This is a genomic window from Micromonospora sp. NPDC006766, assembly GCF_040636055.1.
Classification (GTDB): domain Bacteria; phylum Actinomycetota; class Actinomycetes; order Mycobacteriales; family Micromonosporaceae; genus Micromonospora.
Window position 1 is genome coordinate 1 of sequence record NZ_JBEYIX010000049.1, and the last position, 44018, is coordinate 44018.

The window sequence follows — 44018 nt, forward strand, 5'->3', positions numbered from 1 at the left end:
CCTTCTTCTACTTGTTTTTTCACTCCATTAAATCTAACACCTTCTTCTTGCTTATCCCCCCGCGGGGGGGGGGGGGGGGGGGCCGCGCCCGACCGCGACCTGGCCGAGGCGTGGCAGCTGGCGGCGGAGTTGACCGCGCGGGCACACGACGCCCGGCGCCGGCGGCGAGACTGACCCGCGGTCAGCGCTCGGCCGGCACCGCGTCGGTCGGGGCCGGAACGGTCTCCTGCGGGCTCGGCCCGGCCTGCGCGGGAACGAGCGGCTGTCGCTTCCCGGTGGCCACCGCCGGCGCGCGCCCGGCCCGCCAGGCCGCCCACCCGCGCTCGGCCAGGTTGACGGCCAGGAAGGTCAGCCCGACGTACACCCAGCCGACCAGCACGTCGATCACATAGTGCTCGCCGCTGTAGACCAGGGTGAAGGTCATCGCCAGCGGGTACGCCAGCAGCAGCGGCCACCAGCGCTTCCGGACCGAAGGCAGGAAGAAGAGCACCACGAAGAGGGCCCACGCGGTGTGCAGCGAGGGCATCGCGGCCACCGGATTGGAGGCGATCTGCCCGGCGTTGAGCACGTTGCCCGCGCCGTGCATGCCCATTTCCTTCCAACCCCGCGTGGAGATCCGGGCAACCTCGGTGAGCAGGCCGTTCTGCCCGGCCCACCACGGCGGCGCGGCCGGATAGGCGAAGTAGGTGGCCAGCCCGGCCGCGCAGAGGAAGCCCCAGCGCCGCATGTACGCCGCCCAACGGGAGCGGTTACGCATCCAGAGCACCGCCGCGGCGGCGAACGTCGCCACGAAATGCGAGAAGTAGACCCAGCTCACCAGCACGTCCCACCAGTGCACCTCGGGCCGGTAGAGGTGCTGCTGCAGCCAGACCGTGGGCACCTCGCCGCCGGTGGCCCAGCCGAGCAGGAACCGGTCGACGACGATCATCTCCATGGCGTGCGGCGTCGCGCCCCTGGCGGCGAACCCCCGGGAGATGGTGTAGACGGCCAGCAGCACCACCACCGGGGCCCAGTCCCGGGCGAACCGCAGGTGGCTGCGCCACGGCCGGGCGGAGTGCCAGGCGATGGTGGCCGCCCAGATCCAGACGAAGGCGTACACCGGGTCGGTCGGCAGGCCGATGACGAGCCAGGCGGCCACGAAGGCGACCCCCCAGATCGTCATCGCCACCACCCGACGGCGTCCGCCGTCGGGTGAGGAAGGGGCACCGGTCCGGGCGGGGGGCTTGGGGTCAATCTCGACGGCCATCGGGTCAAGGTTAACGGCGGGCGAAGCGGCCTTCGCCAGTGGCCACCGCCCCCGGGACGCATCGATTGACGCCGACCACCCGCCGGGGTGCCCGCGGGCCGCCAGACCGGGCGGTCCGGGCCCGGCTCGTCTAGGCTCGTGACATGCAGGAGCAGCCGGAACCGCCCTTCGCGGCGGGCCTGACCGCCCGGGTCGAGCTGACCGTCACCGACGCCGACACCGCGCAGGCGGTGGGCTCCGGTGACGTGCCGGTGCTCGGCACGCCCCGGGTGCTCGCCCTGGCCGAGGCGGCGACCGTGGCGGCCACCGCGATCCGGATGCCAACCGGGTCGACGACCGTCGGCGTCCGGGTCGAGTTGGAGCATCGGGCCGCCACGCCGATCGGGCGGACGGTCGTCGCCGCGGCCCGGCTCGCCAAGGTCGACGGCCGACGGCTGCTGTTCGAGGTGACCGTCACCGACGGCGACGAGATCGTCGCCGAAGGGCGGGTCGAGCGCGTGCTGGTCGAGCGGCAGCGCTTCGTCGAGCGGGCGTCACGGGTCCCATGAGCGCCCGGTTCGTCGAGATCGCCGACCGCGTCCACGTGCTGCGCGAGCCGCTGCTTCACGTCAACGTAACCCTGGTGGTGGGCGACGGCGCCGCCCTGTTGGTGGACACTCTCTCCACCGCCGGGCAGGCCCGGGAGCTGGCCGAGGCCGCCCGGACGGTCACCCCGCACCCGTGGACCATCGTCAACACCCACCACCACTTCGACCACTGCTTCGGCAATGCCACCCTGGCCGCCGACCCGCCCCGGCCGGTATACGCCCACCAGCTGGCCGCCGCCGCGCTCCGCGACCGCCCCGACGAGCTGCGCCGGGCGGCGTACGAGGAGATGCGCGACGAGCAGCCGGCGCTGGCCGCCGAGCTGGCCGGGACGGAGTTGCTGGCCCCGACCCACCCGGTACGCGCCGAGGCCGTCCTCGACATCGGCGGCCGGCGGGTGGTGCTGCGCCATCCCGGGCACGGGCACACCGACGCCGACCTCGTGGTGCACGTGCCGGACGCGGACGTGCTGGTCGCCGGTGACCTGGTGGAGCAGAGCGGGCCGCCGGCGTTCGAGGAGTCGTACCCGATCCAGTGGCCGGACGCGGTGGCCGAGCTGCTGCGCCTCGTCACGCCCGCGACGGTGGTGGTGCCGGGACACGGCACACCCGTCGACGCGGAGTTCGTCCGGGCGCAGCACGCCCAACTGGCCCAGCAGGCCTGGCTGATCCGGGCCGGCCACACCGGCAGCGCACCCCCGGAGCGAGTAGCCGCCGAGTCCCCCTTCGGCGCCCGCCCCGGCCTAACCGCCGCCCGCCGCGGCTACGCCGAACTGAACGGCCCCCCCTAACTCGGAAGTAGACCTACTTCCTCCCGATTAGGGCCGCTTCGCGTAGCGGGGTGGCCAGGACCCCCCCGATCCCCCCCGATCCCCCCAAGCCCCCGAGCGCCCGTCGATCATGGACTTGTGGTTCCCAGCTTGTCCGGAATCACCTCGTTCGCGCACCACCACAACTCCATGATCGGCGGAGGGGTGGGGTGGGGGTGGGGGTGGGGGTCAGGTGGGGAAGCGGGCGGTTACGGCGGGGCGGGTGGGCATTGAGGTGGCGCCGCCGGGAGACTCGCAGACCAGGGCGGCGACGCGCAGGGCGAAGGCGACCCGGTCCTGCCAGCCGACCGGATCCACCGGCTCGCCGGCGGCGAGCAGCTCGGCGATGAGCGCGCCCATCACCGAGTCCCCGGCACCGGTGGCGTCCACCGCGCCGACCTTCGGGGCGGGCACGCGTACCACGTCGTCGGCGGCGGCGACCAGGGCGCCGTCCGCGCCGAGGGTGACCACCACGGTCCCGGCACCCAACTCCCGCAGGTACGCGGCGACCCCCTCCACCGGCTCGCGGGGATAGAGCACGGCCGCGTCGGCGGCGCTCAGCTTCACCAGGTGAGCACTCGCGGCGAACTCCGCGACCACCTCGCGCAGCGCGGCCAGCGCGCCGGATCCGTCCAACAGCCGGGTACGGACGTTCGGGTCGAACACTCGCAGCGCCCCGGCGATCGACCAGGCCCGCCGGGCAGCGGCCAGCACCGGCGGGTGCAGCAGCACGATCGAGCCGCAGTAGAGCACCTGCGCGCCCTCGATCAGGGGCACGCTCAGGTCGTCGACGGTGAGCAGGGCGTACGACCGGGGCTCGCCGTAGAAGCGGAAATCCGGTTCGGGGCCGGTGAAGGTGGCCACCGCCAACGCGGTCGGGGCCGGCACGGTGACCGTCCCGGCCAGCCCGACGCCCGCCTCCGCCAGGAAGGCCCGGATCCGCTCCGCGAGCGCGTCGTCGCCGAGCGACCCGACGAACTCGACATCGCCGCCGAGCCGGGCCACCGCCACGGCCACGTTGAGCGGCCCCCCGCCGATCGCCTGCCGGTAGACGAGTTGCCCGTCGCACTCAGCGTCGAGCAGGTCGACCAGCGCCTCGCCGAGCACCACCGCGTACCCCATCCTGATTCCTTCCGTCCGTGTACCTCCGATCCTGACGCATCGCGACGGCTCGGCGTGCGGGGACGGCGCCGGCACCATGCCACGAGGCCAATGTCATCGACGGGCAGCTATTGCGTGCGCTCGGCGCGACGTGATGGGATGGTGGTTGCCGAAAGTGGCGCGGGGGCTGCCGCGCCACCGGCTGCCGGGTCGAGCCGACGCGAGGGCACACCGGTCCGTGGGCACGGACCGCCGATGGTGCGCGCCCAGCCGGCCCCGGCCGCACTCCGACCGCCGGGCGTGGCACCGCGATCGTCGCAACCGCTCGTCGCAGCGGGGCAGGGCCGATGCGGTCGCGCCCCGCGAGTCAGGAGAACCTCGTGCACCGATCCCGCATGGCCGCGCTACTCACCGCGGTCGCCACTCTGACCCTCACCGGGGCCTTCGCCCTGGCCACCACCTCCGGCCCGGCCGCCGCGCATGGCGCGGCGATGACGCCGGGCGCCCGGACCTACCTGTGCTGGAAGGACGGTCTCACCCAGACCGGTGAGATCAAGCCCAACAATCCCGCCTGCGCGGCGGCGGTCGCGCAGAGCGGAGCGAACTCGCTCTACAACTGGTTCAGCGTGCTGCGCTCCGACGCCAACGGCCGGACCGCCGGCTTCATCCCCGACGGCCAGCTGTGCAGCGGCGGCAACACGAGCTTCAGCGGGTACAACCTGGCCCGCAACGACTGGCCGGTCACCCACCTGACCGCCGGGCGCACGATGCAGTTCAACTACAGCAACTGGGCCCACCACCCGGGCACGTTCTACTTCTACGTCACCAAGAACACCTGGAGCCCGACCCGGGCGCTGGCCTGGAGCGACCTGGAGGACCAGCCGTTCCTGACCGTGACCAACCCGCCGTCGATCGGTGGGCCGGGCACCAACGACGGTCACTACTACTTCAACGGCACCCTGCCGGCGAACAAGAGCGGCCGGCACATCATCTACTCCCGCTGGGTCCGCTCGGACAGCCAGGAGAACTTCTTCGGCTGCTCGGACGTGACCTTCGACGGCGGCAACGGCGAGGTGACCGGGATCGGTTCGGGCGGCACCACGCCCCCAACCACCACGCCCCCGACCACCCCGCCCACCACGCCCCCGATCTCGCCGTCCAGCACGCCCACGACCAAGCCGCCGACGACGCCCCCGAGCAGCGGCGACTGCATGGCGGTCCTGTCGGTGACCGGCGCCTGGCAGGGTGGTTTCCAGGGCGAGGTGCTGATCATGAACCACAGTTCCCGGACGTGGGGCAGTTGGACGGCGAAGTGGACCTGGCCCAGTGGTCAGACGCTCACCCAGGTGTGGAACGGCAAGGCGACCACGAGCGGGTCGTCGGTGACCGTCACCAACGAGTCCTACAACGGCACCATCGCGCCGAACGGCACCACCACGTTCGGCTTCCTGGCCAACGTCCCCGGCACCAACAACCTGCCGACGGTCACCTGCACCGGCCAGTGATCCACGACAGGTGTTAAAAGGGGGCCCCCTGTACAACGCCAGGCGTTAACAGGGGGCCCCTCCTTCACCGCTCAGCGGACCATGCTGCCGACCACCGGCTTGGTGAGCAGGGCGGACTGGTTGCGCTGGATGCCCGGGTCGAGAGTCTTCGCCACGAAGATGGCGTGCCAGATGCAGAAGATCAGCACGGTCCACACCTTGCGGGAGTGGTCCGCCTCCTCCCGCTTGTGCTCGTCCAGCAGCCGCATCGCGTACGAGAGGTCGATCAGGTCACCGGCGCCGGAGGTGGCCAGCACGTGCCGGGCCCACTCGTACATCTCGCCGCGAAGCCAGACCCGGGTCGGGGTGGGGAAGCCGAGCTTCTTGCGGTTGACGATGGCCGGTGGCACGACGCCCTGCAGCGCCTGGCGCATGGCGTACTTGGTGGCCTCGGAACGGGGCGGCAGCTTCAGGTCGACCGGGATCCCGGCCGCCACGTTGAAGACCTCGCGGTCCAGGAACGGCACCCGCACCTCCAGCGAGTGCGCCATCGAGATCCGGTCGGCCTTGACCAGGATGTCGCCACGCAGCCAGGTGTACAGGTCGACGTACTGCATCTTGGTGACGTCGTCCAACTCGGTGCACTCGGCGTAGATCGGCGCGGTGACGTCGGTGTAGCGGACCGAGGGGTCGTAGCGGCGCAGCAGGTGCTGCTTCTCCTCCTCGGTGAACATCCGCGCGTTGCCGTAGTAGCGCTCCTCGATCGGGGTGGTGCCGCGCTCCAGGAAGCTCTTGCCCTTGACACCCTGCGGGATGGCCTTGGAGACCGCCCGCAGGCCCTTCTGCACCCCGCCCGGCAGGCCGTTGACCGTGCTGAGCGACAGCGGCTCACGGTAGATCGTGTAGCCGCCGAAGAACTCGTCCGCGCCCTCGCCGGAGAGCACCACGGTGACGTGCTCGGCGGCCTTCTTCGCGACGAAGTAGAGCGGCACGAGAGCCGGGTCGGCGACCGGGTCGTCGAGGTGCCAGACGATTCTGGGCAGCGCCTCCATCATGTCCTGCGGCCCGATCTTGGTCGGGATGGTGGTCACGTCGAGGTGCCGGGCGGAGTCCTGGGCGACGTCGATCTCGGAGTAGCCGGGCACGTCGTAGCCGACGGTGAAGGTGAGGATGTTCGGGTTGAACTCCCGGGCCAGGGCGACCACCGCAGTGGAGTCGATGCCGCTGGACAGGAAAGAGCCGACCGGCACGTCCGAGCGCATGTGCATCCGGACGCTCTCGCGCAGCGTCTCGCGGATCTCGTGGTAGAGCCTCTGCTCGTCGGTCACCGGTGCCGGCCGGAACACCGGCCGGTACCACCGGCGCACCTCGATCCGGCCGTCCGGGGTCCAGGTCAGGTATTCCCCCGACCCGATCCGGCTGATCCCCTTGTGCAGGGTGCCCGGCTCCGGAACGTACTGCAGGGTCAGGTAGTGGCTCAGGTTGGCGGTGTCGATGCCGGCGTCGCCCTGGTAGGCCGACTGCGCGAACGGCAGCAACGCCTTCTTCTCTGAGGCGAGGTAGAGGCCGTCGTGCGTCTGGAGGTAGTGCAGGGGCTTGATGCCGAAGTAGTCCCGGGCGCCGAAGGCCCGCCGCTCCTGCCGGTCCCAGATCACGAAGGCGAACATGCCCCGCAGCTTGGTGAGCACCTGCTCACCCCAGTAGTGATATCCGGCGACAATCACCTCGCCGTCGCCGTTCGTGGCGAACTGGGCGCCGAAGTCCCGGATCAGCTCGTCCCGCAGCTCGATGTAGTTGTAGATCTCGCCGTTGAAGGTGAGCAGGTAGCGGCCGTTCGCGTAGGGCAGCGGCTCGTGGCTGAGCGCCACGTCGATGATCGCCAGCCGCTTGTGGGCGAACACCCCGTCCGCGTACTGCCCGGTGGCGTCGCCGACCACCTCGACCCCGGTCTCGTCCGGGCCTCGGTGGTGCAGGCACTCCAGTGCGTTGGCGATGTGGTCGCGGTGGGCGGCGGCGTCACCGCGCGCGCTGAAAAAGGCCAGGAGTCCGCACATGGTCGTCATCTTTCCACGCGGTCGGAGCGGCCGTCGCGGCACCGCAGGCTCTCTCTGCTGACGTGAACGCGATACCGTCTGGACCAGCGACGAGGCTCAGGGAGGGCGGATCATGGCCGAGGAGCGGACCCAGCAGGGCGTGCCGGCGGACGGCACCGAATCGCACGACCCGGACTTTCCGGAGGCGTTCCTGACGTTCATGCGGCAGGGCTGGCGGGACACCGAACTGCCGGTCGGCCCCCGCCCCGAGGTGCCCAACCACGCCAAGCGGCGGGCCGCGCTCACCGCCGCGTTCCCCGGGGAGACGCTGGTCATCCCGACCGGCAACGAGAAGGTACGCGCCAACGACACCGATCACCCGTTCCGGGCCGGCAGCGACTTCGCGTACCTGACCGGCGACCTCGAGCCGGACAGCGTGCTGGTGCTGCGCCCGAACGGCGACGCCACGCTGTACATGCGGCCCCGGTCGTCTCGGGAGACCGACGACTTCTTCCGCAGCCGCAACGGCGAGCTGTGGGTGGGCCGGCGGCCGACCCTGCGCGAGAGGTCGGTCGAGCTGGGTCTGCCCACCGCCGACCTGACCGAGCTGGACGCGGCCCTGGCCGACCTGGCGCCGGGGCGTACCCGCGTGCTGCGCGGCTTCGACGCCGGGGTGGACGCGGCGGTGCGGCCGTACGACGGCGCCCGGGTCGACGGGCAGCCGGGCCGGGACCGAGAGCTGGCGATCGCCATCTCGGAGCTGAAGCTGGTCAAGGACGAGTGGGAGATCGCGCAGCTGCGGGAGGCGTGCGACGCCACCGTCCGGGGCTTCGAGGACGTGGCCCGGGCGCTCCCAGCCGACCGGGGCGTCTCGGAGCGCCTGCTGGAGGGGATCTTCGCACTGCGCGCCCGGCACGACGGCAACGACGTCGGGTACGGCTCGATCGTCGGCGCCGGCGAGCACGCCACGATCCTGCACTGGGTGCACAACCACGGCGCCACCCGCCCGGGCGAGCTGCTGCTGATGGACATGGGCGTGGAGAACCGCAACCTCTACACCGCGGACGTCACCCGGGTGCTGCCGGTCAACGGCCGGTTCACCTCCCTGCAGCGGCAGGTATACGACGCCGTCTACGCCGCCCAGCAGGCCGGCATCGACGTGATCAAGCCGGGGGTGGCGTTCCGGGACGTGCATCTGGCCGCCATGCGGGTCCTCGCCGAGGCGCTCAAGGACCTCGGCCTGTTGCCGGTCAGCGTGGACGAGGCCATGGATCCCTCCTCGACCATCTACCGTCGCTGGACGCTGCACGGTACCAGCCACATGCTCGGCATCGACGTACACGACTGCGCCAACGCTCGCAAGGAGACGTACCGGGACGGTCCGCTCGGCGAGGGCTACGTGCTCACCGTCGAGCCGGGGCTGTACTTCCAGCCGGAGGACGAGCTGGTTCCGGAGGAGCTGCGCGGCGTCGGCGTCCGGATCGAGGATGACATCCTGGTCACCGCCGACGGGCCGGTGAACCTCTCGGCCGGGCTGCCGCGCCGCTCGGACGAGGTGGAGACCTGGCTGGCCGAGCAGCGCGAGGCCGGTCCGCGGCTGCCGGGCTGATCCCGGCCGGACAACCCCGAGGGCGGGCCCCACCGCCGGCTTCCGCGACGTTTCCGTCGTTGTGACGCCGGTGGTGGGGCCCGCCGCTGTTTGCGCTGCTCGGCGCCCGTCGTCACCGGCACGGGGCAAAGGTCGCCCACCGCCTGACCTGAGGCAAATGTGGGGTTTTCTCGGATACGTCCGCCTCGTGAGGATCCTTCTCATACGGTGTTGTTCAGAGGCTACAACCGGTTTGTAGCTGGTCGCCCCGCCTGGGGCGGTGCGACCCCTCTGGGTAAACCGAAAGGGCGGAAGGCTCTGATGTCCAACGACGTAACGACTTCCGACGGCGGGGCCCCGATGACCCCGCCGACGAACAGGCGGCGGGCGCTCTGGGTCGCCACCGGCGTGGCCGGTCTGACCGGCGTCGTCGGTCTGGCGGCGCTGGGTGGCCTCGCCGCTCGACACGACAAGTCCGACGACGCACAGCGCGTCGCGGAGAATCACGCGGCCGCGCCGCAGAATGCGAGCGACGCGCGCAAGGACGGCGACCACGGTGAGCGGAATCGGGCGGATGAGCGTGGCCGGGATGGCAAGGAACGGGAGGAGCGCGGCCGTAAGGAAGGCCGTAAGGAAGAGCGGGACGAGTTCGGTCGGGTGCGGGAGGTGCCGTGTAAGAACGAGAAGCTGGTCGAGGCCATCGACCTGGCCAACCGGGACCGCGGCGGCACGTTGAAGCTGGCTCCGCACTGCACCTACGAGCTGGCCTTCGCCGACCGGAAGAACGGCACGGCCCTGCCGACAATCCGGCAGGAAATCGTGATCAAGGGCAACGACGCCACGATCAAGCGGCGCTCCGAGGCCGACTTCCGGCTGTTCCGGGTCGCCGACGGCGGGGACCTGATCCTGAAGGACCTCACCATCAAGGACGGCAACGCCGCCGAGTTCAAGTACGGCGAGGCACCGAAGCCGCCGATGCTCGGCGCGCCGGACGGCCTCGGCGGCTCAGACGGCCTCGGCGCGCCGGACGGCCAGGTCCCCTCGTTCCCACAGCAGAACAAGACCGAAGGCGACGCCGACGGCGGCGCCCTGCTGGTCGAGCGCGGCGGCAGCGCCCACCTGGACAAGGTGAACCTGCTCGGCAACAACGCCGAGGGCAACGGCGGCGCCATCGCCAACTTCGGCCGCGTCGAACTGGAAAACAGCACGGTCGAGAACAACCACGCCCGACGCAACGGCGGCGGCATCTTCAACGTCGGCATCCTCACCGTCAAGGACTCCTGCATCACCAACAACACCGCCGGCGAGAACGGCGGCGGCATCGCCAACGGCGAAGGCAAGGAAGTCAAGGAACACAAGGACGGCAAGGACGGCAAGGACGGCTCGACCACCTGGCTGGAAGGCCGCGACAGGGCCGGCAGCGTGGAGATCTTCAAGACCTCCATCGAGAACAACCGGGCCGGCGACAACGGCGGCGGCGTGTTCAGCTCCGGCGGATTCGTCAAGATCGTCCTGTCCACCATCAAGCAGAACACCGCCTGCAAGAACGGCGGCGGCATCTACGCCCGCAACACCAACCTCGACCTCGACAAGGTCACCGTCGAGAAGAACCACGCCGACCGCGACGGCGGCGGCATCTACAACACCGGCGGCGAAAAGAAGAAGGAAGGCCCCATGTCCATGCCCGGCAAGGACCGGGACAACGAGCCACGGGCCACCGCCACCATCAACGAAAGCTCCATCCTCGACAACAGCGCCGGACGCTTCGGCGGCGGCATCTTCAACGGCGAACCCAACGCCTACATCACCGAAGGCTTCCTCGAAGACTTCGAAGGCAAGGACGGCCGGGACGACAACGCCACCCTCACCATCCGCTGCACCGACATCAAGGGCAACACCGCCCTCAACGGCGGCGGCATCTTCAACAACGAAGGCCGAGTCGACCTGACCAACACCCGCATCAGCAAGAACACCGCCACCGACGCCACCAAGACCCGCCGCGTCGCCGGCGGCATCCTCAACAACCACGGCACAGTCCGCTTCGACGAAACCACCACCATCAGCGACAACGACCCCACCAACTGCGCCGGCACCGTCAAGCAGTGCTTCAACTGAACCACCACATAACCGTGGGAGTCCCTTTCCGCCACACGTCGGCGGAAAGGGACTCCCCACAACTCACGTCGCCGCCCGTTCGTCGCGGTCGTCCCGGGTGCGCGCCACCGGAACGGTCGCCCCGCTTTCCGCCCTGCACGGCACTCTTCACCCTCGTGGCACCGCTCATGCATCGCGGCCCGCCGTGCCGCCGACCGCACCACCCGCCCCCAATGCGGGGATTTTTCGCATAAGGCCGCCAAGCGAAGAAGATTCTCATACGGTGGTCTTCAGCAGCTACAACCGATTTGTAGCGAAGGCCGCCTCGCCGTGGCGAAGCGACCTTGTCGGGTACAAGGAGAGGGCAGAGAGCTCCGATGTCCAACTACCTTCGCAATAACGATGACGCCCGCCGTGAGACGACCTCCCCGATCCGGCGTCGCCGGGTGTGGCTCGCCACCGGCGTCGTGGGCCTGACGGGAGCGGTCAGCCTCGCGGGTGTGGCCTACGCGACCACCGGGGCCATCGGCCCCCACCGGCTCGCCGACGTGAAGTGGTCGACCGCGCAACAGCTCACCAAGGACGGCGACCACGGTGAGCGGAATCGGGCGGATGAGCGTGGCCGGGATGGCAAGGAACGGGAGGAGCGCGGCCGTAAGGAAGGCCGTAAGGAAGAGCGGGACGAGTTCGGTCGGGTGCGGGAGGTGCCGTGTAAGAACGAGAAGCTGGTCGAGGCCATCGACCTGGCCAACCGGGACCGCGGCGGCACGTTGAAGCTGGCTCCGCACTGCACCTACGAGCTGGCCTTCGCCGACCGGAAGAACGGCACGGCCCTGCCGACAATCCGGCAGGAAATCGTGATCAAGCGCAACGACGCCACGATCAAGCGGCGCTCCGAGGCCGACTTCCGGCTGTTCCGGGTCGCCGACGGCGGGGACCTGATCCTGAAGGACCTCACCATCAAGGACGGCAACGCCGCCGAGTTCAAGTACGGCGAGGCACCGAAGCCGCCGATGCTCGGCGCGCCGGACGGCCTCGGCGGCTCAGACGGCCTCGGCGCGCCGGACGGCCAGGTCCCCTCGTTCCCACAGCAGAACAAGACCGAAGGCGACGCCGACGGCGGCGCCCTGCTGGTCGAGCGCGGCGGCAGCGCCCACCTGGACAAGGTGAACCTGCTCGGCAACAACGCCGAGGGCAACGGCGGCGCCATCGCCAACTTCGGCCGCGTCGAACTGGAAAACAGCACGGTCGAGAACAACCACGCCCGACGCAACGGCGGCGGCATCTTCAACGTCGGCATCCTCACCGTCAAGGACTCCTGCATCACCAACAACACCGCCGGCGAGAACGGCGGCGGCATCGCCAACGGCGAAGGCAAGGAAGTCAAGGAACACAAGGACGGCAAGGACGGCAAGGACGGCTCGACCACCTGGCTGGAAGGCCGCGACAGGGCCGGCAGCGTGGAGATCTTCAAGACCTCCATCGAGAACAACCGGGCCGGCGACAACGGCGGCGGCGTGTTCAGCTCCGGCGGATTCGTCAAGATCGTCCTGTCCACCATCAAGCAGAACACCGCCTGCAAGAACGGCGGCGGCATCTACGCCCGCAACACCAACCTCGACCTCGACAAGGTCACCGTCGAGAAGAACCACGCCGACCGCGACGGCGGCGGCATCTACAACACCGGCGGCGAAAAGAAGAAGGAAGGCCCCATGTCCATGCCCGGCAAGGACCGGGACAACGAGCCACGGGCCACCGCCACCATCAACGAAAGCTCCATCCTCGACAACAGCGCCGGACGCTTCGGCGGCGGCATCTTCAACGGCGAACCCAACGCCTACATCACCGAAGGCTTCCTCGAAGACTTCGAAGGCAAGGACGGCCGGGACGACAACGCCACCCTCACCATCCGCTGCACCGACATCAAGGGCAACACCGCCCTCAACGGCGGCGGCATCTTCAACAACGAAGGCCGAGTCGACCTGACCAACACCCGCATCAGCAAGAACACCGCCACCGACGCCACCAAGACCCGCCGCGTCGCCGGCGGCATCCTCAACAACCACGGCACAGTCCGCTTCGACGAAACCACCACCATCAGCGACAACGACCCCACCAACTGCGCCGGCACCGTCAAGCAGTGCTTCAACTGACCTAGGGTCAGCGGCACGGATCCGCGCAGCATCCGGCCCCCTGCCACATGCGTGGCAGGGGGCCGGATCGTCGTCGGGTCAGCTCTGCACGTAGACCGCGACGCTGCGCGCCGGCACCGTGAACGTGCCGGTCGCGCTGTCGAACGACGCCGTCCGCAGCACCGGATCGGCCGAGTTCCTCAGCACCGGGTGCAGTGCCACGTTCGCCCCGCGCAGGCCGGTCACCGTCTGCGTCGCCGCCTCCGGCGTGGCGTTGAAGACCACCGTGACCGACTTCCACGAGCCGCCCAGGCCACGGGCGTCGAGGGTCATGGTGAGCACGCCCGGGGTCTCCCGCTCACCCGAGAGCGGGAAGGCGACCCGCTGCTGCACCTGGTCCGCGGTGGTCAGCCCGAAGACCGGCGACGACCGCCGGATCGTCAACAGCTCCGCGTACCGGGCGTCGGTCAGGTTGATCGCCGCGCAGTCCGGCACCAGCCTCGGGTCGGCCAGTAGCGGCCTCGCGTACGACCACTTGCTCTGGTTGTCCGCCGCCGGTGGGAGTCCGGCGCCGAAACCGTTGCCCTGGGCGCAGTCCCACCGGATCTGATTGAACCAGTCGCCGGAGTTGTACGAGTTACGGTCCAGCGACTTGGACCGCAGGCGCTCCGAGCCGGCCGTCACGAAACCGGTCCCCTGCCCCATCACCACGGTGCTCAGGGCGAGGACCTGCATCCGGGCCCGGTCCGGCGCCGAGGTCCCCTGCGGCAGCTTGTACGCCAGCGCGTCGTACAGGATCTCGTTGTCGTGCGCGTCGACGTACGTGACCGCCTCGCCCGGCGCGGCGGTGTAGCCGGCCGGCGAGCCGTTGTAGTCGACCTGGGCGCCGGTGACCTGCCGGCCGGACGAGTCGGTGAACCGGTAGCCGCGCAGGTTGCCGGCGAGACCCACCTTGATCAGGTCCTGCTGGTGCAGCAGCCGGGCCTTCTGCTGCGCCGCCGACCCGTTGACCGGGTCGCCGTTCGGGTCGCTCCACAGTCCGGACGCGAAGCCCTGGACCCGCGGGTTGTCGTCGAACGGGCCGCCGCCGCGCACCGCGTCGCGGAGCCGGTCGTTGAACGTGCCAATCCCGGTACCCGCCATGTTGGGCTGGGTGGCCTGCACGAAGCGGGCGTCGCCCGCGACCTCGCCGAAGTCCCAGCCCTCGCCGTAGAGCAGGATCTTCTTCCCGTCGACGCCGTCGCGCGCCAGGGTGAGCTTGTCCAGCGCGGCGCGTACGGCCAGGATGTTCGCCTTCGGGTGGTGGCCCATCAGGTCGAACCGGAAGCCGTCGACCTTGTACTGCCGGGCCCAGGTGACCATGGAGTCCACCACCAGCTTGCCCATCATGGCGTGCTCTGGGGCGGTGTTGGCGCAACAGGTCGAGTTGGCGATCGTGCCATCGTCCAGCAGCCGCTGGTAGTAGCCCGGCACCACCTGGTCGAGCACCGACTTCGGGTCGGTGCCCGCCGCCGAGGTGTGGTTGTAGACGACGTCCAGCACCACGCGCAGGCCGGCCTGGTTGATGCCGGCGACCATCTGCCGGAACTCGGTGGTCCGCTGCGCCCCGGCCGGGTCGACGGCATAGCCGCCCTCCGGCACGGTGTAGTGCAGCGGGTCGTACCCCCAGTTGTAGCCGTCGGCGTCGGCCACGGCCGCGACGCACTTCTGCTGCTCGTCGGAGTCCGGCGGCAGCGCGGCCAGGTCGCAGGCGGGTTGCCGCTGGTCGGCCCGCCGCTCGGGGATGGTGGCGAAGTCGAACACCGGCAGCAGGTGCAGGTAGTTGACCCCCGCGTCGCCGAGCGCCGTGAGGTGCTTCATGCCCGCGGTGTTCGGGTCGGTGAAGGCGAGGTAGGTGCCCCGCCGCTGCGCCGGCACGGTGGTGTCGGCGATGGAGAAGTCGCGCACCGACAGCTCCTGGATCTGTGCCTGCGACGACGGCGCCGCCGCCGGTTTGCGCAGCTTGGCCCAGCTGGTCGGGGCGAGGGCCGGTTCGTCCAGGTCGACGATCTGGCTGTGCGTCGAGTCCGGGGCGAGGGCCACCGAGTACGGGTCGGTCACCGACGCGGTGACCAGCTGCTGCGCCGCCGGCTGCCACGCCTCGACCCGGTACCGGTAGTACTTCCCGGTCCAGGTCTTGGTGCCGCGCACCGACCAGACGCCGGTGGTGTCGTCGCGGCTCATCGACACCGTCGTCGGCTGGGCCGTCGGCGAGTCGAAGAGCTGCAGCGACACAGTGCGGGCGGTCGGCGCCCAGACGGCCAGGGTCGGCACCTTGCCGGTGAACGTCGGGCCGAGCACCGCCTTGGTGGCGGCCCGGTAGACGTCGTCGAGCACGCCCGGGATCTGCACCCCGGTCGCGCCGAGCAGGTGCCCCTCCGCGTCGCGCTCGATCACCACGAGCTGCCCGCGCAGCGCCGCCGGCACCTTGGCCAGGTCGGCCCGGTCGAGCGTGAAGGCCTGGTAATCCCACAGGTGCGGCCAGGCCGCGCGCTGGGCCTCGGTGAGCCCGTTGCGCTCCGCCCGCAACGGCAGCGTCGTGTACGTCCCGGACAGCTCGCCGTCGGCGATGCGCAGCCCGCCGGCCGGGGCGGCGAGCAGGTCGTACCGCTTGCCGTCGGTCGGCCCGGTCCGCCAGGCCACGGTGGACCGGTCGATCCACTGCGCCTTCTGCTTGGTGATGTCGAGGTCCTTGGCGGTGCCCGACGAGGTCGGCGGGAGCAGTCGACCCTTGGCCCCGGCCAGCAGCCACACCTCCCGCCCCGCGGCGGCGACGTCCAGCCGCTGATCCTCCGGCTGATCCTTCTCGTCGCCGCGGTGCACGATGTAGCTCAGCCCGGTGGCCCCGGCGGCCAGGGGCACCCGGAACACCGCGCCGAAGGCGTCGACACGTTCCGGCTTGAGCGGGCTGCCCCAGTCGGTCGGGGTGGCGGCGCCGTCCCACAGGTGCAGGCCCCAACCGTCGTAATTGTTGTCGGCCCGCCGCCAGTGGATGAGCGCGGTGTTCTCGTCGACGGGTGGGTCGGGCTCGCCGGTGGCGGCCTGCCGGGTCGGGTAGAGCGTCGGGTCGCCCTGCTTGACCCAGACCTCGCCGGTCTGCGTCACGTCGACGGCCCGATCCTGGTCGACGTCCTTGGTGCCGTTCCGGTCGACCACGAGAAACCCGACCGACTTGGCGCCCGGATTCAGCTTGACCCAGGCGAACCGGCCGAAGGAGTCCTCACCGGCGAACGGCTGCCCGTTGGGCCAGTCGGTCTGGTACGCCGGGTCGATGTCGCCCCAGGTGTAGAGGCCCCAGTCGGCGTACCCGCCGGCTGGGCGCTGGTAGTGCACCACCACCCAGTCCCGGGAGGCGCTCTGTGCCGGGGTGCCGACCACGCCGGCGGCCCGGGTGCTGGCGACGCGGCCCTTGCCGTCGCGGACGACGGCCTTGTATTCGATCCTGGTCCCGCCGGGCAGGCCGGTCAGGTCGTGGTGAACGGTGTACGGCGCCTGGTGCGCGCTGCCCAGCAGGGTCCACTTGCCGCCGGGCACGCGGGCGGCCACGGTGACGGTCGCGAGGGGATCGCCGGTGACCTGCGCGGTGACGGCGGCCCGGGTGGCGACCGGGGCGTCGCCCGGCTCGGTGACGCTGATGCGTGGCGCCGCGCCGGCCTGCGGGATCGCGCGGTTGGCCCGGAGCACCACGGCCGACATCGCCGGCACGGTGGCGCTCAACTTGCCGTCGGCACCGGCGGTCGAGGTCGCCGAGCCGGCGCCGCCGTAGACGCTGCTGAACGTGGTGCCGGCCGACCAGGTGTCCACGGTGACAGTCTGCGCGGTGGCGGCGTTGTTCACCGCCACCACGTACTCGGTCCGGTCCTTGGGCAGGATCCGCGAGAAGGCGAAGACGCCCGGGCCGTCGGCCGCGTACCGGGTGACCTGGATGCCGTCCCGCAGCGCCGGGTGGGCCTGCCGCAGCCGGCCCAGTTCGGCGATGGTCCGGTACAGCGGGTGGGTGGTGTCGTACTGGTCGCTGGCGTGGGTGCGGGTGGTGCCGATCAGCCGGTCGGCCAGGTAGTCCGGGGTCCGACTGGCGAACATGTCCTGCCGGGCGTCCTTGTCCCCGCCCGGGCCGGTGAAGCCCTGCTCGTCGCCGGAGTAGACGACGGGCTGGCCGCGGGTGAGGAACATCAGCTGGTGGGCGAGCTGGTCACGGCGCAGCTGGGTGGCGTCGTCACCGCCGGCGGCAGCGATGAACGAGCCGATTCGGCCCATGTCGTGGTTGCCGAGGAAGGTGGTCAGCCGGTTGGCGCCGGTGTCCCGGGCCGCGTAGAGGTCGTCCCGGGCGTACACGTCGGCGAGCGCCCTGGCCGAGCCGCCGGCGGCGGCATAGCCGCGCGCGGCCTCCTGGAAGGAGAAGTCCAGGGTGGCGGGCAGTCCGCCGCGCCGCACGTAGGTCGACTCGACCTCCTGGTCGGCGCTGTACACCTCGCCGAACATGAAGAAGTCCGGCTTCTTGGCCTTTTTCGCGGCGGCGTTGATGCCGCTGGCGAACTGCGGCCAGAACTCGAGGTTGGTGTGCTTGACCGTGTCGAGTCGGTAGCCGTCGACGCCCACCTTGCCGATCCACTGCGCGTAGATGTCGGTCATGCCGCGGACCACCTCGGGACGCTCGGTCCACAGGTCGTCGAGGCCGAAGAAGTCGCCGTACTCGCTGTTCTCACCGGCGAAGGTGGAGTCGCCCCGGTTGTGGTACATGGTGGGGTCGTTCAGCCACGCCGGGACCTTGACCTTCGCGTCGGCCGCACTGGCGAAGGTCGGGGTGTACGGGAACGACTTCTCGTTGACCTGCGGAAAGGCCCGGGTGCCGTCGGCGTGGTTACGGTCCTCGAAGGGCCGGCCCTGCGCGTCCCGGTACGGCGCGGTCTTCTTGTCGACGTAACCGTACCGGTTCTCGGCGTACCGGATGACGTCCGCGGTGTGGTTGACGATGATGTCGAGGTAGACCTTCATGCCCCGCTGGTGGGCGAGGGTGACCAGGCGCTTCAGCTCCTCGTTGGTGCCGAAGTGCGGGTCGACCTGGGTGAAGTCCGTGATCCAGTAGCCGTGGTAGCCGGCGGAGACGTCCGCGCCGGTGCCCTGCACGGGCCGGTTCTTGAAGACCGGGGCGAGCCAGATGGCGGTGGTGCCGAGGCCCTGGATGTAGTCCAGCTTGTCGATGACGCCCTTGAGGTCACCGCCGTGGTAGAAGCCCTTGTCCGTCGGGTCGAGGCCGGTGGTGAGCCGATCACCGGCCAGGCCGCCGGTGTCGTTGCGCTGGTCGCCGTTGGCGAAGCGGTCCGGCAGCAGGAAGTAGAACTGTTCGGCCCGGGCATTGTTGCTGCCCGCCGCGAGCAGCGCGTCGGCGGACGGCTCCTTGTTCCACTGGGGCGCGCCGGTGGCCGCGAGGACGTCGCCGGTGCGGGCGGCATCGGCGGCCTGGGCGCCCGTCCGGGGCGCGGCGGCCAGGGCGAGGGTGAGCACGACGGAGCAGATCAGGGCGAGCAGGGCCTTGACAGACATCGGCGGGGGTTTCATCGACGGCCTTTCTCTGGTCGCTGATTCGCCCGCACGCTAGTGCTTGCCGAAAAATTCTGCAATAGCTTGCAATCCGAGTCGCAACAAAGCAGCTGGCTTGCGCAAGTTGACGTGGCGCGGCCGGCGTCGCGACGACGTCCGGCCGGAACAACCGTCAGAGGCCGGAGCAACCCTCAGCGTCGACGGTGCAGCGGGTGGGCCGGGTGGTGCCGGTCCTTTCGAAGTGGAACCGCAGCCGCACCGAGGCCCTCGGCGCCAGGTCGACCCCGCTCCGGTACGTGAAGACCCCGCCGGCGAAGCTCGCCGTGCCCTGCTCCGCACCCTCCAACCAGGATGATGCGAGGCGCCCCCGGGAAAAGCTCAACGTCACGGTCCAACCGCTGGGCGTGTCACCCGTGTTGACCAGCAGCACCTCGCCGATGAAGCCGCCGTGGAACGTGCTGACCACCCCGTACCGGCCGGTGACCGGCGACGACGGGGGCGGCTCGATCAGCAGGGCCGGCGGCGAGGTCGGCGACGCGCTCGGCGCAAGGCTCGGCGACCGGCTGGCGGTGGCGGCGCTGGCCGACGGGCTCGGTGTTGACCTGATCGGCGGCACGGTCGGCCGGGGCGGCAGCCGGGGCGACGACACCGGGGCGGCGGCCGAGCTGGGCGGGGACGACGTCGCGACGGCTGGCAGCCCCGGCAGCGGCATCGCCGGCTCGGACGGCGCCTCGGCGTACGTCCGCCGGCCCCGCGCCGAGCCGAGCGCGACAACCAGCAGCACCACCATGACGATCACGCCGATCGAGACGACGATCCAGGGCGAGGAGATGATGGTGGCACCGGATGACGGACGTGCGCGACGCGTACCAGACATGACCTTCCCCTGTCGACCCAGTCGGGTGAGCGTAGCGACCGGGCAACGACGCCGGGAAGCACCCGACGGGTGGCCGACACGCCGTCGCGGGTCAGTGCGGCGGGATGCGTACCTCGATCTCCGTCCCCAGCTGGGCACCACCGGCGAGCTCGAGCTCGTCGCCGCTCCAGAATCGTCCCGGGTCGTACCAGTTGGGCCGGCGTCCGGCCGGCAGCAGCCCCATCGCCTCGTAGGTCACCGCCACCACCTCCGCGCAGTACGCGGTCTCGAGTGCCCGGTCGCGCACCGGCATTCCACCGCCCTTGCGATCAGACGTCCGACGACGGTGCGGGGCGGGGACCCGGCCCCGCGCCCCAACGCCAGGCGAGCCGGGCGGTGGACGGAAACGGAGTGCCGTCGAGACGTGCCACGGTCCGCAGCACCGCCTCCTCCATCGCGGTGTCGGCCGACGGTTCGAGCTGACGCAGCCAGGCCCGCTGGCCGTAGCGGTTGGCCCAGACGCAGACGGCGTCGCGCAGGTCGTGCAGTTGCACGCCGCGCTGATGACTGCCCGTCCACCTGTCCGGCAGCGACCGGCCCAGCTCGGCGTGCCACATCAGCGGCGGCAGGTCGTCCAGCACCACCGCCATGCCGACATGGTTGACCGGGCTGTTGGTGGTGAGCTGGATGGCCCGGTCGGGCACGCTGCGCCCCCGGAACACCCACACGTCGCCGGTGCGGGTCAGCTCCACGGCCTCATCCAGGTTAATCGAACCCACAGTGGACTACCCTAGGCCGATGCGGCGACGGATGCGGTGGTGGAAGGTGCTCGGGCTGGCCGGCCTCGTTGGCGTCGCGGCGACCGGGGTGGTCGTGGCCCGGGCGGAACGACGCCGGCGGGCGTACACCCCCGAGGAGATTCGGGAGCGCCTCCGCGAACGGCACGCGCAGGCCACGGAGCACGCTGACGAACGGCCCTGAGCGGCCGGCGCCGCCCCGGGATGCCGCGTCCGAGCCAGCCTCAGCCGTCCGCGCGGCGCACCGCCTCGTCCAGCGCCACGGGGGTACGCCCGACCAGCGCGCCGCCGTCGTCCAGCAGCAGGATCGGGCGCTGGATGAGCTCCGGGTGCTCGACCATCGTGGCGATCCAGCGCGGCTCGGCGTCGTCGTCGCGGGGCCAGTCCGCGATACCCAGGGCCACCGCGACCGGCTCGCCGATGCGGCAGATGTCCCACGCCCGAGCGTTCAGCCGGCGCAGCACGTCGGTCAGCTCCGCTGCGCTCGGCGGTTCGGCCAGGTACGCCCGCAGCCGGTAGGGCACCCGCGCCTCGTCCAGCGTCGCCCGGGCGGTGGCGCACTTCGAGCAGGACGGGTTGTGCCACATGTCCATGGCCGACATGGTGGCATGCCGCCCGCTCTCGCCCATTCCGAACCCGCGGGCGACCACAACCCGGCCCCGCCGTTTGGGGTGAATGTCCGAATCCAAGTGGTCTCGGCGGGCGGGCTGCCCACTGTCGTGCCCGTCTGCCCGGTTGGCGGCCCGCACCCGGCCGGAATCAGGCCGGGGTCGGGGGCGTTGTACATGGTCGACCGCGCCGATCTCCCCGCGCCGGTCACGCACCCGGCCCGCCAGAAACCGGCCCCCGGCCCCGGCGGAATGATCCGCCACCGGCCGTCGTTACATCCCCGGGCCACCCGAGCAGGCCACGCCGCCGGGCCCCGAACCCCCAAGACTTTTGTGATCGCGGCACCCGCGTCCCCCTTTCGCGGTGTGTGCCCGCGAAATCCCCCGAACGGAAGGCTTCCACCATGCGTACCGATCTGCTGCGTAAGACCGCCCTGACCTTCGCCGGTATCGCCGCCACCGCCGGCGGCATCGCCGGCCCCGCCATCGCCGCCCACGCCGCCGACAACAAGCCGGCCCCCAAGCCGGCCGCCGAGCGGGAACTGAACGTGCGCTACGAGGCCCAGCCGAACTTCTACTACTGCGGCCCCGCCGCCACCCGCAACGCCCTCTCCGTCCAGGGCAAGAACATCAACGTCGACGCCATGGCCAAGGAGATGGGCACCACCGAGAACGGCACCAACAGCATCAACGACATCACCCCCGTCCTGAACAAGGAAACCGGCAAGGGCGACGCCTACCACTCGGTGGAAATCAGCGGCAACAAGGCCGACAAGGCCCAGACCGACACCCTGCGCGCCGACATCGTCCGCACCATCGACAACGGCCGGGCCGTGGTCGCCAACATCGCCGGCACCGCCACCGACACCGACGGCACCACCCACTCCTTCGAAGGCGGCCACTACATCAGCGTCGTCGGCTACCACGACAACGGCAACACCGTCACCATCGCCGACTCCGCCAACCCGAACATGGCCTCCTACCAGATCAGCGTGGACAACCTCGCCAACTGGATCGCCACCCGCGGCTACTCCGCCTCCTGACCCACCAACGACGAGGGCCGGCCCCCACAGGGGGCCGGCCCTTTCGTCGTCTCAGCCCACAACTTCGGGGAAGTTGCAGCCTCCCGGTGCCGGGAGACAGCAACTTCCCCGAAAGTGTGCAGATCTTGGCCGGCAGGCCGGGGGGGTCTGCGGGTCAGTCGCTGCTGGCTCGCACCGGCGCGTCGTCGGCGGTCGGCTCCGCCGAAGCCAGCCGGTGGGCCCGGCGTCGCAGCCACCAGGTGCTGCCCAGGCCGGCGAGGATCGCAACGACCAGCCCGGCCCAGGAGATGTCCTTGATCCAGTGCTCGGCCGCCCGACCGACGGTGTACAACAGGTACGTCGTGCCGAAGGCCCAGACCAGGCCGCCGGCCGCGTTCGCCAGCAGGAACCGCCGGTACGGCACGCGCAGCGCGCCCGCCAGGGGCCCGGCCAGAATCCGCAGCAGCGCCACGAACCGGCCGAAGAAGACCGCCCAGGCGCCGTAGCGCGCGAAGCTCTGCTCGGCACGGGCGAGGTGTGCCGGGCCGAGGTGCCGGGGGAAGCGCCGGCCCAACCGTTCCAGCAGGGGCCGGCCACCGCGTCGGCCCACGGCGTAGCCGATGGAGTCGCCGACGATGGCGCCGGTCGCGGCGGCGATGGCCACCCACTCCGGTTGCACCACACCGGTGGCGGCGAGCAGCGCCGAGCTGACCAGGACGATCTCGCCAGGCAGCGGAACGCCCATGCTCTCCACGCCGATCACCCCGGCGACGATCAGGTAGACCACGCCCGGGGGTAGCGCGGAGAGCCAGTGCTGTACGTCTACCACCGCACCCCCTACGATCCGACCTCGAACCCTACCTCGGGTCCGGCGTGTGGCGGACGGCCGACCGCCATCAGGCCGCGGCCAGGAACTCCAGCCGGTTGCCGTGCGGGTCATGGGTGTGGAACCGCCGCATCCCGGGGACCTCGTCGTCACCCCAGGTGACCGGGTGGCCGGCGGCGACGAGCCGGGCGGCGAGCGCGTCGAGGTCGGGGCGGAGCAGTGCGGGGTGCGCCTTGCGGGCGGGCTGGAAGTCGTCCTCGACGCCGAGGTGCAGCTCCGCGTCGTACCCGGTGAACCAGCAACCGCCGCGGGCGGCGAGGGCCGGCGGCTTGGGCTTCTCGACCAGGCCGAGCAGGCCGACGTAGAAGGCCCGGGACGCGTCCTCGGAACCGGGTGGGCAGGCGAGCAGAACGTGATGGATCATGATGGGCACCTCCTCGTCCCGAAGCCTGGCACCAGCTTGCGCGAATAGCAAGACGGACGTACGGTTTTGTTGAAACGAGAATCGGCGGTAAGTGTCGCCTAACCCAGGCGGCCACCCGACCGGTGCGACAAACTGCTCAGGACTACTCACGGTCGCTGGTGTGAAGGAGTACGACGTGGCGAGCCTCGACACCTTCGGTGCGAAGACCCAGCTACGCGTCGGAGACGCGAGCTACGAGATTTTCAAGATCGGCAAGGTGGAGGGCCACGACCGGCTGCCCTACAGCTTGAAGATCCTGCTGGAGAACCTGCTGCGGACCGAGGACGGCGCGAACATCACCGCCGACCACATCCGGCAGCTGGGCGCGTGGGACCCCACCGCCGACCCGAGCGTGGAGATTCAGTTCACCCCGGCCCGGGTGCTGATGCAGGACTTCACCGGCGTGCCCTGCGTCGTTGACCTGGCCACCATGCGGGAGGCGGTCCGCGACCTCGGCGGCGACGCCACCAAGGTCAACCCGCTCGCTCCGGCCGAGCTGGTCATCGACCACTCCGTCATCGCCGACCTGTTCGGCCGCGAGGACGCCTTCGCGCGCAACGTCGAGCTGGAGTACGAGCGCAACAAGGAGCGCTACCAGTTCCTGCGCTGGGGCCAGACCGCGTTCAACGAGTTCAAGGTCGTCCCGCCGGGCACCGGCATCGTGCACCAGGTCAACATCGAGTACCTGGCCCGCACGATCATGGAGCGCAACGGCCAGGCGTACCCGGACACCGTGGTCGGCACCGACTCGCACACCACGATGGTCAACGGCCTGGGCGTGCTGGGCTGGGGCGTCGGCGGCATCGAGGCCGAGGCCGCGATGCTGGGCCAGCCGGTCAGCATGCTGATCCCGCGGGTCGTCGGCTTCAAGCTCTCCGGTGAGATGCCGGCCGGCACCACCGCCACCGACCTGGTGCTCACCATCACCGAGATGCTGCGCAAGCACGGCGTGGTCGGCAAGTTCGTCGAGTTCTACGGCCCGGGCGTGAGCGCGGTCCCGCTGGCCAACCGGGCCACCATCGGCAACATGTCCCCCGAGTACGGCTCCACCGTCGCCATCTTCCCGATCGACGCCGAGACCGTCCGCTACCTGGAGCTGACCGGCCGCGACCCGCAGCAGGTCGCGCTCGTCGAGGCGTACGCCAAGGAGCAGGGCCTCTGGCACGACCCGGCCCGCGAGCCGGAATACTCCGAGCGCCTCGAGCTCGACCTGAGCACGATCGAACCGTCCCTGGCCGGCCCGAAGCGTCCCCAGGACCGGGTGCCGCTGGGCAGCGCCAAGACGCTCTTCCGCTCGGCCCTGACGGACTACGTCGCCACCGGCGACACCGGCGTCGACGGCCCGGCCGACGAGGCCAGCGCCGAGTCCTTCCCGGCCAGCGACTCCCCGGCCAACGCCGTCAACGACCCGGCCGACGCCCCGCGTGACCTGACGACCGCGGCGGTCGGCTCCGGCGGCCGGGCCAGCAACCCGATCCGGGTGACCGGCGTCGACGGCGTCGAGTACGAGCTGGACCACGGCGCCGTGGTGATCGCCGCGATCACCTCCTGCACCAACACCTCGAACCCGCAGGTCATGATCGGTGCCGCGCTGCTGGCCCGGAACGCGGTGGAGAAGGGCCTGGCCCGCAAGCCGTGGGTCAAGACCACCCTGGCCCCCGGCTCCAAGGTCGTCATGGACTACTACGACCGGGCCGGCCTCACCCCCTACCTGGAGAAGCTCGGCTTCAACCTGGTCGGCTACGGCTGCACCACCTGCATCGGCAACTCCGGTCCGCTGCCGGAGGAGGTCTCCGCCGCGGTCAACGAGGCCGACCTCGCCGTCGTGTCGGTGCTTTCCGGCAACCGGAACTTCGAGGGCCGGATCAACCCGGACGTCAAGATGAACTACCTGGCGTCCCCGCCGCTGGTGGTCGCGTACGCGCTCGCCGGCACCATGGACATCGACCTGGCCAACGAGCCGATCGGCGAGGACAGCCAGGGCAACCCGGTGTTCCTGCGGGACATCTGGCCGAACAGCGCCGAGATCCAGGACGTCATCGCCTCGGCGATCGGCGCCACCGGCTTCAGCGCCGCGTACGCCGACGTCTTCGCCGGTGACGAGCGCTGGCAGTCGCTGCCCACCCCGACCGGCGACACGTTCTCCTGGAACGGCGACTCGACGTACGTCCGCAAGCCCCCGTACTTCGAGGGCATGCAGCAGCAGCCGGCGCCGGTCTCCGACATCTCCGGCGCTCGCGTGCTGGCCCGGCTGGGCGACTCGGTGACCACCGACCACATCTCGCCGGCCGGCTCGATCAAGGCGGACTCCCCCGCCGGCACGTACCTCGCCGAGCACGGCGTGCCGCGGCACGAGTTCAACTCGTACGGCTCCCGCCGGGGCAACCACGAGGTCATGATCCGGGGCACCTTCGCCAACATCCGGCTGCGCAACCAGCTGGTGCCGGGCGTGGAGGGCGGCTTCACCGTCAACCACCTGACCGGCGAGCAGACCTCGATCTACGACGCCTCGATGGCCTACCAGGAGGCGGGCGTCCCGCTGGTCATCCTGGCCGGCAAGGAGTACGGCTCCGGCTCGTCCCGTGACTGGGCGGCCAAGGGCACCATGCTGCTCGGCGTCAAGGCGGTCATCGCCGAGTCGTACGAGCGGATCCACCGCTCGAACCTGATCGGCATGGGCGTCCTGCCGCTGCAGTTCCCGGTCGACACCACCGCCGAGTCGCTGGGGCTCACCGGCACGGAGACCTTCTCCATCACCGGCGTGACCGCCCTGAACGACGGCGAGACCCCGCGTACGGTGAAGGTCACCACCGACACCGGCGTGGAGTTCGACGCGGTGGTCCGGATCGACACCCCCGGTGAGGCGGACTACTACCGGCACGGCGGCATCCTGCAGTACGTGCTGCGCCGAATGATCGCCAGCTGACGCCGTACCCCGGACAGGGCCCCTTCCCGCGACCAGCGGGGAGGGGCCCTTCGGTGTTTCGGCAATGCGTGCTCGCCTGAGCACCGAGATCGGGATAGCTTGTATTTCGTGCGTCGCCGTCAGGATCCTGCCGCGCCTCGGGTCGTCCTGCTATTCCCCCGCCGTCGCACTGGACGGGGATCGTTGCGGGGCCAGGTTTCGCTGCCCGAGGACTGGGACGCTGACGAAGTCAACGAGACGATCGCCCGCGACTTCGAGGCCGGCGGATGAGACTCCCGCTGGGCGGGATGTCCTGACGGGTTCCCTCGATCAGCACGAACAACTCCCGCCTGGCGATCGCCAGATCACGGTGATCGAGTTGGTAGGCCTCGACCCAGGTCCAGCCGTACGGTGGATGCCGGTCGGGAATCTCGCGGATCACCCGGACGCGGACGGGCACGACGAACTGCGGGGAGGCGGCCCGGGTCAAAAGGAGGACGTCCCCGGCCCGGAATGCCGGCCCCGGCCTGCTGCTCACCGCAACCTCAGCGCGACCGCGCGGGCCTCCTCGTCGGTCAGCGGCAGGAACCACAGGAAGCGCCGCACGATCGCGATCGGGTCGGGGCCGCCGGGCCGGCCGCGCAGGTCGCGGATGGCCTGGCGGGTGAGCCGGGAGAACTCGGGGATCAGGGTCGCGCGCCGGGCGGCGTCGGTCGGGGCGGCCCGTAGGGTCGGGCAGGGCCAGGGCTCGCCGCACTGCTCGCAGCGCCAGGCGGGCCCGCACGAGCGGTGCGCCGAGAGCGGGGCCGGGCGGGCGGCGGCGCTCCAACGGGCGTCCGGCACGCGGTTCACCCGGCCGGGACCACGGTACGGCGGGATCAGCGGCCCGATCGGGCCGGGCACGATCGGCCGGGCCGGTGCCGGCTCGGTCTTCGGCTTCGGCTTCGGCTCGGTCTTCGGTTTGTCTTCCGGCATCGCCATCCCTCCTCGACACGTCTTCCATCTCCACCGTGCCGAGGGTTGCCAGACGATCACACAGCGTTGTGTAATCTCTTTCGGACAGTTCTTTCGCGGGCCCTGGACCTGATGAGGGAAGCGGCGGCGGCATGGACCTGAGCGGCGCCCGGTGGCGCGAGAGCACCCGCAGCGGCGGCAACGGCGGCAACTGCGTCGAGGTCGCGAGCAACCTCCCCGGCGTCGTCGGCGTACGCGACTCGAAGGACCCGTCCGGGCCGATGCTCACCTTCGAGCCGGCCGTGTGGGCGCGGTTCGTGGAGCTGGCAAAGCGCGACTGACACTCATAATCGGTTGGCGCCACATCGGACCACGGTTACCGTCCTGCCGTGCCGATGCATGATGACGAGATCCGGGCCACGGTCGAGCAGGTGCGCCACCTGGTGGCGGCCCAGTGCCCGCAGTGGGCCGACCTGCCCGTGACACCCCTGCCCGACGAGTTGGAGGGCACCGACCACGTGCTCTTCCGGATCGGCACCGAACTCGCCGCCCGGATGCCCAAGATCGCCTGGGCGGTCGACCAGGCCGATTCCGACGCGCGGTGGTTGCCCTTGCTGGCGTCCCACCTGCCGGTGCGGATTCCGGCACCGCTGCACCTGGGCGAACCGGGCGCGGGATTCCCGTGGCGGTGGACCGTGGTGCCCTGGGTCGCGGGGAGCACGCCGCCCCGGCTCGGCTGCGACGACGTACCCCTGGCCCGTGAGGTGGCGGCGTTCGTACGCGCCCTGCACACGGTGGATCCGTTCGGAGGACCGGTCAAACCACCGGGTACTCGCGGATCGGCCCTACGCCATGTCGACGAAGGCGTCCGCCGGGTGCTGCCCCGGCTCGCCGAGCATGACGACGGCTTCGAGGTGGCCGCGGCCGAGGCGGCGTGGGACGCGTGTCTGGCTGCCCCCGAGTGGCAGCGGGACCCGGTGTGGATCCACGGCGATCTGCAACCGGGCAATCTGATCACCGACGCCGGCCGACTGGCCGCCGTCATCGACTTCGGCGCGCTCGGTGTCGGCGATCCCGCGCCGGACGTGGCTCCAGCGCTGTGGACCTTCACCGGCGCGGCCCGGGACGCCTACCGGGAGGCGGTCGGGTACGACGATGCCACCTGGCGCCGGGCCTGCGGCTGGGCCCTCGCACCGTCGCTGACCGGCATCGACTACTACCGGCACACCTTCCCACGAATGGCTGAGCACGGCCGCCGGATGGTCCGCGCGGTAATCGCCGAACTGGGGTGAGTGCCCCCAGGCCGCCGAGCCGCCGAGCCGCCCGTCACCCCGCCGTGGCCCGGCGCCGCTCCTCGCGCAGCTTCATTGTGTGCTCCAGCAGCCTGATCAGCACCTCCTTGGCCGACTCCCGCTCCCGCGCGTCGCAGAGCACCACCGGTACGCCCGGGTCGAGGTTGAGCGCCGCCTGCACCTCGTCGAGCCGGTAACGCTTGGCGCCCTCGAAGCAGTTCACCGCCACCACGAACGGCGTGCCCCGCTCCTCGAAGTAGTCGATCGAGGGAAAACAGTCGGCCAGCCGGCGGGTGTCGGCGAGCACCACCGCGCCGAGCGCGCCGAGCGCCAGCTCGTCCCAGATGAACCAGAAGCGGTCCTGGCCGGGCGTGCCGAACAGGTAGAGCACCAGATCGTCGCCGATGGTGATGCGACCGAAGTCCATCGCCACGGTGGTGGTCTGCTTCTCCTCCACCCCGGAGAGGTCGTCGACGCCGACTCCGGTCTCGGTCAGCACCTCTTCGGTGCGCAGCGGGCGGGTCTCGCTCACCGCCCCGACCAGAGTGGTCTTGCCGGCGCCGAATCCCCCGGCGATCAGAATCTTGATCGCGGTGGGCAGCAGCGTCCCCGTCCGCTCAGAGTGCCCGCCGGTCATCGTGCCGAGGTCTCGCCGATAGCGGGTTCCCTGGTCGGCGAGGCGACGAACCGGCCGACCCGGGTCACCAGCATCGCCATCTCGTACGCGATCAGACCGACGTCGGCGTCCTCGGTGGCCAACACGGCGAGGCAGGCGTTGCGCCCGGCTGCGGTGACGAAGAGGAACGACGACTGCATCTCGATGATGGTCTGCTGCACCTGGCCGCCGCCGAACCGCTTGCCCGCTCCCCGGGCCAGGCTCTGGATGCCCGCCGCCATCGCCGCCAGGTGTTCGCCGTCATCCCGACCCAGCCCCCGTGACGATGCCATCAACAGGCCGTCAGTGGACAGCGCCACAGCGTGCTCCGCCTGTTTGACCCGGCCGACCAGGTCATCCAGCAACCACGTCAGGTCCCCGCTCGAAGCCGTCTTGTGGTTCACTCGTTTTCTTCTTTCCATCTGATGTGCCGTGCTCGTCCGGGACACGCCGCTCTGCGATATCCCGACGTTGCCTGATCCTGTGCGGTGTCCGCCTTGCCCGGCCACGCCGATGTCACCGTGGTCGGCGCTCGTCGACCGACGCACCTGCTGGGGCGGGCGCACCGCGTCGTCGTCCGGCCGGTCGGCGTCCGAGGTGGATGGCCCGGCCCGCGACCACGCAGGGCGACAACCGGATACAAAGCTGCGTACTGCGGGAACCCATCACACCGTCCTGGCGGGCCACTCGATCACGTGCCCGATGGCGTCATCGACCGTTCGATCGACACCGGCGCACGCTAGCAGCGTCCGGACCTTCACTCAAGCGAACCTGATCATGGTAACGGGACGCGGTCCGGCGGCGCACAGCGAGGAGAACCCGGGCGCGGCACTCTCCCCTGTGCCAAGCTTCGGGCATGGACGACATGACCATCCTGAACCGGATCTCCGAACTCGTGGACGAGGAGCACCGGCTGCGCGCCGTCGCGCAGGAAAGCGTGGCCGGCACCGACGACGCGGCCCGGGAGCGCCTGCGCGCCCTGGAGGAGTGCCTCGACCAGTGCTGGGACCTGCTGCGCCGCCGCCGGGCGGCCCGCCAGGCGCACGGTGACCCGGACGCTCAGGGCGAGCGCGCCCGGTCGGAGGTCGAGCGCTACCTGCAATGACCCGGCCCGGCGACGCGGCACGGGCGGGACCGATCGCGCCCCGGGCGGGCGGTGCCCACCCGGAACGCGACGCGCTCAGCGGACCCCCGCCTCCCGCAGCAGCAGCTCGGTCAGCTCGGCCGGGTCGACGTCCCCGACGGGCAGGCCCCGCGCGGCGAACCAGGTGCCGACCACCCGCACGTCCCGGGCCAGGAACTCCGGCCCCTGCGGGTTGGCCACCACGTCGACCACCTGCGGCAGGTCGATCATGACCAGCCGCCCTCGGTGCACCAGCAGGTTGTACGGCGACAGGTCGCCGTGCGCGTATCCGGCACGAGCCAGCACCACCAGGGCGTCGACCAGCTGCCCCCACAGATCACGCAGCTCGACGGCGTCGGGACGAAGCTGGGCCAGCCGCGGCGCGGCCTGCCCCTCCTCGGCATCCCCGACGAACTCCAACATCAGCTCGGTGCCGAGCAGCTGCACCGGGTACGGCACGGCGATCCGCCCGGAGGCCGCGCCGATCTCCCAGAGCCGGGCGAGGGCCGCGAACTCGGCGGCCGCCCACTGCCCGGCGATCATCTGCCGGCCGAAGGCGGTCCGGCCGGCCATCGCCCGGTTCTCCCGGGACCGGCGGACCCGGCGCCCCTCCAGGTAGCCGGCGTCGCGGTGAAAGAGCCGGTGCTGGGCGTCCCGGTAACGCTTGGCGGCCAGCAGGCAGGCCCGGTCGGTGCCCGGCACGGCCCGGCGGACCAGGTGGACGTCCGCCTCCTTGCCGGTCTTCAGCACACCGAGTTCGGTGTCCTTCGCGGCCAGCTCGGTGACCAGCCACGCGGGGTGAGGCTCGGGCCCGTGCACGGCCTCGTCCCAGGAGGACCAGTGGTTCTCGGGGTCGGGCTCGTCGTCGGGTTCGGCGAGGACCGGCTCGGCATGCCGGCCCCGCTTCAGGAAATAGGGCTCGTCGTCGTCGAAGCGGCTCTTGCCGCGGCCACGGCGCTGCGGCGCCGGGAAGTCGTGGTCACGCACGGGTGGGTTGATCCTTCGATCGAGGCTGGTGGAGGCAGGCGGAACGACCCTGCAAAGACGGCCATGACCGACCTCCTCTCCTCGACCGGGCACCGCCCGGCTGCGCCCTCGCGCGGCACCATGCTCACCGGCCGACACGAGCGGGTCAACCGAATTAGCGCCCCGCGGGCTCTTGGCGCCCGCCGCGCCGGTTCACCCGGCCAGCGCCGCGGCCACGGCGGCGATCAACCCGTCTGCCGTACGGGTCGGCGCGAACCGGGGGTCCGACCACCGGCGTCCCCGGTGCAGCCAGACGCTGGGCAGTCGGGCCGCGCTGGCCCCGCCGATGTCCGCCTCCGGGCTGTCACCGATCACCCAGGCGTGGCGCAGCGGCATCCGGACCCGCTGCGCGGCGAGCGCGAAGATCCTCGGGTTGGGCTTGCTGACCCCGGCCTCCTCGGAGATCACCCAATCGGCGAGGTAGCGGTCCAGGCCGGTGCTGCGGATCTTCGCGTCCTGCTGGCGTACCGCGCCGTTGGTGACCACCACCGGCACCCATCCGGCGCTGTCGACGATCCGTAACGCGCAGGCGACCAGCGGATCCAGCCGGGTCTGCGCCGCCACCCCGTCGTGCAGCTCTTCCACCAGATCGATGGCGGGGACGGTCAGCCGGTACCGGTCCCGGATGGCGTCCGCCACGTCCCACCGGTCGGTCAGCCCGTCCGCGTCGACGGAGAGCAGCCAGCCGATGTCGGTGGGCGGCGCGCCGATGGTGTCCAGGAAGCGTTCACCCCAGGCACGGAAGGGGCCGTCCCGGTCCAGCAATGTGTTGTCCAGATCGAGCAGGAGCAACGGCACGCGGGAACCTTACGGGACCGGGGCGGCCTACCGACAGGCCCAACCGACCGCATTTGTCAATCGATCAAATGACAATCGTCGTACGGGGTAGGCCCTGCTCGGTCGGGCGGTCGGCGAGCATGGTGTGCGCCGTCCGGGTGGCCGCGAGCGCGGCCGGGTCGAGCGTCGCCAGCAGCACGTCCTCGCCGGTGTTCGCGCCCCGCGCCAGCGGCCGGCCCTCGGGGTCGTAGACGGCGGCGCCGCCGTTGAAGCGCCACGGGTCCGCGCCGTCGACGGCGTTGGCGAAGACCACATACATGGTGTTGTCCAGGGCGCGGGCGGCGTAGTAGACGTCCCGCCGGTGTTCCGAGCCGGCCAGGTAGCCGCTCGGGCAGAGGTAGCCGTGCGCGCCGTCGTCGGCCGCGGCCCGACCGTGCTCGGGAAAGCAGCCGTCGTAGCAGATCCCGAGACCGAAGCGCCAGTCGTCGACCAGCAGGGTGGCGCCGCGCCGGCCCGGGGAGAACAGCTCGCGCTCGCCGCTCCAGAGCTGCTGCTTGTCGTACGCCGCGAGGACGCCGCCGGCCGGGTCGACCACGAGCGAGGAGATGGTGCGCCGCCCGTCGGGGTGCCGGACGGCCGCGCCCACCACCACCGTGGTCCCGCCGTCGCGGGCGGCCCGCCGCAGCGGCTCGAGGCGCGGATCGTCGACCCGACCGTCGGTGGCGGCGGTGACGTCGGTGCCGGTCGGGTCGGCCGCCAGGGTCGGCGGGTGGTACGCGGGCAGGAACAGCTCCGGCAGCACCACGATCCGGGCGTTGGCGGCCCGGCCGACGAGGCGGGCGGCCGTGGCGGCGTTCCCGGCGACATCGCCGGGAACGGGCTCGGCCTGCACGGTGGCCACGATCATCGGGTGGGCGGGCGCGATCATGAACCGATCCTAGTCGGTCGCGACCTCATGCTGATCATGCGAACGCCCACGTCAAGCCGTACGTACGGTTTGCGGAAGCGGGAGGTGCCTGGAACGATCAGTACGTGCCCAGAGTAAGCCAGGACCAGCTCGACGCGCGCCGCCAGGAAATCCTCGCCGCCGCGCGCGCGTGTTTCGCCCGGCACGGCTACGAGGGCGCCACCGTCCGGCGCCTGGAGGAAGCCACCGGGCTCTCCCGCGGCGCCATCTTCCATCACTTCCGCGACAAGGAGTCGCTTTTCCTCGCCGTCGCCGAGGACGACGCCTCCGCCATGGTGGAGACCGTCACCCGCAACGGCCTGGTTCAGGTGATGCGCGACCTGCTCGCCCGGGCGCTCTCCCCGGACACCACCGGCTGGCTCGGCAGCCAGCTGGAGGTGTCCCGGCGGCTGCGCACCGACCCGGCTTTCGCCAAGCGTTGGGCGGAACGCTCGGCGGCGATCGCCGAGGCCACCAGCGAGCGGCTGGTGCGCCAGCGGGAGGCCGGGGTGCTCCGCGACGACGTGCCGATCGACGTGCTGGCCCAGTTCCTGGAGCTGGCGTACGACGGGCTGGTGCTGCACCTGGCGATGGGGCGCCCGGCCGGCGACCTGGGCCGGGTGCTCGACCTGGTCGAGGAGGCGGTCCGCCGCCACTGATCGCCCAGGTCGCGGTCTGGTAACTCGGCTGACGGGCCGGGTCGCCGTTGGCCGGCCTGCTCCACAATGGCGGCACCCCTCCCGACAGGAGAAGCGTCATGGCCGTCCTCGCCGCACCGGGCGACACCTGGGGCATCCCCGGCCCGGTCTTCCTGCGCTGGTACCTCCTGGCCGCCGCCGTGCTGGTCGTGGGCACCCTGGTGCACCGGTTCCGCGTCCTGGCCGGCACCCCGGCCACCGCGACCGGTCAGCTCAGGCCGCAGGAGGTCGCGTACCTCAATGGCGGCAACCGGCTCGCCGTCTGGGCCTCGATCGGCGGGCTGCGCCACGCCGGCGTCATCGCCGTACGTTCCGACGGGCGGCTCACCACCACCGCCGCCCTACCCGCCGGGGCCACCCCGCTCGACCAGGCCGTCGTCGACGCCGCCACCCGGGGCGCACGCTCCGGCGAGTTGCCCCGCAACTGGTGGGTGATCCGTGCTTTGGACCAACTCCGCGACGACCTCCAACGGCGCGGCCTGACGCTCGGGGCGCAGCAGCGGACCGCCCTGCGACGCGGGCCGACGCTGATCGGTGCCCTGCTGCTACTCGGCGGGATCCGCGCCTTCGCCGGCTTGTCCCACGGCCGGCCCACCGGCTTTCTCCTGCTCAGCCTGATCCCACTCGCCGTCGCTCTCGCGCTGCTCATCCGGGTGCCCTGGCGCACCCGCGCCGCGAAGCGGGCCCTGCGCGAGCTGCGCCGCGAACACACCTGGCTGCAGCCCGCCGCCGCGCCGGCATACGCCACCTACGGCACCACAGAGACGGCGATGGGAGTGGCCTTGTTCGGCACCGCCACCATCTGGACCATGGATCCCGGCTTCGCCGACAAGGCGCAGATCCAGCGCCAGGCGATCGCCACCGGCGGCGGCCCCGCCGCCGGTTCCGGATCAGGCAGCTCGTGCAGCTCGGGCGGTTCATGCAGCTCCGGCAGTTCGTGCGGGGGCGGCGGATGCGGCGGTGGCGGATGCGGCGGATAACCGGTCGGGCCCTACCCACGGCCGCTCCCTCGGCATCCTCGACCAGCCCGTACGGGGTCGGCATCGGCTGGCGGCCCGAGATCGCCGGCTTCGTGGCCGACCTGCCCGGGCTGCGCTTCGTCGAGGTGGTCGCCGAGGCGGTCGCCCCGGCCGGGCCGCTTCCGAAGGGCCTCGCCGAGTTGCGCGGGCGCGGCGTCACCGTCGTACCCCACGGGGTGCGGCTCTCCCTGGGCGGCGCGGAACCGGTCGACCCGGCCCGGGTGGCGCACCTGGCCGGGGTGGCCGCGTTGGTGGACGCGCCGCTGGTCAGCGAGCACATCGCGTTCGTCCGGGCCGGCGGGCTGGAGGCCGGCCACCTGCTGCCGCTGCCGCGCACCCGGGAGGCGGTCGCCGCGGTGGTGGCGAACGTCCGGCGGGCACAGGCGGAGCTGCCGGTGCCGCTCGCACTCGAGCCGATCGCCGCGCTGTTCGGTTGGCCGGACGACGAACTGGACGAGGCTGCTTTTCTCACCGAGATTCTCGACGCCACCGGGGCGCTGCTGCTGCTCGACATCGCCAACGTGCACGCCAACGCCCGCAATCGCGGCGGCGACCCCCACACGCTGCTGGACCGGTTGCCGCTGGAGCGGATCGCCTACGTACACGTCGCCGGCGGCGCCGAGCAGGGCGGTTTTTATCACGACACGCACACCGATCCGGTCCCCACCGAGGTGCTCGACCTGGTCCGGGAGTTGTGCGCCCGCCGCCGCCCTCCGGCGCTGCTGTTGGAACGCGACGGCCACTACCCGCCCGCCGTCGAGCTGCGCGGCGAACTGGACGCGCTCGCCGCCGCCTCCGGATATCCGGTGATCACGTGACGCGTGCAGCTGCCGGCAGCGGCCGCGACCGCACCACCGCGACGGGCTCGTCCGCCCCGCCGTCCGCTGCTCTGGCCGCACGGCAGGCGGAGCTCGTCATGGCGTTGGTCGCCGGTGGGCCGGTGCCACCCGGATTCGCCACCGCACCAGTGGAGGCGGCCCGCCGGGCTCTGCTGAGCAAGCGCGCCGGCGAGGTGGCCCGGCACTGGCCGCTGCTCGCCGCCGGCCTCGGCGCGGCCTGGCCGGCCACGTTCACCGAGTGGGCCGCCGGCCGCCCCGGCAACGGGTCGCTGCGCGACGGCTGGGATCTGGCCCGGGAACTGCGCAACCACGGCGCGCTGCCGCCGTTGGGCGCGGAGGAGTTGGCCACCCGGGAGGTCACCCTTCGCTACGACGGCCGCAGCCGGCCGCGACCCCGCCGGCTGCCGGCCGTCGCCCGGACCGGCGGCGCCGTCGCGGTGCAGCTCGCCGGCCGGGTACGCCTGCTCCGCCCGGCCACTCGCTGAGGCGAATGCCCGGCCGATCACGGGATGCGGCAGGATCGACCGTATGGATCTCGGACTCACCGACCGGGTGTACGTGCTGACCGGTGCCTCCCGTGGCCTCGGCTTCGCCACCGCCGAGCAGCTCGTCGCCGACGGCGCCCGGGTGGTGATCTCGTCCCGCGTACCGGAACAGGTGGCCGCGGCCGTCGAGGCGCTCGGCGGGCCGGAGCGGGCGATCGGGCTGACCGCCGACCTGACCGACCCGGGCACCCCGCAGCGGCTGGTCGCCGCCGCCCGCGAGCAGTTCGGCCGGCTCGATGGCGCGCTCATCTCGGTCGGCGGACCACCTCGGGGCACCGCCGCCCAGGTCAGTGACGAGCAGTGGCGGGAGTCCTTCGAGACGGTCTTCCTGGGCAGCGTCCGCGCCACCCGTACGGTCGCCGCCGCGCTCACCGACGGCGGCGCGATCGGGCTGGTCCTCTCCACCTCGACGCGGGAACCGGTGCCCGGGCTCGGCATCTCCAACGGCCTGCGCCCCGGCCTCGCCGGGGTGGCCAAGGACGTCGCCGACGAGTACGGCCGGCGTGGCGTACGGGTGTTCGGCCTGCTGCCCGGCCGGATCATGACCGACCGGAACCAGCAGCTCCTCGCCGCCACCGGCGACCCGGAGCGGGCCCGGGCCGAGGCGGAGGCGTCGATCCCGCTGGGTCGGTTCGGTGAGCCGGCCGAGTTCGGCCGGGTGGCCGCCTTCCTGCTCTCCCCCGCCGCTGGGTACGTCACCGGGGTCACCGTCCCCGTTGACGGCGGCGCGCTGCGCGGCCTGTGAACGCCGGACGGCGATATCCGCGGCCGACGAAGGAACAGCTCGCGGCGGCGGCCGACAAGCTGCTACCGGACGTGATCGCGCCCGGCCTGGAGGTGCTCTTCGTCGGCATCAACCCGGGCCTCTGGTCGGCGGCGACCGGCTGGCACTTTGCCCGGCCGGGCAACCGGTTCTGGCCGGCCCTGCACCGGGGCGGCTTCACGCCACGCCAGTTGCACCCCAGCGAGCAGGACGAACTGCCCCGCCTCGGGCTGGGCATCACCAACCTGGTGGCCCGGGCCACCGCTCGCGCCGACGAGCTGACCGCCGAGGAACTGGTGGCGGGCGCGGCGGAGCTGACCGGCAAGGTCGAGCGGTATCGGCCGCGCTGGGTGGCGGTGGTCGGAGTGACCGCGTACCGGATCGGTTTCGCCCGGCCGAAGGCCGGCTTCGGCCCACAGCCGGAGCCGCTCGGCGGTGCCCGGCTCTGGGTGCTGCCCAACCCGAGCGGCCTGAACGCGCACTTCACCCCGGAAACACTCGGCGCCGCGTTCGGGGAGCTGAGGACGGCGGCGACCGCCTAGCCAGCCGCCAGTTCGCCGGCCGGCGGGCGGCCCCGTCAGTTGGCGGTGGCGGGTGGCAGCGCTTCCTGCGCGACGTACGTGCCGAGCGGCACGGTGCTGACCACCGGCTGCTCCGGCTCGGCGTACGGGGTCGGCGAGTCGGCCACCGCGAACTGGGTGCGGTAGAGCTCGGCGTAGAGGCCGCCCACGGCGACCAGTTCCTCGTGCCGGCCGCGCTCGACGATCCGCCCCTCGTCGAGGACGAGGATCTGGTCGGCGTCCCGGACGGTGGAGAGCCGGTGCGCGATCACCAGCGCGGTACGCCCGGTCAGCGCCACCGACAGCGCCCGCTGCACGGCCGCCTCGCTCTCCGAGTCCAGGTGCGCGGTCGCCTCGTCGAGGATCACGATCGACGGGGCCTTGAGCAGCAGCCGGGCGATGGCGATGCGCTGCTTCTCGCCGCCGGAGAAGCGGTAGCCGCGCTCGCCGACGGTGGTGTCGAGCCCGTCGGGCAGGGCGCGGACCAGGTCGGCGACCTGCGCGCCGGCCAGGGCGGCCCAGATCTCGTCGTCGGTGGCGTCGGGCTTGGCGTAGCGCAGGTTCTCCCGGATCGTCTCGTGGAACAGGTGGGAGTCCTGGGTGACCACGCCGATCTCGTCGCGCAGCGAGGCCAGGGTGGCGTCCCGCACGTCGACGCCGCCGACCAGCACCTGGCCGTCGCTGGCGTCGTAGATCCGGGAGATCAGCATGGACAGCGTCGACTTGCCGGCGCCGGAGGGACCGACCAGGGCCACCATCTGCCCGGGCTCGACGCTGAACGAGACGCCCTTGAGCACCGGCTCGTTGACCGTACGGTCGAGCGTGGCGACTTCCTCCAGCGACGCGAGGGACACCTCGGCGGCGCTCGGGTAGCGGAACCGCACGTCGCGGAACTCGACCCGGCCGCTGTGCCGGGGCACCGGCACCGCGTCGGGCTTCTCCTCGATGCCGGGGTGCAGGTCGAGCACCTCGAAGACCCGGTCGAAGGAGACCAGCGCGCTCATCACGTCGACCCGGACGTTGGACAGCGCGGTGAGCGGGCCGTAGAGCCGGGTGAGCAGCAGCGCGAGCTTGACCACGGTGCCCGCGCTGACCGCGCCGGCGACGGCGAGCCACCCGCCGAGGCCGTACGTCAGGGCCTGGGCGAGGGACGCGACCAGCAGCATCGCCACGAAGAAGGTCCGCGAGAACATGGCGGACTGGATGCCGATGTCGCGGACCCGCTCGGCGCGGCGGGCGAAGCGGGCGGCCTCCACCTCGGGCGAGCCGAAGAGCTTGACCAGCAGGGCGCCGGAGACGTTGAACCGCTCGGTCATCGTCGCGTTCATCTTCGCGTCGAGGTTGTACGACTCGCGAGTGATATCGGCGAGCCGCCGGCCGACCCGGCGGGCGGGAATGATGAAGATCGGCAGCAGCACCAGCGCCAGCACGGTGATCTGCCAGGACAGCACCAGCATCGCCCCGGCGGTGAGCACCAGTTGGATGACGTTGCTGACCACGCCGGAGAGGGTGGAGGTGAACGCCCGCTGGGCGCCGAGCACGTCGTTGTTGAGCCGGCTGACCAGGGCGCCGGTCTGGGTACGGGTGAAGAACTGCAGCGGCATCCGCTGGACGTGGTCATAGACCCGGGTCCGCAGGTCGAGGATGATGCCCTCCCCGATCCGGGCCGAGTACCAGCGCTGGGCCAGCGAGAAGAGCGCGTCGGCGACGGCCAGCGCGGCGATGATCAAAGCCAACCGGACCACGGTCGAGCCGGCGCCCGGCCCGCCGCCGGCGATCGCGTCGATCACGTCACCGGCGAGCAGCGGGGTGGCCACCCCGATCACCGCGGCGATCACCACGGTGATCAGGAAGATGACGATGTCACGCCGGTAGGGCCGGGCGAACGCGACGATCCGCCGGGCGGTGCCCCGCTTGAGCTGGTGGCTGGTGACCTCGTCCTGGTGGCGCATCGACCGGAGCATGCTCCAGCCGCCCATGCCGCCACCGGCCATGTGGTTGGACACTCGTCACTCACCTCCGGGTCGTCGGGCAGCCCTCGTCCGCCGGGTCAATCCTCCCGGCGACTACGACAACCTCGCGAGTAACCCGGCTCTTCCCGAACGGTCGTTACTATTCTCCGCGCCCGGCCAGCTCGCGCAGCCGTCGGGTCTGCGCCTCGCGCTCGGCCCGCTGCTGCTGGGCGTGGGTACGCCCGGCCGCGCCCGCGAGCAGCGCCTTGATCTCCACGATCGCGTCGCGGCTGTTCGCCAGCAGGCGGGCGGTCAGATCGCGTACCGCGCCGTCCAGCTCCGCGTTCGGCACGACGAGGGCGGCCAGCCCGACCCGGTCCGCCTCGGTGGCGTCGAGCCGGCGGCCGGTGGCGCAGATCTCCAGCGCGCGGGAATAGCCGACCAGCTCGACGAGGCGCTTGGTGCCGGCGAGGTCGGGGACCAGACCGAGGGTCACCTCGGCCATGGAAAGCTTGGCGTCGTCGGCGAGCACCCGCAGGTCACAGGCGAGGGCGAGCTGGAACCCGGCACCGATCGCGTGCCCCTGCACCGCCGCGATGGAGATCACGTCCGGGCGGTGCAGCCAGGTGAAGCCAGCCTGGAAATCGGCGATCCGGTCGGCGCACTCCTGCTCGGGCAGGCAGGAGAGCTCGGCGAACGAGCCGGGGCCGGCGGCACCGGCCACGGACAGGTCGAGGCCGGCGGAGAAAGCTCGACCCTCGCCGCGCACCACGACGACCCGGACGTTTCCGGGCAGCTCGCGGGAGAAATCGCTCAGCGCGCGCCACATCGTCGGGGTCTGCGCGTTGAGCACGTCGGGCCGGCACAACGTGACCGTCGCGACCGGCCCGTCGTAGTCGAGTCGCACCCCGGTCGCTTCGGCGGTCACCGGACCGCCCGGGGCACGACGCTGATGGACGACGCTGACGGGCGGGTCACGCCTTCTTGCGGCGACGGGCGCCGCCGCGCTGTCGCAGCTGCACCCCGGACTCGGTGAGCACCCGGTGGATGAACCCGTAGGACCGGCCGGTCGAAGCCGCGAGCGCCCGGATGCTTTCACCCGAGGTGTAGCGCTTTACCAGGTCCTTGGCGAGCGTCTGGCGCTCGGCTCCGACGATCCGGCGACCCTTCTCAGTGCTGGTGGCTGTGCCGGTGGCTGCCATGTTGATTCCTCACGTCCCAGACTGTGCGGTTCGGATACGGTCCCACCTATTAGACCGCCTCGGACGATCATGCGCCAGATATCAACTATTCGCCAACCGACACGCTATGCATTGTCGGCTTCCCGATAACGTGATCCTTCTGACCGGCCAGGCCGAATCAACCAGGTGGATCATGAGGGGCCGACCGGCCGGTGGACCCGCCTCGCCGAGGGGCGGGGCGGTCAGGCGAGTTCGACGAGTTCGAGCAGGTCGTCGCTCCAGGCGTCCTCATCGCCGTCGGGCAGCAGGATGGCGCGGTCGGGCTTGAGCGCCGTCACCGCGCCCGGGTCGTGGGTGACCAGCACGATCGCGCCCGGATAGCGGGCGATGGCGTCGAGCACCTGCTCGCGGCTGACCGGGTCGAGGTTGTTCGTCGGCTCGTCAAGCAGCAACACGTTCGCGCCCGAGCAGACCAGCGTGGCCAGGGCCAGCCGGGTCTTCTCGCCGCCGGAGAGCACCCCGGCCGGCTTGTCGACGTCCTCGCCGGAGAAGAGGAACGCGCCGAGGATCTTGCGCAGGTCGGTGTCGGTCTGCTCCGACGCGGCGCTGCGCATGTGCTCCAGGATGGTCCGGTCCACGTCCAGGGTCTCGTGCTCCTGGGCGTAGTAGCCGAGCCGCAGGCCGTGCCCGGGGCGCACCTCGCCGGTGTCCGGCTCGAGCAGGCCGCCGAGCATCCGCAGCAGCGTCGTCTTGCCGGCACCGTTAAGACCGAGAATGGCTACCCGAGAGCCGCGATCCACCGCTACATTGACGTCGGTAAAGATTTCCAATGACCCGTACGACTTGGACAGGCCGGTCGCGGTGAGCGGCGTTTTGCCGCACGGCGCCGGGGTGGGAAAACGCACCTTCGCCACCTTGTCGGCGACGCGTACCTCGTCCAGACCGCTTAGCAGCTTCTCGGCGCGGCGGGCCATGTTCTGCGCGGCGACGGTCTTGGTCGCCTTGGCCCGCATCTTGTCGGCCTGGGCCATCAGCGCGCCGGCCTTCTTCTCGGCGTTGGCCCGCTCCCGGCGGCGGCGCCGCTCGTCGGTCTCCCGCGCCTCCAGGTACGCCTTCCAGCCCAGGTTGTAGACGTCGACCACGGAACGGGTGGCGTCGAGGAACCAGACCTTGTTGACCACCGCCTCCAGCAGCGACGCGTCGTGGGAGATCACGATCAGGCCGCCCTTGTGGCTGGCGAGGAAGCCGCGCAGCCAGGTGATCGAGTCGGCGTCCAGGTGGTTGGTCGGCTCGTCGAGCAACAGGATGCCGCCGCCGTTCTCGCCCGCGTCGCGGAACAGGATCCGGGCCAGCTCGACGCGCCGGCGCTGACCGCCGGAGAGGGTGCCGATGGTCTGGGCCAGGGCGCGGTCGGGCAGGCCGAGGTTGGCGCAGATCCGGGCCGCCTCGGCCTCGGCCGCGTACCCGCCGAGGGAGGCGAACTGGTCCTCCAGCGCGCCGTAGCGACGGACCAGGCGCTCGTCGTCGGCGCCCTCGGCGAGCTTGGCCTCCAACTCCTTCATCTGCGCCATCAGCACGTCCAGGCCGCGGGCGGAGAGCACCCGGTCCCGCCCGGTCACGTCAAGATCACCGGTACGCGGGTCCTGCGGCAGGTAGCCGATCGCGCTGCGCCGGTCGAGCTGCCCGGCGTACGGCTGCCCCTCCCCCGCGAGCACCTTCAGCGTGGTGGTCTTGCCGGCGCCGTTGCGGCCGACCAGACCGATCCGGTCACCCGGCTGCACCCGCAGCGTGGTGTCGGACAGCAGGATCCGGGAACCGGCGCGCAGCTCCAGGCCGGTGGCAGTGATCATGTCGGGTACTCGCTCTCGGGTTCCAGAAGGGCTGACTCAGGGCACGCGAAAGCGCCGGCGGGTCAACACTTCCCGTCGGCGCGGGGCCGTTCAGCCTTCGCAGCGCAGCACGGGGCAAGTGTAGCGGGCAGCCCCTACCCTGTTTCCCGGGTTACCGGGCAAGATCATCGGGTACCGGAACCGCCATCCGGACCCGGTCCGGTACCGCGCCCACCACACACGGACAAATCGGTGATCGGGGTCAACATGGAGCTGAACGAGAACGCGGAGATCGACACCAGCCAGGTGGACGATCAGCGAGGGGGCGGTGGAGGCGGCGGGCTGGGCCTGCCGTTCCCGATCGGCGGCGGCGGGATCCTGGGCATCGTCATCGCCGTCCTCGTCGCCCTGGTGGGCGGCGGCGTCGGCCTCAACGCCCTGGGTGGTGGTGGCGACTCCGGTCACGGCGACAACACCGCGCTGGCGCAGAAGTGCGCGGCGAAGGACGCGCTCAAGCAGCTCGACTGCCGCAACACCCTCTACGTCAACTCGATCCAGGCGTACTGGCGTACCGCCATGCCGGAGGCCTTCGGCCAGCAGTACCGGGCGACCAAGACCGTCTTCTTCAGCCAGGCCGTACGCACCGGCTGCGGCGCGGCCGACTCCGGCGTCGGGCCGTTCTACTGCCCGGCCGACCACCTGGTCTACATCGACCTCAGCTTCTACCGCCTCCTCGCCGACCAGCTCGGCGCGAAGGGCGAGTTCGCCCAGCCGTATGTGCTGGCCCACGAGTACGGACACCACGTGCAGAGCCTGCTCGGCACCGAGGCGCAGATGCGCCGCCAGCAGCAGCGCGACCCGGCCAACGCCAACGCGCTCTCGGTGCGGCTGGAGCTGCAGGCCGACTGCTACGCCGGTGCCTGGGCGAAGAACGCCAGCGGCACCGGGGACGCGAAGGGCCAGAAGATCTTCAAGAGCATCACCGAGCAGGACATCCAGCAGGCGATCGACACCGCCGAGAAGATCGGCGACGACGCGATCTCCAAGCGCGCCGGCCGCCCGGTGAACCCGAACGAGTTCACCCACGGCCGCTCCCAGGACCGGATGTTCTGGTTCACCAAGGGCTACTCGACCGGCGACCCGAAGGCCTGCAACACCTTCAGCACCGGCCGCTAACCCTTGATCAACTCGGTGTGCGGCACATTGTGGTCACCCCTGATGGGGAGACCACAGTTTGCCGCACATCGAGTCGATCATGCGCCTCAACCGAGCAAGGGCAGCGTCGCTCAGGGCTTCCGCATCCAGGTCTTCGGGTCGGTGACGAAGATGCCCTTGCCCTGATGTCGCCGGATGACGGCCAACGCCTCCAACCGGACATAGACCATCTGGATCGTGGATGTGCCCACCTTGTAGTCCGCCGCCATCTGGGCAATCGACGGCAGCTTGTCCTCGGGCTTGAGTCTCTTCGCCTTGACGGCAGCGATGACGTCATCGGCGATGCGGATGTAGTCAGGTGTTGTAGGCATGGCGCTCCTTGCGTGGCACGCCAATTCGATCACGAAACGCCCGCGGCCGACAACAATCAGTGGTTGACTCCAACGACTAAGCCGTTAGGGTGAAAACCGAGTCGCTCCTCGCGTGGCAACGAGTTCGGCCCGACGGCATGGAGGTGCTCTCCGACGCGCTGCCGCTGGACGCCGACGGCCTGGAGAAGTGGATGGCTGCTCGATC

The 44018-nt window shown here is 71.2% G+C and carries 38 protein-coding genes and 1 pseudogene; 19 read left to right on the plus strand and 20 right to left on the minus strand.

Going from position 1 to position 44018, the window contains the following annotated elements; all coding sequences use genetic code 11:
• Positions 1–181: 181 nt before the first annotated feature.
• Positions 182–1246 (minus strand): phosphatase PAP2 family protein, encoded by a 1065-nt coding sequence (locus ABZ671_RS26715; protein ID WP_357863095.1) that lies wholly within the window; start codon positions 1244–1246, stop codon positions 182–184.
• A gap of 143 nt (positions 1247–1389) precedes the next feature.
• Here ABZ671_RS26715 and ABZ671_RS26720 point away from each other — a divergent pair, with 143 nt between their 5' ends.
• Together ABZ671_RS26720 and ABZ671_RS26725 are read left to right on the plus strand one after the other, a co-directional pair.
• Positions 1390–1794 (plus strand): hotdog domain-containing protein, encoded by a 405-nt coding sequence (locus ABZ671_RS26720; RefSeq protein WP_357863098.1) that lies wholly within the window; start codon positions 1390–1392, stop codon positions 1792–1794.
• Positions 1791–2621 carry an MBL fold metallo-hydrolase gene (locus ABZ671_RS26725; protein ID WP_357863100.1) on the plus strand — a complete coding sequence of 277 codons (831 nt, stop codon included), beginning with the start codon at positions 1791–1793 and terminating at the stop codon, positions 2619–2621. The genes ABZ671_RS26720 and ABZ671_RS26725 overlap by 4 nt, the downstream gene beginning before the upstream one ends.
• A gap of 207 nt (positions 2622–2828) precedes the next feature.
• Here the strand turns inward: ABZ671_RS26725 and ABZ671_RS26730 are convergent, their stop codons facing one another.
• Complete coding sequence (locus ABZ671_RS26730) at positions 2829–3761, minus strand: carbohydrate kinase (protein ID WP_357863103.1); 933 nt, start codon at positions 3759–3761, stop codon at positions 2829–2831.
• 326 nt (positions 3762–4087) lie between these two features.
• Between ABZ671_RS26730 and ABZ671_RS26735 the strand changes: the two genes are divergently transcribed.
• Positions 4088–5245 carry a lytic polysaccharide monooxygenase gene (locus tag ABZ671_RS26735; protein WP_357863106.1) on the plus strand — a complete coding sequence of 386 codons (1158 nt, stop codon included), beginning with the start codon at positions 4088–4090 and terminating at the stop codon, positions 5243–5245.
• 71 nt (positions 5246–5316) lie between these two features.
• On the opposite strand, the gene asnB is transcribed toward ABZ671_RS26735, so the two are convergent.
• Positions 5317–7278 (minus strand): asparagine synthase (glutamine-hydrolyzing), encoded by a 1962-nt coding sequence (gene asnB, locus ABZ671_RS26740; RefSeq protein WP_357863109.1) that lies wholly within the window; start codon positions 7276–7278, stop codon positions 5317–5319.
• Between the two features lie 112 nt (positions 7279–7390).
• Between asnB and ABZ671_RS26745 the strand changes: the two genes are divergently transcribed.
• From ABZ671_RS26745 to ABZ671_RS26755, 3 genes are all read left to right on the plus strand, one after another.
• Positions 7391–8866: an aminopeptidase P family protein gene (locus ABZ671_RS26745; protein WP_357863112.1), complete on the plus strand. Its 1476-nt coding sequence runs from the start codon at positions 7391–7393 to the stop codon at positions 8864–8866.
• Positions 8867–9166: 300 nt separating this feature from the next.
• Positions 9167–10960, plus strand: coding sequence for a hypothetical protein (locus tag ABZ671_RS26750; protein ID WP_357863114.1), 1794 nt, complete (start codon positions 9167–9169; stop codon positions 10958–10960).
• A gap of 356 nt (positions 10961–11316) precedes the next feature.
• Positions 11317–13092 carry a hypothetical protein gene (locus ABZ671_RS26755; protein ID WP_357863117.1) on the plus strand — a complete coding sequence of 592 codons (1776 nt, stop codon included), beginning with the start codon at positions 11317–11319 and terminating at the stop codon, positions 13090–13092.
• 78 nt (positions 13093–13170) lie between these two features.
• Here the strand turns inward: ABZ671_RS26755 and pulA are convergent, their stop codons facing one another.
• The 3 genes and pseudogenes from pulA to ABZ671_RS26770 all read right to left on the minus strand — a co-directional run bounded on the left by pulA (position 13171) and on the right by ABZ671_RS26770 (position 20286).
• Positions 13171–18669 carry a pullulanase-type alpha-1,6-glucosidase gene (gene pulA / locus ABZ671_RS26760; RefSeq protein WP_357863120.1) on the minus strand — a complete coding sequence of 1833 codons (5499 nt, stop codon included), beginning with the start codon at positions 18667–18669 and terminating at the stop codon, positions 13171–13173.
• 154 nt (positions 18670–18823) lie between these two features.
• Positions 18824–19528: a cellulose binding domain-containing protein gene (locus ABZ671_RS26765; protein ID WP_357863123.1), complete on the minus strand. Its 705-nt coding sequence runs from the start codon at positions 19526–19528 to the stop codon at positions 18824–18826.
• 91 nt (positions 19529–19619) lie between these two features.
• Positions 19620–20286: pseudogene (locus ABZ671_RS26770) on the minus strand (hypothetical protein).
• A 19-nt stretch (positions 20287–20305) separates the two neighbouring features.
• Between ABZ671_RS26770 and ABZ671_RS26775 the strand changes: the two are divergent.
• Positions 20306–20488, plus strand: coding sequence for a hypothetical protein (locus tag ABZ671_RS26775; protein WP_357863126.1), 183 nt, complete (start codon positions 20306–20308; stop codon positions 20486–20488).
• Positions 20489–20528: 40 nt separating this feature from the next.
• Here the strand turns inward: ABZ671_RS26775 and ABZ671_RS26780 are convergent, their stop codons facing one another.
• Complete coding sequence (locus ABZ671_RS26780; RefSeq protein WP_357863129.1) at positions 20529–20897, minus strand: ArsC/Spx/MgsR family protein; 369 nt, start codon at positions 20895–20897, stop codon at positions 20529–20531.
• Positions 20898–21316: 419 nt separating this feature from the next.
• Here ABZ671_RS26780 and ABZ671_RS26785 point away from each other — a divergent pair, with 419 nt between their 5' ends.
• Entirely contained in the window at positions 21317–21955 is a 639-nt protein-coding gene (locus ABZ671_RS26785; RefSeq protein ID WP_357863133.1) for a C39 family peptidase, read from the plus strand.
• Positions 21956–22109: 154 nt separating this feature from the next.
• Here the strand turns inward: ABZ671_RS26785 and ABZ671_RS26790 are convergent, their stop codons facing one another.
• Both ABZ671_RS26790 and ABZ671_RS26795 read right to left on the minus strand, forming a co-directional pair.
• Positions 22110–22763: a DedA family protein gene (locus ABZ671_RS26790; RefSeq protein WP_357863136.1), complete on the minus strand. Its 654-nt coding sequence runs from the start codon at positions 22761–22763 to the stop codon at positions 22110–22112.
• 67 nt (positions 22764–22830) lie between these two features.
• Positions 22831–23184, minus strand: a complete 354-nt coding sequence (locus tag ABZ671_RS26795) for a VOC family protein (protein WP_357863139.1) — start codon at positions 23182–23184, stop codon at positions 22831–22833.
• Between the two features lie 160 nt (positions 23185–23344).
• On the opposite strand from ABZ671_RS26795, the gene acnA reads away from it, so the two are divergent.
• A complete protein-coding gene (gene acnA / locus ABZ671_RS26800) occupies positions 23345–26149 on the plus strand; it encodes an aconitate hydratase AcnA (RefSeq protein ID WP_357863142.1) in 2805 nt (934 codons plus the stop codon).
• Between the two features lie 513 nt (positions 26150–26662).
• On the opposite strand, the gene ABZ671_RS26805 is transcribed toward acnA, so the two are convergent.
• Positions 26663–27103, minus strand: coding sequence for a hypothetical protein (locus ABZ671_RS26805; protein WP_357863144.1), 441 nt, complete (start codon positions 27101–27103; stop codon positions 26663–26665).
• A gap of 131 nt (positions 27104–27234) precedes the next feature.
• On the opposite strand from ABZ671_RS26805, the gene ABZ671_RS26810 reads away from it, so the two are divergent.
• Both ABZ671_RS26810 and ABZ671_RS26815 read left to right on the plus strand, forming a co-directional pair.
• Positions 27235–27423 (plus strand): DUF397 domain-containing protein, encoded by a 189-nt coding sequence (locus ABZ671_RS26810; protein ID WP_357863147.1) that lies wholly within the window; start codon positions 27235–27237, stop codon positions 27421–27423.
• A 54-nt stretch (positions 27424–27477) separates the two neighbouring features.
• Positions 27478–28374 carry an aminoglycoside phosphotransferase family protein gene (locus ABZ671_RS26815; protein ID WP_357863191.1) on the plus strand — a complete coding sequence of 299 codons (897 nt, stop codon included), beginning with the start codon at positions 27478–27480 and terminating at the stop codon, positions 28372–28374.
• Positions 28375–28408: 34 nt separating this feature from the next.
• Here ABZ671_RS26815 and ABZ671_RS26820 read toward each other — a convergent pair whose 3' ends face one another.
• Both ABZ671_RS26820 and ABZ671_RS26825 read right to left on the minus strand, forming a co-directional pair.
• A complete protein-coding gene (locus tag ABZ671_RS26820; RefSeq protein WP_357863150.1) occupies positions 28409–29011 on the minus strand; it encodes an ATP/GTP-binding protein in 603 nt (200 codons plus the stop codon).
• Positions 29008–29433: a roadblock/LC7 domain-containing protein gene (locus ABZ671_RS26825; RefSeq protein ID WP_357863153.1), complete on the minus strand. Its 426-nt coding sequence runs from the start codon at positions 29431–29433 to the stop codon at positions 29008–29010. Before ABZ671_RS26825 ends, ABZ671_RS26820 begins: the two co-directional genes overlap by 4 nt.
• A 452-nt stretch (positions 29434–29885) precedes the next feature.
• Here ABZ671_RS26825 and ABZ671_RS26830 point away from each other — a divergent pair, with 452 nt between their 5' ends.
• The gene (locus tag ABZ671_RS26830) at positions 29886–30134 is read left to right on the plus strand and encodes a DUF2630 family protein (protein WP_357863156.1); all 249 of its coding nucleotides are present in this window, start codon (positions 29886–29888) and stop codon (positions 30132–30134) included.
• A gap of 75 nt (positions 30135–30209) precedes the next feature.
• Here ABZ671_RS26830 and ABZ671_RS26835 read toward each other — a convergent pair whose 3' ends face one another.
• The 3 genes from ABZ671_RS26835 to ABZ671_RS26845 all read right to left on the minus strand — a co-directional run bounded on the left by ABZ671_RS26835 (position 30210) and on the right by ABZ671_RS26845 (position 32883).
• Complete coding sequence (locus ABZ671_RS26835; protein WP_357863159.1) at positions 30210–31139, minus strand: RIO1 family regulatory kinase/ATPase; 930 nt, start codon at positions 31137–31139, stop codon at positions 30210–30212.
• Positions 31140–31331: 192 nt separating this feature from the next.
• A complete protein-coding gene (locus tag ABZ671_RS26840) occupies positions 31332–31976 on the minus strand; it encodes an HAD-IA family hydrolase (protein ID WP_357863162.1) in 645 nt (214 codons plus the stop codon).
• Positions 31977–32040: 64 nt separating this feature from the next.
• The gene (locus ABZ671_RS26845; RefSeq protein WP_357863165.1) at positions 32041–32883 is read right to left on the minus strand and encodes a carbon-nitrogen hydrolase family protein; all 843 of its coding nucleotides are present in this window, start codon (positions 32881–32883) and stop codon (positions 32041–32043) included.
• 104 nt (positions 32884–32987) lie between these two features.
• Here ABZ671_RS26845 and ABZ671_RS26850 point away from each other — a divergent pair, with 104 nt between their 5' ends.
• The 6 genes from ABZ671_RS26850 (at position 32988) to mug (ending at position 37307) form a co-directional block, all read left to right on the plus strand.
• Complete coding sequence (locus ABZ671_RS26850; RefSeq protein WP_357863168.1) at positions 32988–33560, plus strand: helix-turn-helix domain-containing protein; 573 nt, start codon at positions 32988–32990, stop codon at positions 33558–33560.
• A gap of 98 nt (positions 33561–33658) precedes the next feature.
• The gene (locus ABZ671_RS26855; protein ID WP_357863171.1) at positions 33659–34579 is read left to right on the plus strand and encodes a TIGR04222 domain-containing membrane protein; all 921 of its coding nucleotides are present in this window, start codon (positions 33659–33661) and stop codon (positions 34577–34579) included.
• Positions 34567–35436: a DUF692 domain-containing protein gene (locus tag ABZ671_RS26860; protein WP_357863174.1), complete on the plus strand. Its 870-nt coding sequence runs from the start codon at positions 34567–34569 to the stop codon at positions 35434–35436. The genes ABZ671_RS26855 and ABZ671_RS26860 overlap by 13 nt, the downstream gene beginning before the upstream one ends.
• A 98-nt stretch (positions 35437–35534) precedes the next feature.
• The gene (locus tag ABZ671_RS26865) at positions 35535–35942 is read left to right on the plus strand and encodes a hypothetical protein (protein ID WP_357863194.1); all 408 of its coding nucleotides are present in this window, start codon (positions 35535–35537) and stop codon (positions 35940–35942) included.
• Positions 35943–35985: 43 nt separating this feature from the next.
• Positions 35986–36747 carry an SDR family oxidoreductase gene (locus ABZ671_RS26870; protein WP_357863176.1) on the plus strand — a complete coding sequence of 254 codons (762 nt, stop codon included), beginning with the start codon at positions 35986–35988 and terminating at the stop codon, positions 36745–36747.
• Positions 36744–37307, plus strand: a complete 564-nt coding sequence (gene mug / locus ABZ671_RS26875; RefSeq protein WP_357863179.1) for a G/U mismatch-specific DNA glycosylase — start codon at positions 36744–36746, stop codon at positions 37305–37307. The genes ABZ671_RS26870 and mug overlap by 4 nt, the downstream gene beginning before the upstream one ends.
• 35 nt (positions 37308–37342) lie before the next feature.
• On the opposite strand, the gene ABZ671_RS26880 is transcribed toward mug, so the two are convergent.
• The 4 genes from ABZ671_RS26880 to ABZ671_RS26895 all read right to left on the minus strand — a co-directional run bounded on the left by ABZ671_RS26880 (position 37343) and on the right by ABZ671_RS26895 (position 42308).
• Positions 37343–39319 (minus strand): ABC transporter ATP-binding protein, encoded by a 1977-nt coding sequence (locus ABZ671_RS26880; protein WP_357863197.1) that lies wholly within the window; start codon positions 39317–39319, stop codon positions 37343–37345.
• A gap of 118 nt (positions 39320–39437) precedes the next feature.
• Positions 39438–40205 carry an enoyl-CoA hydratase/isomerase family protein gene (locus ABZ671_RS26885; RefSeq protein WP_357863182.1) on the minus strand — a complete coding sequence of 256 codons (768 nt, stop codon included), beginning with the start codon at positions 40203–40205 and terminating at the stop codon, positions 39438–39440.
• 46 nt (positions 40206–40251) lie between these two features.
• Positions 40252–40479, minus strand: a complete 228-nt coding sequence (locus ABZ671_RS26890; protein ID WP_007462679.1) for a helix-turn-helix domain-containing protein — start codon at positions 40477–40479, stop codon at positions 40252–40254.
• Between the two features lie 221 nt (positions 40480–40700).
• Positions 40701–42308, minus strand: coding sequence for an ABC-F family ATP-binding cassette domain-containing protein (locus ABZ671_RS26895; RefSeq protein ID WP_357863185.1), 1608 nt, complete (start codon positions 42306–42308; stop codon positions 40701–40703).
• A 246-nt stretch (positions 42309–42554) separates the two neighbouring features.
• Here ABZ671_RS26895 and ABZ671_RS26900 point away from each other — a divergent pair, with 246 nt between their 5' ends.
• Positions 42555–43463 carry a neutral zinc metallopeptidase gene (locus ABZ671_RS26900; protein ID WP_357863200.1) on the plus strand — a complete coding sequence of 303 codons (909 nt, stop codon included), beginning with the start codon at positions 42555–42557 and terminating at the stop codon, positions 43461–43463.
• 110 nt (positions 43464–43573) lie between these two features.
• On the opposite strand, the gene ABZ671_RS26905 is transcribed toward ABZ671_RS26900, so the two are convergent.
• The gene (locus ABZ671_RS26905; RefSeq protein ID WP_357863188.1) at positions 43574–43813 is read right to left on the minus strand and encodes a winged helix-turn-helix domain-containing protein; all 240 of its coding nucleotides are present in this window, start codon (positions 43811–43813) and stop codon (positions 43574–43576) included.
• Between the last annotated feature and the right edge of the window lie 205 nt (positions 43814–44018).

Coding starts and splice junctions, on each gene's coding strand:
- ABZ671_RS26715 (WP_357863095.1), bottom strand. CDS start 1,246: ATGGCCGTCGAGATTGACCCCAAGCCCCCCGCCCGGACCGGTGCCCCT.
- ABZ671_RS26720 (WP_357863098.1), top strand. CDS start 1,390: ATGCAGGAGCAGCCGGAACCGCCCTTCGCGGCGGGCCTGACCGCCCGG.
- ABZ671_RS26725 (WP_357863100.1), top strand. CDS start 1,791: ATGAGCGCCCGGTTCGTCGAGATCGCCGACCGCGTCCACGTGCTGCGC.
- ABZ671_RS26730 (WP_357863103.1), bottom strand. CDS start 3,761: ATGGGGTACGCGGTGGTGCTCGGCGAGGCGCTGGTCGACCTGCTCGAC.
- ABZ671_RS26735 (WP_357863106.1), top strand. CDS start 4,088: ATGCGGTCGCGCCCCGCGAGTCAGGAGAACCTCGTGCACCGATCCCGC.
- asnB (WP_357863109.1), bottom strand. CDS start 7,278: ATGTGCGGACTCCTGGCCTTTTTCAGCGCGCGCGGTGACGCCGCCGCC.
- ABZ671_RS26745 (WP_357863112.1), top strand. CDS start 7,391: ATGGCCGAGGAGCGGACCCAGCAGGGCGTGCCGGCGGACGGCACCGAA.
- ABZ671_RS26750 (WP_357863114.1), top strand. CDS start 9,167: ATGTCCAACGACGTAACGACTTCCGACGGCGGGGCCCCGATGACCCCG.
- ABZ671_RS26755 (WP_357863117.1), top strand. CDS start 11,317: ATGTCCAACTACCTTCGCAATAACGATGACGCCCGCCGTGAGACGACC.
- pulA (WP_357863120.1), bottom strand. CDS start 18,669: ATGAAACCCCCGCCGATGTCTGTCAAGGCCCTGCTCGCCCTGATCTGC.
- ABZ671_RS26765 (WP_357863123.1), bottom strand. CDS start 19,528: ATGTCTGGTACGCGTCGCGCACGTCCGTCATCCGGTGCCACCATCATC.
- ABZ671_RS26775 (WP_357863126.1), top strand. CDS start 20,306: ATGCGGCGACGGATGCGGTGGTGGAAGGTGCTCGGGCTGGCCGGCCTC.
- ABZ671_RS26780 (WP_357863129.1), bottom strand. CDS start 20,897: ATGGACATGTGGCACAACCCGTCCTGCTCGAAGTGCGCCACCGCCCGG.
- ABZ671_RS26785 (WP_357863133.1), top strand. CDS start 21,317: ATGCGTACCGATCTGCTGCGTAAGACCGCCCTGACCTTCGCCGGTATC.
- ABZ671_RS26795 (WP_357863139.1), bottom strand. CDS start 23,184: ATGATCCATCACGTTCTGCTCGCCTGCCCACCCGGTTCCGAGGACGCG.
- ABZ671_RS26805 (WP_357863144.1), bottom strand. CDS start 27,103: ATGCCGGAAGACAAACCGAAGACCGAGCCGAAGCCGAAGCCGAAGACC.
- ABZ671_RS26810 (WP_357863147.1), top strand. CDS start 27,235: ATGGACCTGAGCGGCGCCCGGTGGCGCGAGAGCACCCGCAGCGGCGGC.
- ABZ671_RS26815 (WP_357863191.1), top strand. CDS start 27,478: ATGCATGATGACGAGATCCGGGCCACGGTCGAGCAGGTGCGCCACCTG.
- ABZ671_RS26820 (WP_357863150.1), bottom strand. CDS start 29,011: ATGACCGGCGGGCACTCTGAGCGGACGGGGACGCTGCTGCCCACCGCG.
- ABZ671_RS26830 (WP_357863156.1), top strand. CDS start 29,886: ATGGACGACATGACCATCCTGAACCGGATCTCCGAACTCGTGGACGAG.
- ABZ671_RS26845 (WP_357863165.1), bottom strand. CDS start 32,883: ATGATCGCGCCCGCCCACCCGATGATCGTGGCCACCGTGCAGGCCGAG.
- ABZ671_RS26855 (WP_357863171.1), top strand. CDS start 33,659: ATGGCCGTCCTCGCCGCACCGGGCGACACCTGGGGCATCCCCGGCCCG.
- ABZ671_RS26860 (WP_357863174.1), top strand. CDS start 34,567: ATGCGGCGGATAACCGGTCGGGCCCTACCCACGGCCGCTCCCTCGGCA.
- ABZ671_RS26865 (WP_357863194.1), top strand. CDS start 35,535: ATGGCGTTGGTCGCCGGTGGGCCGGTGCCACCCGGATTCGCCACCGCA.
- ABZ671_RS26870 (WP_357863176.1), top strand. CDS start 35,986: ATGGATCTCGGACTCACCGACCGGGTGTACGTGCTGACCGGTGCCTCC.
- ABZ671_RS26880 (WP_357863197.1), bottom strand. CDS start 39,319: ATGGCCGGTGGCGGCATGGGCGGCTGGAGCATGCTCCGGTCGATGCGC.
- ABZ671_RS26890 (WP_007462679.1), bottom strand. CDS start 40,479: ATGGCAGCCACCGGCACAGCCACCAGCACTGAGAAGGGTCGCCGGATC.
- ABZ671_RS26895 (WP_357863185.1), bottom strand. CDS start 42,308: ATGATCACTGCCACCGGCCTGGAGCTGCGCGCCGGTTCCCGGATCCTG.
- ABZ671_RS26900 (WP_357863200.1), top strand. CDS start 42,555: ATGGAGCTGAACGAGAACGCGGAGATCGACACCAGCCAGGTGGACGAT.
- ABZ671_RS26905 (WP_357863188.1), bottom strand. CDS start 43,813: ATGCCTACAACACCTGACTACATCCGCATCGCCGATGACGTCATCGCT.